The organism is Collinsella tanakaei (assembly GCF_021531055.1).
Taxonomy (GTDB): domain Bacteria; phylum Actinomycetota; class Coriobacteriia; order Coriobacteriales; family Coriobacteriaceae; genus Collinsella; species Collinsella tanakaei_B.
This window is the reverse complement of the sequence record NZ_JADYTL010000001.1, coordinates 115344-172856: the sequence shown is the minus strand read 5'-3', so window position 1 is coordinate 172856 and position 57513 is coordinate 115344. Positions and strand designations below refer to the sequence as shown.

Sequence of the window (57513 nt, the reverse complement as noted above, 5' to 3'; positions counted from 1 at the left end):
GGGAAGCTCATCGATGAAGGTCTTGGCGAACAGGTGCATGAGGAGGTTGACCTCATGCTGGGGGCGGTTCCAGTTCTCGGTGGAAAACGCATACGCGGACAGGACATCGACCCCGAGTCGGACGCAGGCGGTGATGATCTCGCGAAGCGAGACGATACCGGCCTTATGGCCTTCGGTGCGAGCCATGCCGCGCGCGGTCGCCCATCTGCCGTTGCCGTCCATGATGCAGGAGATATGGCGCGGGATACGCGCCATATCGAGCGAGGAAAGGTCGATGTCCGAAGGGGGATCGAGCAGATACTCCGTCAGCTTTGCCTCATCGTACTGCACGATCAGATCTCCATGACCTCGGCCTCTTTGGCCTTCAGCAGCTCGTCGATCTTGGCGACATAGGCGTCGGTGTGCTTTTGCACCTTGGCCTGCTCGCGACGGACGTCGTCCTCGGTCAGGTCCTCGTCGCGATCGAGCTTGTTGTTGGCGTCGCGGCGGATGTTGCGGATGGCGACTTTGGCGTGCTCGGCGAGCTCACGGCACTCCTTGACGAGCTCGCGACGACGCTCCTCGGTCGGTGCGGGGAACGGCAGGCGCACGACCGTGCCGTCGGAGGAGGGCGTGATGCCGAGATCGGAAGCCGAGATCGCCTTGACGATGGCGTTCACGAGCGCCTTGTCCCACGGCTCGACGAGCAGCATGTGCGCCTCAGGCGTCTTGACGGCGGCGACCTGGGTGATCGGGGTGGCGACGCCGTAGTAATCGACGGTGATATCGGACAGGATGTTGGCATTGGCGCGTCCGGTGCGGACCTTACCGAAGTTGTGCTTCAGGTTCTCGATGGTCTTGTCCATTTGCGTGGTGATGTCCGCCATGGTTAATCCTCCTGTACGACGACGGTTCCAACGGGCTCGCCCTTGAGCGCGCGCTTGATATTGCTCTCGCCCTCGATGTTGAGGACGATGATCGGCATATGGTTGTCCTGGCACAGGGCCGCGGCCGTGGTATCCATGACCTGGAGACCACGGACGAGCACCTCATGGTAGGTGATGCGATCGAAGCGGACGGCATCGTCATGGGCGACGGGATCCTTGTCGTAGATGCCGTCGACCTTGGTCGCCTTGAGCAGGCACTCGGCGCCGATCTCGCAGGCGCGAAGCGCGGCGGCGGTGTCGGTCGTGAAATAGGGGTTGCCCGAGCCGGCGGCGAAGATGACGATATCGCCCTTCTCGAGATGGTTGATGGCGCGACGGCGGATATAGGGCTCGCAGACCTCGTTCATCTGGATGGCGCTCATGACGCGGCAGGGAGCGCCCACGCGCTCGAACGCATCCTGAAGGGCGAGCGCGTTCATGACGGTCGCGAGCATACCCATGTAGTCGGCCTGTGCGCGGTCCATGCCCTTGGCGGAACCGGCAAGACCGCGGAAGATATTGCCGCCGCCGACGACGATGCCGATCTCCACACCGTCATCGTGAAGATGCTTGATCTGCGTGGCGAGACGCTCGGTGACATGCGGATCGATACCGTAGCGACCCTCCCCCATCAAAGCCTCACCCGAAAGCTTGAGGAGCGTGCGCTTATAGAGGTACTCAGACAAGATGTCCTCCTTCGTAGGTCGAATTGCACCTATTCTAGCGTACTTGGGCGATCGTTCCGGTCGACCCATAAAAAAGCAGGCTATAGGTGCACCCCATAGCCTGCTCGAAACCCATCGTAGGATTGCTTAGTTGGCGGCCTCGCCGCTCACGAGACGGTCGAACGCGACGACGCGGACGTTGTCGCCGGTCTCCTTGGAGACCTTCTCGGCGTACTGCTTGATCGTGATGCTGGGGTCCTTGATGAACTCCTGCTCGTTCAGGACGAAGCCCTTGAAGAACTTCTCGAGACGGCCGAGGGCCATCTTCTCCTGAATGGCCTCGGGCTTGCCGGACTCGGCAGCCTGAGCCTTGTAGATGGCGACCTCGTGGTCGATGGTCTCGGCGGGCACGTCCTCGCGCACGGCGCTGATCGGAGCCGTGGCGGCAACCTGCATCGCGACGTCGTGAGCGAAGGTCTTGAAGGCATCGCTCGCGGCGGTCTCGGGCTTGTCGAAGGCGAACTCGACGAGCGCGCCGATCTTGCCGCCCATGTGGATGTAGCTGGCGACGGCGCCGGCGGCGGGCTTGCGGATGGCGAAGCGGGTGAGCTTCATGTTCTCGCCGATGACGTGGATCATCTCGGTGAGGGCGTCGCTCACGGTCTCGCCGTCCATATCGGTGGCGAGCAGCGCATCGACGTCGGCGGGCTCGGTCTCGCAGGCGACCTGGGCGATCTTGGCGACGAAGCCGGTGAACTTGGGGTTGGAGCTGACGAAGTCGGTCTCGCAGGCGACCTCGGCGAGCGCGCCGGCGCAACCGTTCTCGGCGATGTAGGCGGCGACGGCACCCTCGTTGGTGGCGCGACCGGCCTTCTTGGCGGCCTTGGCGATACCGTTCTTGCGGAGGACGTCGACGGCGGCGTCCATATCGCCGTCAGCCTCGACGAGGGCCTTCTTGCACTCCATCATCGGGGAGTCGGTCATCTCGCGGAGCTGCTTGACCATAGCGGCGGTGATCTGAGCCATGTTGGTTCCTTTCGAACTTGATGAACGATCGACAGGTACGAAACGATGTTACTCGGCAGCGGCCTCAGTGGCGGGAGCCTCGGCAGGAGCGGCCATCTCGGCCTCGGAGATCTGCTCCTTACCGGTGCCGGCGAGGCAGGCGTCGGCGAACAGCTCGCACATCAGGGAAACGGCGGAGATAGCGTCGTCGTTGCAGGGGATGCCGTAATCGACATCATCCGGATCGGAGTTGGTGTCGATGAGGGCGACCACGGGGATGTGCAGGCGCTTGGCCTCCTTGATGGCGTTCTCCTCGCGCTTGGTGTCGATGACGAACAGCGCCGCGGGCAGCGACTTCATGTCGCGGGCACCACCGAGGTTGGTCTGGAGCTTGGCGAGCTCCTTGCCGAGCACGGCCTGCTCCTTCTTGCCGCGAAGCGCCATGGAGCCGTCGGCCACCATGCCCTCGAGCTCCTCCATGCGGTTCATGCGGGAACGGATGGTGACGAAGTTGGTGAGCATGCCACCGAGCCAGCGCTGGTTGATGAAGGGCATGCCGGCGCGCTCGGCAGCGGCCTTGACGGCCTCCTGAGCCTGCTTCTTGGTGCCGACGAACAGGACCTTGCCGCCGTGGGCGCAGGTGTTCTTGAGGAAGGTGTAGGCGCGGTCGGCCTCGACGATCGTCTGCTTGAGGTCGAGGATGTAGATGCCGTTGCGCTCACCGAAGATGTAGGGGCGCATCTTGGGGTTCCAGCGACGGGTCTGATGACCGAAGTGGCAGCCGGCCTCGAGCAGGGTACGGATGTTGATCTTGGTAGCCATTGATACCTCCTGTGGTTCGCCTCCGCGCCGGCATCCGACCTCGCCGCCCACCCGACCTCAAGCTACCGATGTGTCGGGCACCACGGCCGGCGAGTAGCCGCGCGTGTGTGATGGAATACGTTGCGAGTAATCGCAACCTGAAGCATGATAGCAGGCTTACGCCTCGAATCCAAGCGTAAATGGGGCCATGTGTGCAGCTTGTGGGCTAAGACGCCACTCCCTACACCGCATCGCCGCGCGGATGGGCCTGCTTGACCGCGCCCTTGAGGCGATCGGGGGTCAGATGCGTGTAGATCTGCGTCGTCGAAAGGCTCACGTGGCCGAGCAACTCCTGGACGCTGCGGAGATCGGCTCCCCCTTCCAAAAGATCGGTGGCGAACGTATGACGCAGGGCATGGGGCGTGATGTCGGCGGGCAATCCGGCGGCTCTCGCATGCCGTGAGAATCGATGCCTGAGCGAATCGGCGCTCATGGGAAGTCCTCGCGCGGAGATAAACACCGCCTGCACGGGCTCTGTGGGAATATCCTTACGACATCCGAGCAGCACCGGGCGTGCTTGCTCGATATAGGCGGTGAGCTTCTCACGCGCCCGTCGATAGAGCGGGACGATGCGCTCCTTCGACCCCTTTCCGAAGAGCGTGAGCGTGCTTTCGGCTAGATCGACACGCGAAAGCGTCAGCGAGGCGATCTCCGAGATGCGCGCGCCCGAGGCGTATAGCGTCTCGAGGAAGGCGGCATCACGAAGCCCGTCAGGCGTCTCCCTGTCGGGAGCCGAGAGCAGCGCGTCGATCTGAGCCGGAGTCAGCACATGCGGCAGGGACTTCGGCAGCTTCGGGCTGACCAGCGCAGCCGCCGGATCAGACGACGTGCGGCACTCGAGCACCAGCCATCGATGGAGCGCGCGAATCGACGAGAGGTGCGCCGCGATCGTCTTGGGAGCATAGCGTGCGAGCTTCAGCTCGGCGAGGTAGCGTCGGATATCGCGTGAGGTGAGCGACTGCAGCTCGAAGCCTACACGCTCCATCCACCTGAGATAGGCGTCGAGATGCGACCCGTACGCCCGCACGGTCTCGGGAGACATGCCGTCGATCGTGCGGATGTATCGGAGAAATTCCTCGATCGCGTCGGCGTCGCCCATCGAAGCGTCCATCACGCACCCCTCGGTGCGAACAGGTCGCGCCGGGTGGCGATATACGCGTCGAGATCGTCTATCGCGCGCACGGCATACCGTGCGTAACGGTCGCGCTTGGAACGCTTGACGCCGTCTTCGAGCGCGGGAACCAAGCCGAAGTTCACGTGCATCGGCTGGTAATCCTGCGTAGCGGGATCGGTGGCATACGCGACGAGCGCTCCGAACGCGCCCGTGCGAGGCAACGCGACCGAGGGAGCACCGGTCAGATCCGCATAGGTGTTCAACGCGGCGAGCAACCCGGAAGCGATCGCCTCGGTATACCCTTCCGTACCGGTGATCTGACCGGCAAGCCGAACATGGGTGCCGGGAATGCAGAAGGTGGCATCAAGGACGTGCGGCGAATCGACGAAAGTGTTGCGATGCATGACGCCGTAGCGGAAGAACTCGGCATGCTCGAGACCCGGGATCATGCGGAACACGCGGCGCTGCTCGGAAAACGTGAGATTCGTTTGGAAGCCGACGAGGTTGTAGGCGCTGCGCTCGGCGTTCTCGGCGCGAAGCTGGACGGCGGCCCACGGGCGACGACCGGTACGCGGATCGATCAGACCGACCGGCTTCATCGCACCGAACCGGATGGCGTCGCGGCCCGTGCGGGCGACCTCCTCGGCAGGCTGGCAGGCGGAGAACAGCTCCTTGCGCTCGAAATCCTTGAGCACGACACGCTCCGCCCCGACGAGCGCGTCGATGAAAGCCTCGTATTCGTCTTTGGACAACGGCGCGTTGAGATAGTCGCCGTCGCCGGATTCCCCGTAGCGTGACTGCGTGAACAGCACGTCCATATCGAGCGTCGAGGCATCGACGATCGGGGCCGCCGCGTCGAAAAACGACAGCGAGGACCCACCGGTCCGTTCGAGCAACGCCCCGGCGAGCGAGGCCGCACAAAGCGGACCTGCAGCGATAACCGCATAGCCCTCGGGAAGCTCGCCCACCTCCTGACGGATCACGCGGATCCGCGGATGGTCGTTCATGCGGGCCTCGACGAGACGTGAGAATTCCACACGATCGACGGCCAGCGCGCCGCCAGCGGGAACGGCGGCCTGTTCGGCGCAGGCGAGCAACACCGATCCCATGCGGCGCAGCTCCTCCTTGAGCAGTCCCGCGGCGGAATCGAAGCGGGTCGACTTGAAGGAATTGGAGCAGACGAGCTCCGCCAAGCCCTCGGTATGATGGGCGGGCGACATCGTCTGCGGTCGCATCTCGTACAGCTCGACGTCCACGCCGCGATCGGCGAGCTGGCATGCGCATTCGCAGCCCGCAAGACCGCCTCCTATGATCTTGACCTGCATAGCGTCCATCGATATGTCCAATCTTCCGCTACGGTGCGGAATCCACGATAGTCGAACGTTCGCGCAAAGAGCGCGCAGTCGGCGCATAGCGGCCATCCGGCAGGCGCTCGATACGCTTGCGCATCTCGAGGGCGCTCACCACCGGAAGGCAATCCATCACGCCTACGGAAAGCATGGCGGCAATCTCGTCCATACGCAAGGGGCTCGCAAAAAGCGCGCGCATAATCTCCGCCTCCTGCCCGACGCCCTCGATCGGACCGGACTCCCCGGCGCGACAGTATCTCAGCGTACCGAAAATGCGCGAGACCGCCACCTCGATGGACTCCTCATCGATCAAGCATCCCGCGCCGGAAGCGATGAGGTGGTTGGTGCCACGCGAGAGCGGCGACATAATCGAGCCGGGCACCGCCAGCACCTCACGATCGAGCGCTACCGCCGCCTCGGCCGTCGAGAACGTTCCAGACGGCAGGTCCGCCTCGGTGATGAACAGCACGCGGGACAACGCCGCTATGACGCGATTGCGCTTAGGGAAGGCATACTTGCGGGGACCGGTCCCCCATCGCTCAATCGATACGATCGCGCCGCCGGCATCGATCGTCCGCTCGATAAGCGGCGCGGCGGAACGCGGATACACGATATCGGCTCCCGTGCCGAGCACGATAACGTGCTTGCCGCCCGCACCGAGCGCGGACCATCCCGCGGCTTGATCGCATCCGCGTGCCCCGCCCGAGACGACCGTGATACCGGACTGCGCAAGCGCCGCGGCGATGATCTGGGCGGTGGCGATTCCATACGGAGTCGCCCTCCTCGAACCGATAACGGCCGCGCATGGGGTCCGCAACACATCAAGATCGCCCCTGACATATATCACCGCAGGCGGAGGCTGAAGCTCCTTGATGCAATCGGGGTATCCTCCGTCGCCCAGACCGATCTCGTGGCGAACATCGCGGTCATTCATCGGTCAGCCTCCCCCGGAACATCGATGCCTCGAGCATATGGCGCTCCAAGATACGCTCGCTCTCCTCGATATCGGCAATGGTTCTCGCTATACGGCAGACTCGGACCATGCCGCGAGCGGTCAGCGAGGAGGTGTGGGCAAGCGTGATCAAGATCCTCTCGGATTTCTCGTCGAGCCCATACGAGCCGATGTCCCCGCTGGTGCGCGACGGCGTATCGGTGTCGCGAAGACCGGACCGCGAGCGGCGCCACACTCGATACGCCCTCCCCCGTTCGACGAGCGCGCCCATGGCGGCTGTGTCCAGCCCCTCATCTCCCCTGACGATCAATTCGGGATCCGGCCGCATCACGTCGATGCAGATGTCGATTCGATCCGCAAGCGGACCCGAGAGTTTGGACCGGTACCGCTCGATCGCCGCGGGCGCGCACGTGCAAACGACCTCGCGATCCCCGAGGTAGCCGCACGGGCACGGATTGCTCGCCGCCAGCAATTGGAAGCGTGCGGGAAACAGGTAGGACCCGTCGGCGCGCACGATGCGGACGCGCCCGGATTCCATGGGTTGCCGTAGGGTCTGTAGAACGTGGGCCGAAAACTCGCCAAGCTCGTCAAGGTGAAGCACCCCTCCATGCGCAAGGCTTATCTCGCCCGGCCTGACGGGTCTTCCGCCGCCGATGAGCCCCGCCGACGATATGCTGTGATGCGGGCATCGAAACGGTCGTTCACCGGCGAGCAGACGATCGATCGGCTCCCCGACGACGGAATGGATGCAGAGCGCCTCCTGTTTCACGGTCTCCTCGAGCGGCGGCAAAATGGTCGTCATGCGTTTGGCGAGCATCGTCTTTCCGGCACCGGGCGTCCCGATCATGAGCATGCCGAGATTGCCCGCCGCCGCGATCACCATGCCCCGTTTCGCCATGTCTTGCCCGAGCACATCCGAGAAGTCCAGGGTCGGAATATCCGAATCGATACGTGCGGGATTACCCCTTACGGCGGAGCACGCGTCGCGCACGCCCAGACGCAACATGCCGATATGATCGAACGCGACATGATCCACGCCCTCCATCGGGACATGGTCGCCTGATCGCGAGGTCACGAGGGTCAGATGGTGATCGCGCGCATACAGCTGGAAGGCGACTTCGCCCTTCACATGGTTCACCGTTCCATCGAGGGCGAGCTCGCCGACGAAGAGGCAGTCGTCGATCCCTTCACATGGGATCTGCCCCGACGCGACGAGTATCGCCACCGCGATGGGGACATCGAAGCCCGAACCGGTCTTCCGCATGTCGCCGGGAGCGAGATTGACGGTGATGTGCTTGCGCGGAATATCGTAACCAGCCGACCGCAGCGCGCAGCGGATTCGTCCACGAGCCTCCATGATGCTCGAGTCGACCATGCCGACGAGCGTGATCCCCGGGATTCCGTCGGACATCGATACCTCGACGGTGACCGGGTGGGCCTCGACACCCTTGAGGCATGCGGCGTGGACGGCGAACACGCGCGATGCCTGGCCGCTCATCGGTCGCCATCCCATTCGAAGGCGGCGTACAGATGCTCGATCTCGGCGCGAAACCCGGGCAACAGCGTAACGGCGATCACGTCGAACCGCATGGATCTCACGGGAAAATGCTCGAGTACATAGCAGGCGGCGATACGGGCATAGCGACGGCGCTTCCGCTCATCGACCGCGAGCTCGGGATAGACGGTATCGCCTGACGCCGAAAGCCGTCTGGTCTTGACCTCGACAAGCACCGTCTCGTCGCTGTCGACATCCACGACGACGAGATCAGCCTCCCCTTCCGGGCACCGATAGCCCTGGCACACGAGTGCATAGCCGCGCTGCTGCAAAAACGACCGCGCGATCGCCTCGCCCAAGCGCCCGAGTTCCTGAGGCGTCAGCGTGGAGAGTAGCGAAGGATCCTCCTGGCAGCTCCGTATGAGCCGCTCATCCCGCTCGCGCCCGCAATCGTTCTTGTGGTCCCCCATATGTGCTCCTTTCCGTCGGATGGAAGGAGTATGGGACCGCCAATCGAACACATATCGAAAAGAGGGCGACCGGGGCGAAACCGAATACCTGAGGAACCCGACACCGCCACGACACGCCAGCTCGCAAAACGCTCAGGGGTATCGTCCTTGCACGCTCGAAGGAAACGCGACTAAAACAGGCGAGCGGTCTCCAGGAAATTACCGCAGAAACTCACGCGATGGATCGGGCTCAACCCAAGATCCTTGATCGCCTGGATGTGCTCGGCGGACGCGTATCCTTTGGACTGAGCGAGATGATAGCCGGGATATTCGGTGTCGAGCTCCACCATCATGTCGTCACGCGTGACCTTCGCGACGATGGAGGCGGCGGCGATGCAGGCGATCTGGGCATCGCCGTGCACGACCGAAACCTCGCGCGGATGAGCTCCAAGCGGGTTGCCATCCATCAGGACGCAATCGGGATCGAGCCCGGTGTCCTCGATTGCGCCGGCAACCGCCACACGAAGCGAGCGGGCCATGCCCCAGCTGTCGATATCGGCGGGTGAGACATGGCAAATGCCGATCGCGGTCGCGGTCTCGGCGATGCGCACCGCAAGCGCTTCGCGACGGGCCGGTGTAAGCTGCTTCGAGTCGTTGAGGCCCCAGATTCTCGGCTCAAACGGCAGGCAGGCGGCGCAAACGGTCAGAGGCCCCGCAACCGACCCGCGACCGACCTCGTCGACGCCGATGACGACGCCCTCGCCTCCCAGCGACCGCATGCGATCGTACATGGCGTCGACGCGCTGGCGCTCGGCCGATTCGCGCTCGAGCCGTTTGCGAGCCCTGTCGCACGCCTTTTGGACCTGCACACGTGGGTCGTCCCGATAGCGTTCGATGAGACGTTCGATTTCCTCGAACGAAGCGCTCGCCAGCTCGGCCGCCACATGGGTTGCCGACTGCGAACTCGTCATATTCGCCATGCGATCACCTCAATCCAAAACGAAGGGCCACCCAATCGGGCGGCCCTTCGAAGATACCATGATGTATCGGGTGCCTTAGCGCTTCTCGGGGATGCGGGCGGCCTTGCCGATCTTGTCGCGCAGGTAGTAGAGCTTGGCGCGACGGACACGACCGTGACGGACGACCTCGAGCTTGGCGATCTTGGGGCTGTGCAGCGGGAAGGTACGCTCGACGCCGATGCCGAAGGAAAGCTTGCGGACGGTGAAGGTCTCACGGGAGGAGCCACCGCTCATGCGGATGACGTCGCCCTGGAAGACCTGGATGCGCTCGCGGTCACCCTCCTTGATGCGGTAGTGCACCTTGACGTTGTCGCCGACGCGGACCTGCGGGATGTCCTCGCGCATGTCCTGGCGCTCGATAGCGCGGATGTAATCCATGGTTCGATCCTAACTCTTACCAGAGGTGCCGCGATCTGACGACACATGGGTTGAACAAACGTGATTATTATACGCAAGCGTTTCGGGAACGCAAGCACGAAATCGCACCTACGCTACTTCTTTGCAAGCGCCCCCATATCGGCGATATCGGTGAAGACCGACTCGAAACGGTTGAGCAGCTTGAGGCGGTTCTCACGTACGCCAGGATCATCGTCCATGACCATGACATCGTCGAAGAAGCGGTCGATCGGAGCACGCAGGGAGGCAAGCGCGGAGATCACCGCGGCGAAGTCCTTGGCGGCAAGTGCCGAGGCGGTCTGCTCGCGCGCGGCGTCGGTAGCCTGGAGCAACTCGAGCTCGGCGGTCTCCAAGGAAGATTCGTCGACCTCGCAGCCAAGGGAGCCGTCGGCAAGATGGCTCGCACGCGCGAACGCGGTCGCGAGGTTCTCGAAAGTCTCGGGATCGTTGCCGCGAGCGTCCTGCAGCGCGTGCGCGAGCGCGAAGTAATCGACAGGCGAAGAGACGGAACCGGCGGACACCGCCGCGACCGTATCGGCGGGAATATGCTCGTCACGTGCCATCTGCTCCATGCGTCCCTTGATGAAGCCGCACACGGCGGCGGCAGTGGCGCCAAGGTCGAACTCGATACCCTGTTCGGCGTAGTTTGCGAGCGCGGCATCGACAAGCTCCTCGTAGCCGCACTGTAGACGCTGACGAAGGATGTTCAGGATGCCGATCGCGCTGCGACGCAGGGCGAAGGGATCTTTGGAGCCGGTCGGAGGCTCCCCGATGGCGAACATGCCGGCGACGGTGTCGAGCTTATCGGCAACGGCCACGATGCAACCGGCGATACCCTCGGGCAGCTCATCGCCTGCGAAGCGCGGACGATAGTGGTCGCGGATGGCGTCGGCGACCTCGTCGCTCTCCCCTGCCGCCTTGGCGTAGTACCCGCCCATGACACCCTGCTGGCTCGTGAACTCGACGACCGCTGAGCTCACGAGATCCGCCTTGGCGAGATGCGCGGCGCGCTGAGCGTCGGAAGCGGCATGGGCACCGATATGGGCGGCGTTCGCGATGGCAAGCGCGAGGTCCTCCATGCGCTCGGACTTTTGCAGCACGCTGCCGAGCTTTTCCTGGAAGGCGACGGAGGCGAGACGCGAACGGAACTCCTCGAGCGGGACCTTGAGGTCCTCATCGTAGAAGAACTTGGCGTCGTAGAGACGGGCGCGGACCACGCGCTCGTTGCCGTCGATGATGGTCGCGGCGTTCTCGGGACGGCCGTTGCCGACCACGACGAACTCGCGCGTCAGCTCGCCCTGCGCGTCGTAGATGGGAAAATACCGCTGGTTGGAGAGCATGGACTCGCAGATGATCTCGTGCGGGACATGCAGGAACTCCTCATCGAACACGCCCACGAGAACAGTCGGCCATTCGCAGAGGTTCACGACCTCGTCGAGGACCTTCTTGGGCGTATCCACATGGGCGCCATCGCGCTCGGCCTCGATCTTTGCGATACCGTCGGCGATGACCTGACGACGGCGCTCCTCGGAAAGGACGCCCGCCTGCTCGAGTACCTGCTCGTACACCGCGGGCTCGCTGACGACGTGCTCACCCGGGCCCAAGACGCGGTGCCCGCGCGTGGTGTTACCGGAGACGACATCGGCATAGCTCACGGGGATGACCTCGCTGCCCAGCAGTGCGCAGATCCAACGGATCGGACGCACGAACGTCTCGTGGGTCGACCCCCAGCGCTGGCTGCGATAGTTGGGCCACTCGAGGTTCGCGATCACGTCTTCGAACAGTCGGGACAGAAGCGGCATGGCGGGAGCGGCCGGGATGTCCTTCTCGACGAACACGTACTCACGCCCGTCGGTGTCGACCCGACGGATGAGCTCGGTCGCCGCGATGCCGCATTTGCGCGCAAAGCCCTCGGCGGCTTTGGTGGGATTGCCGTCGGCATCGAAGGCGATCTGCGCGGCGGGGCCGCGCTTGACCTCGTGGACGGCCTCGGTCTCGGTCGCCACGGTCGACAGGGCGGCCAGACGACGCGGCGTGGAGACGACACGGACCTCGCCATGGGCGAGGCCGGCGGCGTCGAGGCCGTCGGAAATCAGCTTGGGCAGCTGCTTGACCGCATTCATGAGCGGGGCGGAGGGCATCTCCTCCACGCCGATCTCGAACAGAACGTCTCGGGTCTCGGCCATCTTAGGCAACCTCCCCTTCCGTTTGCTGGGTCGCCGCGACCTCGGCCATGTAGGCCTCGCAGCAGGCCTTGGCGACGGTGCGGACGCGTAGGATGTAGTTGGCGCGCTCGACGGCGGAAAGGGCTCCGCGGGCGTCGAGGATATTGAACGCGTGGCTGCACTTCATGACGCAGTCATAGGCAGGCAGCGGCAAGTTGGCATCGAGACAGGAATGGCACTCGCGCTCGTAGTCGTCGAACTTGGCGCGCATCATCTCGACGTCGGCGACCTCGAAGTTGTACGCGGAGAATTCGCGCTCGTTCTCGAGGAACACATCGCCGTAGGTCATGGGCGTGCCGTCGGGCAGATAGCTCCACACCAGATCGTAGACGGACGTGACGTTCTGCACGTACATGGCGAGACGCTCGAGGCCGTAGGTGATCTCGACGGGAACGGGATCGACCTCGATACCACCAACCTGCTGGAAATAGGTGAACTGCGTGACCTCCATGCCGTTCAGCCACACCTCCCAGCCAAGGCCCCAGGCGCCGAGCGTCGGACTCTCCCAGTCGTCCTCGACGAAACGCACGTCGTGGTCGGCGGGATCGATACCGATGGCCTTCAGCGAATCGAGGTACAGCTCCTGCGAGTTCGCGGGACTGGGCTTGATGAGCACCTGGAACTGGTAGTAGTGCTGCATGCGGTTGGGGTTCTCGCCGTAACGGCCGTCGGCCGGACGGCGGCAGGGCTGGGCGTAGCACGTGCGCCACGATGCGGGGCCGAGCGAGCGCAGGGTGGTCGCGGTATGGAAGGTACCGGCGCCGACCTCGGAATCGTACGGCTGCATGATAACGCAACCCTGACTTCCCCAATACTGCTGGAGACGCAAGATGATCTCCTGGAAGGTGAGCTGTGAGCTGTCTTTGCCCATGGTATCCCCTCGACTCGAATGTTCAACAGACGTAATGATAGCCCAAGTGGGCGGTATGTCCGGCGAAAGCGTGCGGTTACAGCGTTCCGAAACGATGCAGGGGCCAATAGCGCAGCACAACCACGCCGATGACGTCGTCGACCTCGACCGCACCGAAATACCGGGAGTCGGCGGAATTCTCGCGATTGTCGCCCATCACCCAGATGCACCCCTCAGGAACGGTGTAGGGGTAGCGGATGATGACGCCCGGCGCTTGGCTCGCCAGCGGCTGGCTCTGGCCGATCGCATACGGCTCATCGAGCGCCTGCCCGTCGACCAGCACGCGCCCGCCGACCATCTCGACCGTCTGACCGGCGGTGGCGATGACGCGCTTGACGAGCACGTCGTGGTCGGAGGAGCCGTCGGGGTTGCGGAACACGATGATATCTCCCGCCTGCGGGGACATACCGAGGTTCGTCGTCACCTTCTGCGCGAAGACCTGGTCGCCGATCTCGATGGTATCCTCCATGGAGCCCGTCGGCACGACGTACGGCTCGATGATGAAGGTACGCACGACGAGCATGAGGCCGCACGCGATGGCCACGATCACCAGCCATTCGACGAGGCTGCGGAAAAAGGTATCGGTATGCGGGGTCACCTTGGCTCCTCTACTCGGTCTCACTCGTCTGCCGCCCATGATAACGCTCGATGAGGGTTCGGGCGCGATCGCGCTCCTCGGGCGTGAGGCTGGCCGCATCGATCAGGTCGGGACGCCAACGGCACGTGCGCTCGATCGCGTCGGCGCGACGGTAGGCGTCGACTTTGGCATGATCGCCCGACAACAGGATATCGGGCACCGCCATATCGCGGAAGACCGCGGGCCTCGTGTACTGCGCGTACTCGAGCAGGCCACCGTCATCCTCGGTCGAAAACGACTCGTCGCGATTGGACATCTCGTCACCGAGCGCTCCGGGAAGCAGGCGTATCACGGCGTCCGCGACCACCATGGCGGGCAGCTCGCCGCCGGTCAGCACGTAATCCCCGATCGAGATCCGCTCGTCGGCGAATGCGTACGCGCGCTCGTCCATCCCCTCGTAGCGCCCGCAGACCAGAAGGATGCGCTCATAGGTGGCGAGACGTTCAGCCGTCGCCTGGCAAAAGGGGGAGCCGCACGGCGTGAAGAAGACGACATGGGGCCGCGGGCCCTCGGCGGCGATCGCCTCGATGGCCTCGGCGAGCGGCTCCACCTTCATAAGCATGCCCTGGCCCCCACCGTAAGGCTCGTCGTCGACCGTACGGTGACGGTCATGCGTCCAGTCGCGCAGATCGTGCGCGTGGAATTCGAACAGGCCGGCACGGCGTGCGCGACCCAGGATCGAGGTGGACATCACCGGCTCGAACATCTCGGGAAAAACGGAGACCGCATCGATGATCATCGGACCGCACCTTCCGACGGGGCCCCGTCGATCAGGCCGTCCATGATGCGGACCTCGATGGTGCCGGAATCGGGCAGCGAGCGCACGACATCGGCGATGACGGGGATGAGCACCTCGCCATACGAGGAGCCGGAGACGACCCAGACGTTGTTCGCCGGCGTCTCCATCACCTCCTCGATCGTGCCCAGATCGCCGTAGCGCTCATCGTGGACCCCGCGGCCGATCAAGTCAGCGAACGGAACCTCGAACGCATCGAGGACGACGTCGTCGGCACGCGCCAGCACATGGCAGCCGACGATGGCCTGCGCGTCGTCGATGGAGGCGATGCCGGAAAACGTCGCACGGGACGCGACCTCGTTCACGGACGTCACCGTGCAAAAGCGATCACGCGTAAGCGACGGTGGCGTAAGCGCCACGGTCATGCCGACGCGCAACAGAAAGGGAAGCCCCCGCAGCGGAACCACGGAGACCTCCCCTTTCGAACCATGTGGAGCGCCCACTCGGGCGATGTTCCTGTAGGCTATCGTCAACAGACTATCCTAAAACCTCGACTTCGACCGACGTACCCAACCGCGCGGCAAGAGCACGCGAAAGGGTGCGGATCGCTTTGATGGTGCGACCATGGCGACCGATCACCTTGGCCACGTCATCGTCTGCGACGGAAACCTCGATCGTGGAGGACAGATCGCCGTCGATAACTTCGAGACTGACGGAATCGACGTCGTCGACGATGCTCACGACGAGGTATTCGACGAGATCGGCGATGCGGTCCGAAACCATCTCCTCATCGGAAGCATACTCGGTCACGGCATCGACCTGCTCGTTTTGAACCGCGGACAAGACTACTCCTCGGAACCCTCGGCCTCAGCGGCAGCCTCGGCAGCACGCTTGGCCTCCTCGGCCTCACGGGCGAGCTGCTTCTTGGACTTCTTCTGCTCGGTCGCAGCCTTGGGACCGGCCTCGGCGGCACGGACGAGCGCAGCTACGGAATCGGTGAGCTGGGCGCCCTTGGACTGCCAATCGGCGATCTTCTCGAGGTCGAGGTCGATGACCTTGGGGTTGGTCAGCGGATTGTAGCGGCCGACCTCCTCGATGAAGCGACCGTCGCGAGGCGAACGGGAATCGGCGACGACAACACGGTAGTACGGACGCTTGTGCGAACCGTGACGAGCGAGGCGGATCTTAACTGCCAATGAAAACTCCTCCAACCAAGCAGCATGATGCTGCGACGTTAAAACAAACGGTTTGTAATGATACGCCAACGGCGTGAGCAGGTGAAGCCCGTGAGAGTAACTTCTTCGGAATTGCCGCAGGCACGTTCATATTTTGACCACTTATCGCCTAAATGCAAGCCCTTCACAAAAACGATGAGCGACCAGTACGATGCGGCTCATTCGGTCGGCTTTCCCTGACCGGGAAACTTATCGCGCCGTATGAGGTCCCCCTCGAACCGTGCGGCACGGCCGAATCCGACCGATCCGGAACCGAAACGCTCGCGGACGCGATCCATCGCCACCGAAAGGTTCCTCCGTTCGCTCGCCTGCACACCGCGCTCATCGACCTCGCAGAACAGATCGGTCTGCACGCCACCCGAGATATCGAAATCGCTCATGCCGATGCCGGCGAGCCGAATATGCATACCGGGCGACCAAATGCCTCGCACGAGGTCGATGGCGATCGGGACGAACACGTTCTCGTCGTCGGTCGGATGCGCGAGCTTGCGCTGGATCGTCCTGCCCGAGCCATATGAGAACTTGAGCTTGACGGTGACGGTCCACCCGGCAAGGCCGCGTCTGCGAAGCCGTTGGCCCACCGACTCCCCCAAAAGAGAGAGGGCAGCCTCCACATCCGCACGGTCGGTGAGGTCGCGCGCGAAGGTCCGCTCGTTGCTCACCGACTTGACATCGTCGGCCTCGTCGATCGCGCTCACGCGGCTGACCTCGCGTCCCGCCGCGCGCAAGCGCATCGCCTCGGCATTGGCACCGAAGATGCGGCGCAATACGAGCGGGTCGGCGCTCGCGAGTTCGCCCAAGGTGTGGATACGAGCCTTCACCAGCACCGTTTCGGCGGATTTTCCGATACCGCTCATGGCGCGCACCGGCAACGGCGCGAGAAACGCTCGCTCCGTTCCGGGAACGACGACGGTGAGCCCACGGGGTTTATCGCGTTCGCTGGCGATCTTGGCGATGGTCTTGTTGACACCCAGCCCGATGGAACAGGTGATGCCGAGTTTGCTCACCGCCTCCGAGATGCGCCGGCAGATGACGATGGGATTTTCGGAGGAGAAGCGACCGGGCGTGACATCAAAGAAGGCCTCGTCGATGGAAACGCGGTCCACGAAGGGGGTTTCTCGTTCCAAGATGGCCATGACCTGCGCGCTCATCTCGCGATAGCGGTCGAAGTGGCCGTGCGTCCAAATGGCCTGCGGGCACAGACGCCGCGCCTGGGCGGATGGCATCGCCGAGCGGACACCGAACGTCCTTGCCTCATACGATGCCGTCGAGACGACGCCGCGCTTATCCGGATCGCCGCCCACGATCACCGGCTTGCCGCGCCAAGCGGGATGGTCCAGCTGCTCCACGCTGGCAAAAAACGCATCGAGGTCGAGAAGACCGACCGCAGGACCGTCCCACGAACCGATCAAGGCCTCGGCGAACGCCTGGGCATCGTATGTCGCATCCGTATCCATGGACAAAGTATAACGCGCCGCACCGACCTGGATGGTCGGTGCGGCGCGTCACATGGCGTATTGCGCAGGGAGGCTAGTCGAGCACGACGTCGAGCACCGGAGCGTCGCCCCAGAGCTTTTCCAGGCGGTAGTAGTCGCGCGCCTCGGGCGTGAAAACATGGACGAGCACCGAACCGTAGTCCATGAGGATCCAGGTACCCTCGTCGCGCCCCTCGATCGCCAGCGGATGCTCGTGACAGGCCTTGGCGACCTTCTCCTCGACCTCGTCGATGACGGCATCGGCGAGCCTGCGGTTCGAACCGGTCGCGATCACGAAGTAGTCGCAGACGTCGGAAAGCTCCGTGAGATCGAGGACGACGACATCCTCGGCCTTTTTGTCATATGCCGCCTGTGCTGCCACGCGGGCGACCTCGCGGGCCTCCACGCCCGCGGAAGACACGCTCGCCGCGCTGCGATCGGCATCGCTCTCAAAAGCGGAGGTCTCGTCGTACAGGGTGGAATCGGTCATCGTGTCAGTCATACCGTACCTTTCCGGTGCGCCAAGCTCAGCGCATAGTGATTATAGATATCGATCGCCGTGGGATACAGATAGCGGCCCGTGGAGATCACATAGGAGATGCCCTGCGAGAAGCAGGAGAAGAACAGATGCTCGAGGTCGACCTTCCCGACCAGGGCGCGTAGCTCGTCCGCATAGGCGCCATGGCGCATGGGCTCGATCGCATCGGCGACGAACACGACCATATCGAGATCGGTCATGTCCACGGCGCCCGCCGTATGGCGCGCCACGGCCTGAAAGACACAGGACGGCAGCTCGCCGAACAGCTGCGGGAGCTCGACGGCGGCAACGGGGCCGTGAAGCAGCGCGATGGCATCGGACGGCGAACCGGCGACGGAGACGTTGTACTGCACCGCCCGCGCTAGGAGCTCCTCGTGCGTCAGCACCTTGTCCCAATCGTGGATAAGGCCTGCCGCCTCAGCCAAAAACGGATCGACGCCGTAGGTCGAGGCGAGCTCGGACGCCGTACGGGCGACACCGAGCGAGTGGTTCAGACGATGGCTGTCATCGGCCATGCGGACGTTCAGCATGTCGCGCATGCGCGCGAGGTAGGCGCGTGTATCGGCGATATCGTAGGTATGATCCATGTCCATCCCCTCCTCACCTAATGGACGGTCGCCGCGTCGACGCGCTCGACGACCCGCTTATTATACAGGCCGTTCTTTCGAATGTATCCGATGACGGATTCGGACGTCAGATACCGGACGCTTTTCGCACGGCTCACGCGCTCGCGGATGTTGGTCGAGCTGATCGCGAGGGCGGGGATCTCGATGTAGCGCACATCGAAGGGCACGCCCGATGCGGCGACGCGCTGACGCGCCTGATCGATATCGTAGCCGGGACGCGTCGCGGCGATGAAGGTGGCGAGCTCGGCCATGGCGGCGGCGTCGTGCCAGGTCACCAGATCGAGGATCGCATCGGCTCCGGTGATGAAGAACAGCTTCACGTTGTCCGGATAGTTCCGCCGAAGCGCACGGAGCGTGTCGATCGTATAGGTGATCCCGTCGCGGTCGATCTCGAAGCGGCTGGCATCGAACGCGGGGTTCGCGGCGGTCGCGAGCACGGTCATCGCATAGCGATCCTCGGCGTCGCTCACCTCCTGATCCTGCTTGAACGCGGGCTGACCGGCAGGCATGAACAGCACGAGGTCGAGCTGGAGCGCCTCGCGGGCCTGCTCGGCGGTGACGAGATGCCCGTAGTGTATGGGATCGAAGGTGCCGCCCATGATGCCCAAACGATACTCACGGGAGGGATCAGCCCCGAGTTCGGGCAGGCCGGTGGGATGCGTGTGCATCGTCACGCCTCCTCATCCTCGATGGGCAGGTCCTCTTCGTATCCGTACTCCTCGGCGCCCTCGTAGGCGAAGGAGTATCCGGCGATGCGGACCTCATCGCCCGCCACGCAGCCGGCCTCCTCGAGCGCGGCGTCCACGCCGATCTTGCCGAGCGCGCGTTGGAAGTAGATGACCGCTTCCTCGTTTTCCCAATCGGTCTTCACGCACAGGCGCTCCACGCCTCGCCCGATGACGCGCCAGATGCCGGTGCTCTCGCACACGACCGTGAAGGCGCGGTCGCGTTCACGGCGACGGCGCTCCCACTGCTCGTCGTACAGATCGCTCGGCTCCTGGTCCTCGGCGAGCTCGCGACGAAGCTCGGCGACGCGCTTGCCGCAGGCGAGCATGAGCGTCTGCATGCCGGCACCCGTAAGGGCCGAGACGGCGAAGAACTCATGACCGTCGGCGATCGCGACCTCCTTGAGCGCCGCGACGCGCTCGGTCATACCGCTGACGTCGCACTTGTTGGCGACCACGATCTGCGGGCGGTCGGCGAGCTCGCTCGCGTAGGCTGCGAGCTCCTGGTTGATGATGCGGTAGTCCTCGATGGGGTCGCGCCCCTCGAATCCGCCGGTGATGTCGACGACATGCATGATGAGCGCGGTGCGCTCGATATGGCGGAGGAACTGGTGGCCCAAACCGCGACCGGAGCTCGCACCCTCGATCAGACCGGGAACATCGGCGACCACGTAGGAATAGTCCCCCGCGCGCACCATGCCCAGATTGGGCACGAGTGTGGTGAAGGGGTAATCGGCGATCTTGGGTCTGGCGGCGCTCATGCGCGCGATCAGGGAGGACTTGCCCACACTGGGCATGCCCACGAGCGCGGCATCGGCCATGAGCTTCATCTCAAGCTCGATCCAGTGCTCCTCGGCGGGCTCACCCTTCTCGGCGAACGCCGGAGCGCGACGGGTCGGCGTGACGAAGTGCGTGTTGCCGCGGCCGCCCGTACCGCCGGGGGCGACGATCACGCGCTCTCCGTCATGGGTGAGGTCGGCGATCTCGTAGGCGACCTCTTGCGTGTCGGGATCAAGCTCGCGGACGACGGTCCCCATGGGGACCTTGAGGATCAGATCCTCGCCTGACTTGCCATCGCGACGGGAGCCCTGGCCGTGCGTGCCGCGCTCAGCGCGGAAATGATGCTTGAAGCGGTAGTCGATCAAGGACGAGAGCTGGGAGGACGCCTGGATGACGACGTTGCCGCCGCGCCCGCCGTCTCCCCCGTCGGGGCCTCCTTTGGGCACATAGGCCTCACGCCGAAAGGACATGCAGCCTGCGCCGCCGTCGCCGCCCTTCACGTTGATGCGGCAGATATCGGTGAACTGGGACATCGTACTCCTCGAGATGGTCCGAGAACGGTTCGGGGTTCATTGTAGACGGTTTGCCGATGGCAAAAAAGAGACCCTTGGAGCAGCTCCAAGGGTCTCGATGATGCTTGGAATGAAGAGCGTCGACTAGGCCTCGACGGCAGGGCGCACGTTCACGCGATGCTTGATGCCGCGGGTGTACTCGACGGTGCCGTCGACGAGCGCGAACAGGGTGTCATCCTTGCCACGGCCGACGTTGGCGCCGGGGTGGATGTGGGTGCCGCGCTGACGGACGAGGATGGTGCCGCACTTCACGGTCTGGCCGGCGAAGCGCTTGCAGCCGAGACGCTGACCGCGCGAGTCGCGGCCGTTACGGGAGGAGCCGAGACCTTTTTTGTGTGCCATGGTGTTTCCTTCTTTCTACAGTTCTCGGTGCGGGTTACTCAGCCGCGGGAGCCTCGGCCTCGGCCGTGCTCTTCTTGGCACGGGACGTAGCCTGGACCTTCGTGATCTTCAGACGGGTCAGCTGCTGGCGGTGGCCCTGGAGACGACGATAGCGCTTACGCTTGTGGAACTTGAAGACGAGCTGCTTCTTGCCCTTGAACTGCTCGACGATCTCAGCAGTGACCTTAGCCTTCGCAAGCTTGGCAGGATCGGTGATGATCTTCTTGCCGTCGTTCAGGAAGATGACGGGAAGCTCGACCTTGTCGCCGACCTCGCCCTCGATCTTCTCGACGTTCAGAACATCATCGGTGGCGACCTTATACTGCTTGCCGCCGGTTGTAACGATTGCGTACATTGTTTTGCCCTTCATGCATCAGTTAGTGCAACAGCCGAATACTCTATCAGGTGGTTTTGCGTGCGTCAACAGAGCAAACCTGCATTTGCCCTGCTAATTCACAAGGACGGCACAGACGAGACGGAAATGGGAGCAGATGGTGTCTCGCCAGCGCGCAAAGGACTCAAGAGGGATCCGTCAGCATCCTCCACGTACTGGGCAGTCCGGCATACAGCATAGCGCTTTATGCTCGAAAGGTCCTGGATTCCCGTCGAAACGATAGGACCTTCACGAACCTCATCGCACCCGAGCGCGCCGGCGAGGACGCGATCGAAGGCGACGACGAAGATCTCGGGCCGAAGCGATCCGTCGTTTCCGATCCTCGTATCGAGGTCGAGCACGATGCGCCCGGCCGTGCATTCGACGATGGATACCTCGACGAGCGTGGCCGAAAGGTCGAGTACCTTCGACTTCTTACCGCGCAGGTACGGGATGCTCCCCATGGCGACGACGCGGTCGAGCGCATCCGCGACGACCGTATCCTCACAGGTGAGGCCATCGCGCATCGTCATGACGACGCGATAGACCGCCCGTGTGATGGCGGCGGTCAGCGCAGGGGTGCGCATGTCCACGTAGCACACGTTCGTCGGAGCGAGATCGCACGGCGCGGCGGCCTTGAGTCGCGCCAAGGCCTCCGCGGGCGGCACATAGGAGGTCAGAACGAGATCGAACAGCTCCTCGTCGGACGACGTGCCCACGGGAAGCGCGGAGGTGAAGGCGACGCGCATATGAGGCGAGAAGCCCTGCGTGACCGCGAAGGGCAGCTGCGCGCGACGCACGATGCGCTCGATGGTGTGCAGCACCTCGAGATGGCCGAGGTATGCCAGCCTCCCCTGCTTGACATAGGCGCACCTCAGCTTATAGAGGCCGCCGGCCTGGGTATCGCTCACGACCGATCACCTACCAAAACGTTATCGACGCCGAGCGTCGGGCAGATCCCGCACCCGGTGCAGGACGTCCGCGTGCAGTCGGGCGTGGTTTGGGCGTTCAGGGCACGGCGGTACTCGCGCTCGAAAAAGCCGCGGCTCGCGCCGGTGCTGACGTGCTCCCACGGCAAGCGGGCGTCGACGGCATACGGGGCATGCGCGACGGCGCGCAGGTCCATCGACGCCTCCTCGGCCGCCTGCTCCCAGCGCTCGAGCGAGAACTGCTCGGTCCAGGCATCGAAGCGCGCACCGCGCCTCCAAGCGCCCTCCACGATGGCGGCGACATCGCGACCGCCGCGGGAGAGCACGGCCTCGATCAAGGAGGTGTCGGCGTCATGATAGTGGACGCGGACCGCGCGGTTGCGCACGCTGTGGATCAACAGCTGCTGGCGCCGCTTGACCTCGGCATCGTCGAGCTGGGCGCACCACTGGAACGGCGTGGATGCCTTGGGGATGAACACCGAGCAGGAGACGGAGACCGAAACCCCGCCGCGCTGCGCCGGCGGGACCACCTCGCGCGCGATCTCGTAGGTACGGTCGGCAAGCTGCGCGATGGCGACGATGTCGTCATCGGTCTCTCCGGGAAGCCCCATCATGAAGTACAGCTTGACGCGACGCCATCCGGCCTCGAAGCCGGCACGGGTGGCACGCTCCAAGTCCTCCTCCGTCACGTTCTTGTTGATCACATCGCGCAAACGCTGGCTGCCTGCCTCCGGCGCGAAGGTGAGACCACCCTTCTTCTCCCCCGCCACGCTGGCGGCCATGTCGACCCCGAACGAATCGAGTCGCTGGGAGGGGATCGACACGCGCGTACCGGTATCGGCAAGTCGGGTGTTGAGACGGTTGAGCATCTCGCGACAGCAGGAATGATCGGTGGTGGAAAGCGAGGTCAGCGAGACCTCGTCGTAGCCGGTCTTCTCCAGGCCGCGGACGACGGCGGACACGATCTGGTCGGGCGTGCGCTCGCGGACCGGGCGGTAGGTCATGCCGGCCTGACAGAAGCGGCAGCCGCGTGCGCAGCCGCGTAGCACCTCGATCGAGAGGCGATCATGGACGAGCTGAGCGAAGGGGACGACCGACTGGGGAACCGGGTCGGTCGCGGCGAAATCGGCGACGACGCGCTTATAGATGGTCGCAGGCACATCCTCGCCGTCGGCGGGAACGGCATAGCCGTGCTCGGTACAGGGCCCCTCGTAGCTCTCGGTATACAGGCTCGGAACATAGGTGCCGGGAATCCGCGCGAGCTCACGCAGGATCTCCGCGCGCGTGGCACCCCCATCGCGAAGGCGCTCGTGGGCGCGGCAGACCTCGACGATATGCTCCTCGCCCTCGCCGATGAGGAACGCGTCGATGAAGGGCGCGAGGGGCTCGGGATTGTAGACGGAAGGACCGCCCGCGATGATGAGCGGGTCGCCGTCGTCGCGGTCGCGCGAATGCAGCGGGATGCCAGCCAGATCGAGGGTTTCGAGCACGTTCGTGGCAGCCATCTCGTGCGGGATATGGATGCCGACCACATCGAACGAGGCGACAGGGGCGGCGCCCTCCAAGGAGAGCAGCGGGACGCCGGCTTCACGCATGAGGTCGGCCATATCGACCCAGGGGACGTAGCCGCGCTCGCAGGAGATGCCCTCCTGCGCGTTCAAGGTCGCGTAGAGGATGGCGATGCCCTGGTTGGGCAGGCCCACCTCGTAGACATCGGGATAGATCAGACAAGCCCGATAGGCGGCCTCCGGCGAGCTCAGCGTGCCCCACTCATGATCGATATAGCGGCTCGGCTTCTCGACCCGGGGCAGCAGCGGCTCGAGGTCGCCGAAACGGTTCTCGTAAGGTACGCGCACGATCACACCGCCTGCACGTCATCGACGACGATATCGGCGCGGCCCATGAAGCCGCTGGCGACGCGGCGGCACCGGTCGGCGACGGAGAGCACCATGTCATTCGCACGCGAGTAATCGATGTCGCGTTCATAGGCGAACATGAGGGCGCGTCCCATGCCGAACGTGCCGCCCGCGGCGACGAGCGCTTTGACGGCGAATCCAAGGCGGGGCGCAGCCTGGGTGGCGGCACGCGCCGCGGCACGCAAGGCAAGACCTCCAGCGAGAACCGCCGCGATCTCGTACCCGCGCTCCATACGGAGGGGCTTGCCGAACACCGCGGCAAGATCGAGCAACATGCCGATCTGCGCGAGCGCCATGACGGGATAGTCAGCACCCGGAATGAACACGAGCGCACCGGTGGCCATGTTCGCCATCGCGCACGAGGTGATGATGCGATTGGCCGCGGCGATGCGCATGAACGGGAAATTCGAGGCGAACGCCGTCTGCTTCTCGGTGCGTTCGAGGATCCAGCGTGCAAGGGTCTCGAGCAGGTAGGTCTTATCCGTGGACGAGATAAGGCCCAGCATGGGTGTGTCCTTCGTGATGAACGGAGCCTCCACGCTCGACTCGCACAGCACGACCGTCGGCGTGCCCGTCACGATGATGCGCTGGACGGCTTCCTGCAACTGCTCGGAGCCGCACGTGACAACGATGGCAACATCCGTATCGGACTTGACCTCGACATCGTCGGAGAGGCGTGCGACCCGCACGAGCGCGGACGTCGTCTGTGGAACGAAGCCCTCCTTCACACAGTCGACGAGCGCTGGCGTGGCGGTCGCGTCGACGAACACGGCGACGCGGACCGGTTCGTCGGCGTCACGCAGCGTCGAGACGCCCATCTTGAGCGCATCGGCGATGCGCTGGTACGGAATATGCATGGAAACCTCCTTGAAGCTAAATCTATGCGGCCTTGTTCCTCAGACGCCAGATCGACTGGACGATGCCGACGTTCGCCATCTGCATGAGCATGGAACTCGATCCGAAGCTGATGAACGGCAGCGGAATGCCGGTGATGGGCATGAGGCCGATGCACATGCCGACGTTCTCGAGGAGCTGGAACATCCAAATACCGACGATGCCGACGGCGACGAGTTTGAGGTAGAGCGAAGAGGCGCGAAACGCGATGCGAATCGTCGAGAAGATGAGCAACGCGAACAGGGAAAGCAGGATCAGCGCCCCGATGAAGCCGAACTCCTCGCACAGCAACGCGAAGACGAAGTCGGTGTGCGCCTCGGGCAAAAACCCCTCGCCCGCTTGCGATGCCGCTCCGATCCCCTTGCCGAAGAATCCGCCCGAACCCACGGCGATCAACGATTGCATGAGGTTGTAGCCCGATCCGGTCGTATCAGCCGTCGGATCGATGAACACGAGCAGGCGATTGATCTGATACTGGCGGAGCAATACGTCCTGGCCGAGCAGACTGTCGACGACGGAGTCCGCCGCGAGCAGCACGGCGACCATGCCGATGATGATGGCGATGGTGGAGAGCACCCATTCCTTCTTGGGTCCGCTCATCATGATGATGACCGCACCGGAAAAGAAGACGACAAGACCGCTGCCGAGATCATCGGCCAAGATGATCGCGCCGAATGGGATCGCGAGCATGCCGCAGAGCTTCACGTAGTCGCGCACCGAATCGATCTTGCCGTTGTACTGGGCTCCATACGCCGCGATCACGAAGACGGTGATGATCTTCGCCAGCTCGACAGGCTGAAAGGTCAGGTTGATGAAGGGAAAGCGGATCCATCCGGTCATGCCCATAGCGTTGTAGGACAAACCGGGGATATACGGCGAGAAGATCACGAGGACGTCGAGTACGAGCAGCGGCGTCGTGATGTTGGCGAGACCGCGGAAGTCCTGCCTCCAGCAAACGACACCGAGCACGGCACCAAGGCCTATGCCGAGCAGATGGCGGGGAAACGACGCCTCGGGCATGGTGAGCGACGCAGACCAGATCACGATCGCGCCGTAGATGATCAGCAGCACGACGGCGATCAGCACCGGCACGTTGATGAAGCGCTTGATGGGACCGCGCTGCGCGGAAGCCTGACGGTTGACGCGTTTAAGCACGTCCGCGGATGCAGCAGCATCTGTCTGTGTCATGACAATCCTCCTAACGTGCGCCGTCGCTGGCGGAGATCGTTGCGGTATCCGGCTCGTCGTAGATGGCGCCGAGCACGGTGCGCACCGCGTACATCGCCGACGTGGATCCGAATCCGCCTTCTTCGACGACCGACGCGATAACGTACTTGGGATCGTCGGCGGGAGCATACGCGACGAACCAGGAGTAATCGTCCTGACCGTTCTTCTCGCCGGTGCCGGTCTTTCCCGCAACGCTGACCGACAGATTGGTGAAGTGCGAGGCCTGCGACTCGGACTCGTCGTAGATGACGCCGATCAGACCGTTGCGCACCAAGTCGAGGTCGGATTCCTGGCGATACGAGGCGTTCAGGCGCTCTTTGGGCTCATAGGTCACCGCATCGCGGCTGCCGTCCCTGCTGATGGCGGAATGGAAGATATGCGGAACCGGCTCGGCTCCCCCATTGGCGATACCCGCATAGACGCACGCCATCTGAAGCGGCGTCACGAGGATGTCACCCTGCCCGATGACGATGTTGCACATATCGCCGGGGTTCCATGTGCGATCGCCTTCGTCCCAACTCGAAAAGTACTCGTTTTTCCATTTCGCATCCGGCACGCGACCCGAGCTTTCACCCGGAAGGTCGACGCCGGTGGCATCACCGAGCCCCCAACGGCGAAAGACCTCCTGAAGACCTTCGGGATTATCTTCGTCATAGTAGAAGCCCTTGCCGATCTCGTAGAAAACCGGGTCGCACGACATCGTGATCGCCGACTGGAGCGTCATGGGTCCATGGCCGGAATGATCCCAGCAGTAACGGCCGTTCGACTCACCCATACCGGTCCACCAGCCGGTGCAGACCGTGGATTCATTCTCGGTGTAGATGCCGTATTCGAGCGCGGCGAGCGCCGAAAGGGGCTTGATGGTCGAAGCCGACATGTACTCGCCCGCGATCGCGCGGTTGATCATGGGATAGCCGCTGTCCTCGCTGTTGAGCATCGACCAGTCGTCATTGGAAACGCCGCCGATGAAAACCGACGGATCGAACTCGGGTGCGCTGGCCATGCCGAGGATATCGCCGTTCGTGCAGTCTATGCAGACACACGCGCCGCATTTGGCGTTTGGATAGCCGAACTGGTGGGCCGTGCTGATTGCGAGGTCGAGACCGTCCTCGCACGCCTGCTGGATCTTGATGTCGAGCGTCAGCTTGATATCGCTTCCGGGCTCAGGGGGGATGGCAGCGGTGGCATCGGTGACGTTGCCGGACGCATCGACCTGCACCGTCTGCTCACCGCGGATACCCTGCAGCAGGCTCTCGTAGGCGATCTCGACGCCGGCCTGACCGACGATGTCGCCCGACTCGTAGACGATGGATCCAGGTGAATCCTCGCCGAGCTCCTGCGATTCTTGTTGGGCGGAAAGTTGCTCCTGCGTGATGGTACCGGTGTAGCCGAGGACATGCGCAGCAAGCTCCCCGTGGGGATAGACGCGCTCGGTACGCTCAACGACCTGCACGCCGTCGAAGTCGACGGGATGCTCTTGGATATAGGCGACCGTGGAACGGCGCACATCGGACGCGACGGTGTGCAGGCTCTGGGCACCCTGGTTGTAATCTTGAATATTGCGACGGACGGCGATGTACGGCATGCCGAGCACGTTCGCAAGATGACGCACCACGATCTCGCTATCCGCAAGGTCGCGGTAGGCTGCAACGGTCAGGCTCGCGCGATTGGTGACGAGCGGCTCGCCGTTGCGATCGAGGATCCGGCCGCGGGGCGCGGGGGTCGTGACGGTGCGCGTCTGGTTTTGCTGAGCAAGCTCCTCGTAATAATCGGAGGAGACCATCTGCATGCTCCAAAGACGCACGCCGATAGCGGCGAAGATCGCGCCGGCAGCAGCCGTGAGCATGGTGAAACGACCTCTGAAGGTCACACCGGGGGTGTTACCCTCCCCTTCCGTCGCTTTAGGCTGGGTTCCATGCTGGGTGTCGAAGGTGAACCGACCGCCATGGGACCGAAGCACGATCAGCGAAGCGATGATCACGACGAAGAGGACGACACCGGCGATGACGACAACGAGTCGAGCGTCCACGGGTATCCCTCCTATCGGTTGAGCTTGTATCGGGATCCGCGGGGACGGGACGAGAACGTGCGCTGCGGCCCCTGGCCGGATAGCACGAGCAGGAACAACGCGGCAAGCAAGATATCGAGAACCGTCGATGAGATGCCGTGTCCGAACAACGCCCACAACAGGTCGCCTTGGACGCCCATAAGGAACAGGCAGAGCCCGTAGGCGAGGTTCACGAGCAGGATCACGATGCCGGCCAGACGCAACGACTCAGGGGTCAGCCCGCCCATCACGCCGCGCGATGCGGTCGCAAGGCCGAATCCGGCGACGGTCATGATCAGCGCCATGAGCCCGATGGGACCCGAAGACGTGAGATCGAAGAACAAACCGCAGCAAAATCCGATGTAGACGGCACTTGAGACGTCGCTGGTAAGCGCCAAGGCGCAGCACAGGGCCAACATGAAGTTGAGCGTCCCGCCCATAACCGACAACTGAGGAGCGAGCCCGACCTGCAGCAGGGCGGCGACGACCGAGAGCACGATAATCGAACGCATGGGACGGCCCGTTTCACGAAGTTGCATGCGGACCTCCTATTCCTCATCCGTGCTGTCGTCGACATCAGACGTATCATCTGAGGTATCATCCCCGGAATCCGTTGCGTCCGCATCGTCAACGGACGTATCCGCGGAAACATCATCCGAGTCGTTGGCGGCGGCCACATCGTCATCGGAGGCCCGCTGCTCGTCGGTCAGGGACGTGATGACGAGCACCTCCTCGTTATTCTCTGTCGATGCCTGCATGCGAACGACGATCGTATAGTAGATATCGTTGTCGCTTCGATCGACCGACGAGACGGTGCCGATCGGCAGACCTTTGGGAAAGACGCCGCCGATGCCCGACGTGATGACGATATCTCCGGTTTTGACGTCGTCATCGACGGAAACGTACTCGAGTCGAAGCGTTCCGTCGGGCTGCCCCCGAAGCATGCCCTGAGCACGCGAGCGCTGCGACATGGCGGAGACGCCGGAGGATTCGTCGGTGATGAGCAGGACGGTCGAGGTGTTGAGCGAGGTCTCGGTGATCTGGCCGATCACGCCGTACGCGTTGCAGACGGGCATGCCGATGGCCATGCCGTTGGCCGATCCCTTATCGATGGTAACGGTCTGGGACCAAGCGTCGCTCGAGCCACCGATGATGCGGGCGGCGGTCGACTGCAGGTTATAGGTGGACTGCAGCCCGACGAGCTCCTGCAGGCGCTCGGCGGTCTCCTGCGCCTCGGAGAGCTCGGCGACCTTGGCGGTCAGCTCATCGTTTTGCGCCTTGAGCTCGGAAAGCGTCTCCTGCGATGCGGTGAGGTTCGAGAACACGTTGCCGAGCGCGTTGAACGGCGTGGCGGCAAGCGAGCCGGCGAAGCGTACCGGACTGGTGATGGTCGTGACGGCGGAGCGCACGGCATGGATGGGCCCGTACTCCCCTTCGCGAATGTAGAACGTCAGGACGACGATGGAGAGAACGCATAAAACAATCAACGGGCGCATCCCCGTTGATTGCCGTTTCGTATTCAGATGTGAAGACGGGTATCTCCTCTGATTGCGTGGCACGCGATTGAACCTCCAGCTACGCGTTGCTCTGGACGAACCCGCCGTCGAACGCGTTGGCCTCGAGCACGCGAGCGCAACCGTTGACCACGTTGTCGAGGGCGGTCGGGCTCACGTTGACGGCGACGCCGGTTTCATCACGAAGACGAACGTCGAGGCCGCGCAGCAGAGCGCCTCCGCCCGTCAGCAGGATTCCGTAATACATAAGGTCGGATGCAAGATCGGGCGGCGTGGCGTCGAGCGCCTCCTTGACCGCCTTGGTCATCTCGTCGAGCGGTTTGTTGAGGGCGCGGCGGATCTCCTCACTCTCGATACGGACCGTCTTGGGGAGACCGGAGATGACGTCGCGTCCGTTGACCTCGACGTCGAGCTCGTCTTTCAGCGGTACGGCGGAACCGACCTTGATCTTGATATCCTCGGCGGTGCGCTCACCGATCGCGAGGTTGTACGCGTCGCGAACATGCGACAGGATCGCCTGATCGAATTCGTCACCTGCAACGCGGATGGATTGCGAGACGACGATGCCGCCCATGGCGATAACCGCGACCTCGGTGGTACCACCGCCGATGTCCACGACCATGGAGCCGGTCGGCTCCTCTACAGGAAGGTCGGCACCGATGGCAGCGGCCATGGGCTCCTCGATCAGATACGCCTGGCGCGCGCCGGCGGAAATAGTCGCCTCGAAGACGGCACGCTTCTCGACGCTCGTGACACCGGAGGGAACGCATACCACGACACGGGGACGCGGGGTCCACGGATAGCGCTTGTCGCTCGCCTTGTCGATGAAGTAACGCAGCATGGCCTCGGTGACGTCGAAATCGGCGATGACGCCGTCCTTCAGGGGGCGGACCGCGACGATGTTGCCGGGCGTACGGCCGAGCATGCGCTTGGCGTCGATACCGACGGCCAAGATGCGCTCGTCGTTCTTATCGATCGCGACGACGGAAGGCTCGCGGATGACGATGCCCTTGCCGCGAACGGACACGAGCGTGTTGGCGGTACCGAGGTCGATCGCCAGATCGCCTCCATACTGACCGAAGAACATATCCATCAAAGAAAACAAAACCGCTCCAAAGGGCTGTAAAGAACGTTCATAGAACCATTAGGTATGCAGTGTAGTGCAGACGCGACGCGCAGAGCATGCGAGGTCGCGTCTGCAAAGAATCAACTTACGCGGCGGAACCCGGATCGACCGTCGTGTCCGTGGCGACATCGGCGGTGTCGATGTCGGAGGAGCCGGACTCGTCGACATCGCCGAAGTACGGCTCGAAGGACTCGATCGCCCAGCCGATATGGTTATCGCTGCGCACGAAATGCACCTCGTAGGTGAGCGTGCCGCCGGGAGCCAGAGAGACCGTGACGGTCGCATCGCTCTCGGTCATGCCGGCATCGAGGCCGGAGACCTCGGCCGTCGCGTCACCGATGCCCTCAATGGTGCTGACGATGCGGTTCTTGTTGTCCTCAGACAGGCGCGGCGACAGGTACTGGTCGGTATCGCCGCCTTCGGCCACGGCGGTGAGCAGGCCGGACACGGCATCCTGCTGGGAGGGGAACCCGAATCCGCGCGTGTACAGGAAACCGAGGGCACCGCCGGCGATGAGCAGCAGCAACACGATCACGATGAAGACCTTGAGGCCGGTGTGGCGATGCTTGCGACGCACCTTGGCACGGCGCTTGTCCTCCTGGATCATCTCGGACTCCGTCATGGTGAAGAAGCCGGTGTCGGAGGGATCGGGCATGAAGTTACCGGTGGCGCCCATGGGATCCAGGGGATCCGCGGCCGTCACGGGAACGGACCCCGTGGCGTTGACGATCTGACGCTGCGCGACCGCCGCCTCGCGGGCCGCGGCGAAGGCCTCGGACTGCTCGGCGGTAAGCTGATAGATGCCGTCGGAGGTGGCGCGATTGAAGGAATCGACCGCGTCGGCGCTGCGACCGGCGGCCTGGTAGGCGCAGCCGAGGTTGGCCTCGATGGCGCGCGGATCGTCGTGGGCGCCGACGTAGTCGAGCGCGGTGAGATAGGATTCAACCGCGTCGGCGGGACGACCGAGCTTGACGAAGCAATCGCCGAGACTCGCCAGCGCCGATGCGGGCGCGGGGTTGGTGCCGTCGATCGCGGCGGAACGGAAGGCGACGCCGGCCTCGGCGACGTTGCCGAGCTTCATCTGCGCGTTCGCAAGGCCGATGAACGCCTTGTACGGAGTGGCGTAGCTGGCATCCTTCGTCGCGGCGGTAAAGGAGTCGACGGCGGCGTGAAGATCGCCCGACGCGGCGTAGGCCTTACCCTGGTTGGTGAGCAGCGCTCCGGACTTTCCGTAGGAGGTATCCTCCAGGGCATCGGCGTACGCCTGAGCGGCGTCGGAGAACAGGCCGAGCTTCATGAGGGAATTGCCCCTCAGGTGGTCGGCCTCTCCGGCGAGCTCGCCGGGATCCTTGGCCGCCAGGAACATCTGCGCGGCGGCGGAATAGTCACCGGCGCGGTAGGCGCTGCGGGCGCGATCGAAATACTGTGCGTTCACGGTTGCTCCTTCTAGACGATCTCGATATGGATGATTTCATCGCCCGCCCGGAGCTGGGAGATGACGTCGAGGCCCTCGAGCGTCTGGCCGAACACCGTGTAGCCGGAATCCAACCCATGCTGGGGACCGAGGCAGAAATAGAACTGGGAGCCTGCGGAGTCGGGGTCCATGGAACGGGCCATGGCCAGCGCGCCGTCGTCGTGGCTGTTGTTGGGATTGGTGGCGAACTCGCCCTTGATGCAGTACCCGGGACCGCCGGTGCCGGGCCTACCGTCGGGGCCCGCCACGCCGCGCGCCACGTCCTCGCCGGTCATATCGCGCGTATTGGGGTCGCCTCCCTGGATGACGAATCCGGGCACATAGCGATGGAACTTCAAACCATCGTAGAACCCGTGGATGGCGAGCTCGCAGAAGTTCGCGACATGGATGGGCGCTCCCGCGGCGTCGAGCTTGACGCGGATCGTCCCCTTCGACGTCTCGATCGTGGCGACTTCCGTACCCGTCGGGACATATGAAGGCGTGTAGAGTTGCTTACCGAACATCGGATCCCCTTTACACAGAAAACAGCTATCTTGGGTATTCTACCAAGAACGGCGGGGGTTCACACGTTCGGCATACCAGCGCGCCCGACAAGCGGCCGCCAGGGCCGATGGGTCAGTTGGGGACGTGTTCCATCCAACCCGTTTTCGTCAGCCATCGACGATGCACGGGGAGCGACATGGAGCGTTACTTCTCCTGAGGCTCCCATTCGCCCAGATGGGCGTCGAACTGGTCCAGATCGCTCGAGCCCGCCTCGCGCATGGGCTGCAGGATATCGTCCTCGGCGGCAAGCGTCGACTCCCCTTCCGGAATCGCGAGCGAAACGTCCCACGACGCGCAGATCTGGTCGACGCGCCCGTACATCCAGGTCGCGAGCTGGATCATGTGGTCGATGTCCTCGGCATACACCGTGTCGGCGGGCGCCTCGATCCCCTCGAGCTCGTCGATCGTCTCCTGGATCGCGTCGCGAAGCTCGTAGGCGGTACGCGAGTTCGCCTCACGCGAGGCCAGGTCGGGGTCGAGGTAATACGAATTGAACGAATCGATGACCTCGCCGATGCCCTCCTGGGAATCGTACTCGAGCAACTTGTCGTATGCGTCAGAAAGCACCGCGAAGACCTCGTCGTCGTTGAGCTCGGTATCCTCTTTAGGCTCGGGCTCGACCGCATCGGAACCCTGCGGAACGACGGGTTCAACCGTTTGCTGATTCTGGGGGTCCTCGGCCACCTGCCGTGAGGGGAACGCCTCCTGCGCGGCGTTCTTGAACGATTCATAGAAACCGGGCATGACACCGAGCGGATCGAGGGCGACGAACGCGGCGCCGCCGCCGATCAGCGCGATGGCGACGAGGGCGATGATGAGCCCACGATAGGAACGGCGATGCGGATGATAGGGGTCCTCGACGGGCATAACGGGCTTCACGGTACCGGCGGCGCGGTCGAGGTCGCCGCGGTCCAGTACGTTGGTCGAGGAAGGGTCGACGGAATCATCGAGCTCACGGGCGGCCGAGATCGGCTCGACCGCAGGCGTCTCGGTCTGGATCATATGCTTGGTCAGACGGGGAAACGACGCCGTCTTGCCGGCGGCGAGATCGGAGGATGAGGATTCGACCGACAGGATGCCGGGGGCGGGACGACCGCATTTGGGACAGGTCCTATCATGCGTGGAGAGACGGGCGCCGCACCCCTCGCAGAAGACGAACTCCGAACTCGAGGAACTGCCGACGTACCCATGGCAGTGCGGACAGAAGGTCTCGTTGTCGTCGATGGTCTTCAAGCAATGCGGACAGATCACGGCGCTCCCCATTTCGTACATGCGGAATCGAACGGTTCTTCGGAGAGATTCCCCGAAGCAAGAATACCACCTTGCCGCTCCCTACGGGCGGCACGGCGGTATAGCATCACGCATCGTGGGAGGAACGCTTCTTAGACGACCCCATGCTCATCTTGATGCCGTGGGAGGATTTGACGATGCGGCGACGGCGCTGGCGCTTGAGGGCATCGCTCTCCCCCGTCACCGCGCGCTGGGCCGAGGTGCGCGCCCGACGCAAGTCGGCACTCTCCTTCCTGCGCGCGAGTGTGGACGAGATGAGGCGACGCGCCGAGGATCCCGTGGAGGTCACCTTACCACCCCCGCGACCAAGCGACATCCTGACGCCGCGACCGAACCCCGTCGCCGAATGCGTCTGCCGCGATGCGACCGAGTCGACCGCGCGAGCCATCGCGAAGAACAACGCGCAACCGATGACGGCGACGATGAGGGTCGCCACGATGATGCTCGGCGACAGGGCGGCGATGGAGAACAGGTCGGGAAACGCGATGACGCCGAGGCACAGACCGGCCACGACGACGATGAACAGCGCCAGGCGAAGACGCGTGAACGGCCAGGAGATCCGCCAGATGAGGCAGCACCCGATCGACGCGGTGGTGATCAGGCACATGGTGGACAGGGCGAGCTCGCCAAGACCGATGGAGGAAGCGGCGAACATGCACAGCGCGCACGCGACGATGACCGCGATCGACGCGGGGCAGGCGCGCCGCAGCACGTTGGTGAGAAAGCGCCCCTGCACACGCGAGCGATTGGGCTCGAGCGCCAGCACGAAACTCGGGAACCCGATGCAGAAGAAGTTGATGAGCGTCATCGTGATCGGCTGGAAGGGATAGGGCGGGCATAGGATGCAGATCGCGGCCAGCCCCATGGAAAAAAGCGTCTTGGTGAGGAACAGGGCCGCAGAGCGTTGCAGGTTGTTGATGGAGCGGCGCCCCTCGGCGACGACGGCGGGCATGGAGGCGAAGTCGTTGTCGACGAGCACGATCTCGGCGACGTTGCGCGCGGCGTCCGAGCCGGCGGCCATCGCGATGGAGCAGTCGGCCTCCTTCAGGGCGAGCACGTCGTTCACGCCGTCGCCGGTCATGGCGGCGGTGTGGCCATGGGCCTTGAGCGCGACGACCAGGTCGCGCTTCTGCTGCGGCGTGACACGGCCGAACACCTGGTACCTCTCGACGGCGGCATCGATCTTCGCCGGCGTGTCGAGCTTCGTCGCGTCGATGTAACGGTCGGCATCGGGAATCCCCACCACCGAAGCGATGGAGGAGACCGTGCGCGGATCGTCACCCGAGATGACCTTGAGGGTCACACCCTGCTGGCAGAAAAACCTGATGGTATCCTCCGCCGAGGAGCGGATCTCGTCGCGGATCCCCACAAGGCCGATCGGCACGGCGCGCCCGACCATATCGCCCTCGGCGGTGAAGCCGTCGACGCGCGCGACGACGAGCACGCGGCAGGTAGCGGCGAGGTCCTCGACCGCGGTGCGAACCGACTCGAACGCAGCCTCGTCCAGGCAGAACTGGGCCGCACCCATGATGTAGGAACCTTCGGAAAACGAGGCACCGCTCCATTTCTTGGTCGACGAGAACGGCACGACCGTAAGCGCCTCGGGATGGGTGAGGCCGCGCGCGGCATAGTAATCGAGCACGGCGCGACATGTCTCGTTGGCGTCGGCCGAGGTGGCGAACGCGATACCGGAAAGAGCGCGATGGAGCTCGGAGTCCACATCGGCGGTGGGCACCGCGGACCCGCTCCCCTCCAAATCGTAGACGCCCTCGACCTCCATGCGGCCCGAGGTGATGGTACCGGTCTTATCGAGGCACAGCACGTCCACGCGAGCCAGGGTCTCGATGCAGTAGAGCTGCTGGGCGAGCACGCGACGGCGCGCGAGGCGCGCGGTGGCGATGGCGAGCACCGAGGAGGTGAGCAGGACGAGGCCCTGCGGGATCATCCCCAGCAGGGCGCCGACCGTCGACAGGATCGCGCGGGAGACGTCGCCCCATGCCGCGGAACCGGACACGAGCCACGAGAAGACACCTGCCGCCGAATCGGGGGAATGGTTCGCCCATGCCACGTAGGAGCCGTGCACGCTCGCGATGAACAACGCGATGCCGAGCGGCACCATGATGATGCTGGCGAAGCGCACGATCGCGTTGAGCGCGTTCATGATCTCGGAGTTGACTTTTTTGACGTACTTCGCCTCGTTGTTGATCCTCGACACGTAGTTGTCGGCGCCGACATGGCGAACCTTCGCGTAGATGACGCCCGAATCGACGAAGCTGCCGCTCATGATCCCGGAGCCGATGACCTTGCGGATCAGATCGCTCTCACCGGTGAGCAGGCTCTCGTTGACCTGCGCCTCGCCCGACACCACGACGGCGTCGGCTGGGATCTGGTCGCCGCGACCCAGCCGCACGACATCGTCGATCACGATCTGCTCCAGATCGACATGGGTCTCGACGCCCTCGCGGATGACCGTGGCCTGTTTGGTGGTGAGCAGCGTCAGCCGATCGACCAGGCGCTTGGAGCGCCACGCCTGGACGATGCCGATGCCGGTGTTCAAAACGACGATCAGCAGGAAGGTGAGGTTCTTGAACGAGCCGGTGACGATGACCAGCACCGCGAGCACGACGTTGATGAGATTGAACAGGGTGCATACGTTCTCGAGGACGAGTTCGCGCACGGACTTGGTCTTGAGCTCGACGTTGACGTTGACCTTGCCCTCATCGATACGGGCCTGCACCTCTTCGAGCGAAAGGCCGCGCAGGACATCGCGATCGCCCACCGAAACGTCGTCTTCCGTCATATCGGATCGCACCTGGGATTGCGACATCGTACCTCCCGAGCCGGATGGCCATTCGACCGGTAAGAAAAAAGCCGCTCAGGGCGACTTTCAAACAGCGGATGATGGTGCCCCATGTCGGATTCGAACCAACGGCCTTCTGCTCCGGAGGCAGACGCTCTAATCCCCTGAGCTAATGGGGCACAACGATAGCCATTATAGCGATGTGCCCGTTCACATGCCACCGCGCACAGAAAATATACGTGCGCACGGGGACGCGGGGCAGCCACGACACTCCACTCTATTAAAGTTCATCGCATGCGTGCCCGAAGCAGCCCGATTGGTATACACTGCTCCATTACACAACCCGCCAGACGACCGCCGCAGAGCCGGTGAAGGAGGCCGCATGATCGCCATTTTGCGCAACAGCGCACCCGACGAAGCCGTAGACCAGCTTGTCAGCTGGATCCAAAGCAAGGGCCTGCAGACGGACGTCTCGCGCGGCGAGAACAAGATCGTCATCGGCTTGGTGGGCGATACGACCAAGATCGATCCGTTCCTGCTCGAATCGATGGACATCGTCGAGCGCGTGCAGCGCGTCTCCGAGCCGTTCAAGAAGGCGAATCGCAAGTTCCATCCCGCCGACACCGTCGTCGACTGCGGTCACGGCGTGAAGCTCGGCGGGGGGCATTTCCAGGTCATCGCCGGCCCCTGTTCCGTCGAGGGAGAGAACCTCCTCGCGATCGCGCGTCGCGTGCATGCCGCCGGTGCGACCATGCTGCGCGGCGGGGCCTTCAAGCCCCGCACCTCCCCCTATGCCTATCAGGGTATGGGCAGCGAGGGGCTCGACCTCCTCATCGAGGCCTCCCGTGAGCTGGACATGCCGATCGTGACCGAGATCATGGACCCGCGCGATGTAGCCCTGTTTGTGGACAAGGGCATCGACGTCATGCAGATCGGCGCCCGCAACGCGCAGAACTTCCCCCTGCTCAAGGAAGTCGGCAAAACACAGGTCCCCGTGCTGCTCAAGCGCGGCATGTCCGGAACGATCGATGAGCTGCTGATGGCCGCCGAGTACATCATGAGCGAGGGCAACCCGAACGTGATTCTCTGCGAGCGCGGCATCCGCACGTTCGAGACGCGCACGCGCAACACCTTCGACCTCAACGCGGTGCCGGTCCTGCACTACCTCTCCCACCTGCCCGTGGTCGCCGACCCGAGCCACGCGACCGGATATACGCGCTACGTCGAGCCCATGGCGCTCGCCGCCTGCGCCGCGGGGGCGGACGGTCTCGAGATCGAGGTCCACGATATGCCGGCGCGCGCATGGTCGGACGGTGCGCAGGCGCTCACCCCCGATCAGTTCGACCATCTCATGGACCGCATCCGTGCGATTCGGGCCGTCATCGCCCAGGACGGTGGACGCTCATGAGCAACGATGCGACCGGCATGCGCGTCGGCATCTTGGGGCTCGGCCTGATCGGCGGCAGCTTCGCGCGCGCCTATCGCGCGACAGGCGCCGATGTCGTCGCCTACGATCCCGACCAAGACACCATGGGAGCCGCACGGATCGAGACGATCAGCGGCGAACTCGACGATACGACGATTCCGACCTGCGACCTGATCGTCCTCGCCGCGTATCCCAATGCGTGCACCGACTGGCTGCACGCCCATGCGGAAACGCTCGGTGAGGCATCGGATGTGACCGCAGGGACCGGTCCGGTCGTAATCGATACGGCGGGTGTCAAGGCGGCGGTCTGCCGTGATGCGTTCCCATTGGCCGCCCAACACGGATTCGCCTTCGTCGGTGCCCACCCCATGGCGGGTACCGAGCATTCCGGATTCGCTTACGCGCGCGCCAACCTGTTCCGCGGCGCTCCGATGGTGCTCACGCCGCCGCCTGTCGACGACATGACGCGTCTGTCGCTGCTCGATCGCACCCATATGCTGCTCGCTCCCGTCGGATTCGGGCGCTTCAGCGTCACCACACCCGACGTGCACGACTCCGTGATCGCCTACACCAGCCAGCTCGCGCACGTGGTGTCCAACGCGTACGTGAAGAGCCCGACCGCACAGATGCACCACGGCTTCTCCGCGGGAAGCTATCGCGACCTGACGCGCGTGGCGCATCTGAACCCCTCCATGTGGGCTGAGCTCATGTGCGACGACGCGGATCATCTCGGACAGGAGATAACCTGGCTGATCGAGGCACTCTCGGCATATCGCGATGCCCTCGAGCAGCGCGACCAAGACCGTCTGCGCATGCTGCTGGCCGAAGGAGACCGCATCAAACGTGCACTCGACGACGAAGGACGCGAATAACCATGGCTGAGTCCAAGATCTACTACACGCTCGACGTCGACACCGGTCGACCCTACCAGGTCCATATCGGCACGTTCCTGTTGGAAGCGGCCGGCGCCATCGCCCGCGAGGTCTGCGGCGGTGCACGGGCGGTCGTCGTGACCGACTCGAATGTCGGCCCGCTCTATGCGCAGCCGGTGCTCAAGAGCCTGCAGGACGCCGGCTATGCCGCATCGCAGTACACCTTCGAAGCCGGCGAGGCGAGTAAACGCGCCGATACGCTGATCGATATCCTCGAATTCATGTCCGCACATGAACTGACGCGCAGCGATATCGTCGTCGCACTCGGCGGCGGTGTGGTCGGGGACGTCGCGGGGTTCGCCGCCGCTACGTATATGCGCGGGTGCCGGTTCATCCAGATGCCCACGAGCCTGCTGGCGATGGTCGACTCCTCCGTGGGAGGAAAGACCGCCATCGATCTTGCAGCGGGCAAGAACCTCGCCGGCGCCTTCTGGCAACCGAGCGTCGTGATCGCCGACGTGGGATGCTTGGCCACCCTATCGTCCGAGCAGTTCGCCGACGGGTGCGGCGAGGTCGTCAAGCACGCCGCGATCGCCGATGCGGACCTGTTCGCCGAGCTCGAGCGCACCCCGCTCACCCTCGAGCTCCTCATGCGCGACCTGCCGCGCGTCGCGTACCTCGTCGCACGGAACATCGATATCAAACGCGCCGTCGTGGTTGCCGACGAGCGCGAGACCGGAACCCGGAAGCTGCTCAACTTCGGACACAGCATCGGTCATGCCATCGAATCGTGCGCCGCGTACAGCCTCGGCCACGGCACCTGCGTCGCCCTCGGTATGGGAGCGATCTGCCGCGCCGCCGCACACCGCGGTATCTGCGACGCGGATGTGCCGGAGCGCATCGTGGCGCTCTGCCGCGCCCACGGCCTGCAGGGATCGAACACCTTCCCCGTCGACGAGCTCTACGCCGCCGCGCTGCACGACAAGAAGCGCGCCGGCGACGAGATCGACGTCGTCTTGCCGCATCGCATCGGAGCGTGTTCCATCGAGCGGATCCCGCTCGCGGAGTTCCGCTCGCTGATCGAGGAAGGCCTTTCGGAAAGCGAAGGTGATGCGCAATGCTAGCCACCATCGAGCCGCGCCGGCTCTCCGGAACGGTGCCGGCGATCGCATCCAAGTCCGTCGCCCACCGCATGATCATAGCCGCCGCGCTTTCGAGCTCAACCACGCACGTGATCTGCAACACCACGTGCGAGGACATCGATGCCACCGTCCGCTGCCTTGCCGCGCTCGGCGCCCGCATCGAAAAGACCGATGACGGCTTCGAGGTGCATCCGATCGCCAAGAGCATCGAGCTCGGCATCCTCAAGGCATTCCAGGGCGCCACCCTCGATTGCGGGGAATCCGGCAGCACGCTCAGGTTCATGCTGCCGGTCGCGTGCGCGCTCGGCGCCGATGCGACCTTTATCGGATCCGAGCGACTCGGGCAGCGTCCCCTCTCACCGCTTGATGACGAGCTGGTGGCGGCGGGATGCGGGATCGAACGCGAAGACGGTTTCCCGTTGCGGACGTCCGGTCGCATCCGTCCCGGCCGATTCACACTTCCCGGCACGGTCAGCTCCCAATACATCACCGGCCTGCTGCTCGCCGCCCCGCTGTTGCCGGGGGCGTGTGAGATCGAGGTCGTGGGCCGTATAGAGAGCCGTCCCTACATCAACATCACGCTGCAGGTCCTCAAGCAGTTCGGCATCGAGGTCCGCGTCGACCGCGGCGTCGCCGCGAACGGGATCGACGAGGTCACGCGCTTTTGCACCAAGGACCGCTCCTACCGCTCTCCCGGCGAGGTTCGCGTTGAGGGAGACTGGTCGAACGCGGCGTTTTGGCTGTGCGCTGGCGCGCTCGGCACGGACCCGATCGAGGTCGCGGGCGTCTCGCTCACCTCGGCGCAGGGCGACCGCAACGTGCTCGCCGCGCTGTCGCGTTTCGGCGCGAGGACGCGGCGTTCGGCCGATTCCGCCATCGTCCAGCCCGACCAGCTCCATGCCTTCTCGATGAGTGCGCAGGATATCCCCGATCTCGTGCCCGTGATCGCCGCCGTCGCCTCCTGCTGTGAGGGTACGACCGTCATCCGCGATTGCGCACGTCTGCGCATCAAGGAGTCCGATCGCCTCGCCACGACCGCCTCGGAGCTGAACGCGCTCGGCGCGCAGGTGGACATCGACCGCGACAGCCTCGTCATCCATGGCGTCGGGCGCCTGCGCGGCGGCGTCGTCGACGCGCACAACGACCATCGTATCGCCATGATGGCGGCGATCGCCGCGATCCGTTGCGAGGGCACCGTCACGATCCGCGGCGCGCAGGCCGTCCAGAAGTCCTATCCGCAATTCTTCGACCACTACCGCCTCCTCGGCGGTCAAGTCGAACTCACGGAAGCGTAAACGAAGGGGTCCCATGGCTTCGGTATACGGAACATCCATCACGCTCTCCATCTTCGGGCAGTCGCACTCCCCCGCCATCGGGTTCTCACTCGACGGCGTTCCCGCCGGCATCGCGATCGACACCGAGCAGGTCCAGCAACTGCTCGACCGTCGGGCGCCCGGCAGGAGCCGCACCGCCACGGCACGCCGCGAGACCGACACCGTCGAGTTCATCGCAGGCTTGACGGACGGGCACACCAACGGCGCACCGATCGCCGGCATCATCCGCAACGGCGACACGCGCTCGCGCGACTATGACGAACTCCGTCGCATCCCGCGGCCAGGACACGCCGACTACCCCGCCTACGTCAAATATCGCGGCTACCACGATGTCGCGGGCGGCGGACACTTCTCCGGACGGCTGACCGCTCCGCTGTGCGCGGCGGGCGCCATCGCCTGTCAAGCGCTCGAATCGCGTGGCATCCGCATCGTCGCGCACATCTCCTCCCTCGGCACCGAGCCGATCCTGGACATGCCGCTCGACCCGCTGCACCTCAATCCCTCCCAGGCCACCCTGATCCGGGCGAACGCCCTTCCCTGCGTGAGCACGGCGGCGGCGAGCGCGATGCACGACGCGATCCTTGGAGCGAAAGCCGAGCAGGACAGCATCGGCGGCGTCATCGAGTGCGCGGCATACGGTATGCCGGCGGGCATCGGCGACCCCATGTTCGACGGCATCGAGAACCGCATCGCGCAGATCGCCTTCGGCATCCCGGCGGTCAAGGGGGTCGAGTTCGGTGCGGGCTTCCAGGCGGCGCGGATGCTCGGCAGCCAGAACAACGATCCGTATCGGGTAAGCGACGGCGAGGTTGCCGTCCAGTCCAATAACGCCGGCGGCATCCTGGGCGGCATCACCACCGCGGCGCCGATCATCTGGCGCATGGCCGTGAAGCCGACCCCGTCCATCGCGCGAACGCAGGCGAGCATCGATCTCGAGCACATGAGCGATGCCGACCTGTCGATACATGGCCGGCACGATCCCTGCATCGTGCCGCGCGCCGTGCCGGTCGCCGAAGCGGCATGCGCCCTCGCCCTCATGGACGCCCTGCTTACCGATGAGGGGGCAGCAGCCTTCACCGGCATCACGACCGCCAACGATCAGAAGGATTGACCCATGGACCTCTCGGACATCCGATCCCGCATCGACGCGATCGACGACGCACTGCTCGATCTCTACGTCGAGCGCATGGAACTCGCCGCGAGCGTCGCGGCGTCGAAACGCGAGACGGGCAAAGCCGTCTTCGACCCTGCACGCGAACGCGAGAAACTTCTGGATATCGCCCACGCGACGCCCGAGCGCTACCGTGACGGGGCGCTGAGCCTGTTCTCGCTTCTCATGAGCATGAACAAGGCCGAACAGCTCAAGATCATCCATGGCGATACCCCGAGCGCTCCCTCCAAGGTCTTGGACGCATCGCGGGTGGAGACCGCGTTTCCCGATATGGCATCCGTCGCCTGCCAGGGCGTCGAAGGCGCGTATAGCCAGCTTGCCGCATGCCGGCTGTTCCGCATCCCGCAGATCACGTACTGCGAATCGTTCGAGGACGTCTTCCGCGCCGTCACGGACGGCAGGTGCACCTACGGCGTGGTCCCCATCGAGAACTCCACCGCCGGTTCGGTCAATGCCGTCTACGACCTGCTCGCACGGTACTCCTGTTCGATCGTGCGGTCGCTGCGCCTGAAGATCGACCACCAGCTCGTGGCTAAGCGCGGCACAAAACTCGACGAGGTCAAGGAGGTGTACTCCCACGAGCAGGCGGTCGCCCAGTGCTCGCGTTTCCTCGAGGGTCTCGACGCCCACGTGAACGTCTTCGAGAACACGGCGATGGCAGCGGCGTTCGTGGCGGCCTCCGACCGCGACGATGTCGCGGCGCTTGCCTCCAAGGCCTGCGCATCCCTCTACGACCTTGACATCCTCGCCCATGACGTACAGGATTCCGACAACAACTACACCCGCTTCGTCGTCGTGTCCGCACATCCCGAGATCTATCCCGGCGCCACCCGCACCTCGCTTGTGGTGCGCCTGTCCCATGAACCGGGCTCGCTGTACCGCGTGCTCGAACGCTTCTATGCGCTCGATATCAACCTCGTTAAACTCGAGAGCCGTCCGATCGTCGGGCACGACTTCGAGTTCATGTTCTACTTCGATGTCGAATGCCCGGTCGAAAGCGACCGCCTACCGGCCCTTCTCGACGCGCTGGACGACGTGTGCGAGCACGTCGACTATCTCGGATCCTACACGGAGGTACTCTGATGGGAAATGTGACGCGCCCCTATGGCGTCCTCGGTCGCACGCTCGGCCATAGCTACACGCCGGTCATCTACCGCGAACTCGCGGGTATCGACTATGTGCGCTTCGAGCGCGAACCCGAGCAGGTCGAGGCATTTTTGCATGGTGACGAATGGGAAGGTGTCAACGTCACCATCCCGTACAAGAAGACGGTCGTCCCCTATCTCGACGAGTTGTCGGACGTCGCTCGCCGCATGGGCAACGTGAACACGATCACGAGGCTCGCCGACGGTCGCCTTCGCGGCGACAACACCGATTATTTCGGCTTCAAGTTCCTGGTCGAGTCGACCGGCGTCGATCTTGAGGGCGCATGCGTGCTCGTGCTCGGCGGCGACGGCGGTGCCGGGACGACCGCGCTGCGCGTCCTGACCGATATGGGCGCGAGCCCGGTCTCGGTCAACCGTACCGGGGCAGTCACCTATGGGGATCTTGACCGGTATGCCCATGCCGACATGATCGTCAACTGCACGCCGGTGGGCATGTATCCCTCCTGTCCGGAGTCGCCCTGCACCCTCGAGGGCTTCGATCGCCTGAAAGCCGTCGTCGATATCGTCTACAACCCGGCGCGCACCGGCCTCATGATGGAGGCCGAGCGCCTGGGGATTCCCGCCGTCGGCGGCCTGCTCATGCTCGTCGCCCAAGCCGCCCAGGCGACCGAGCGCTACACCGGCGCGACCGTTGATGCCGCACGTATCCACGAAGTCTGCGATACGCTTTCGGCGACCGAGCAGAACATCGTGCTCATCGGTATGCCCGGGTCCGGCAAGACGCGCGTAGGTCAGCAGCTCGCCGGTATGCTCGACCGGGAGCACATCGATATCGACCACGAACTCGAGCGCCGTCTGGGACGCACCTGTGCGGAATACATCGAGTCCGAAGGGGAGCGAGCGTTCCGTGAGCAGGAGACCGCCTGCACGAACGACATCGCGCAGCGCTCGCGCCTCGTCATCTCATGCGGCGGCGGCGTGGTGACGCGTGAGGAGAACTATCCCCTGCTCCATCAGAACAGCCGGATCGTCATGCTCAACAGACCGCTCGACCAACTCTCGAAAAAAGGCCGCCCCATCACCGCCCGAGACGGTATCGAGCACCTTGCCGAGCAGCGCATGGGTCTGTATCGCTCCTGGGCCGACACGATCGTCGACTCGCGTGAAAGCGCGCAGGCCACGGCACGCGTCATCTTCGAGGGCCTGCCACCCATGATCGACGAATAAGCGCACCTCGATCCCAGGCACGAAGGAGCTTCCATGGACATTCTCGTCATCAACGGCCCCAACCTCAATATGCTCGGCATTCGCGAGCCGGACATCTACGGACGCGAAACCTATGAGGATCTCGTCGCGTTGTGCGAGCGGACCGGCGCCGAGCTGGGATGCGGGCGCATCGAGGTATACCAATCGAATCATGAGGGAGATCTGATCGACAAGATCCAGGAGGCGTATGGCACCTTCGATGGCATCGTGATCAACCCGGCAGCCTATACGCACACGAGCGTGGGCATCCTCGATGCCCTGAAGGCGGTCGCGCTTCCCACCGTCGAGATCCACATCTCGGCCGTGGACCGACGTGAGGCCTTCCGGCAGATCTCCTATGTGCGCGACGCATGCATCGCCACCGTCACGGGCGAAGGGCTCGACGGCTATGCGCACGCCATGCGCATCCTCGTCGAGCATATCGACGGCAAAGACGCCTGATCAGCCGACCGACGCGCTCACATCCAAATGACCGGCCTCGCGAAGCATCTGCCGTGCATGCGCGAGAGACGCCTGGCTGGCATCGCCGGACAGCATGCGCGCGACCTCCCGCACGCGGCCCTCACCGCCGACGCGTGAAAGCGTGGTCTTGGGCATGTCGCCGTCCGATTTCCGTACGACATAGTGGATATCGCCCATGACAGCGACCTGCGCGAGGTGCGTGACGACGATCACCTGATGCGTGCGCGACAGGTCTGCGAGAACCGCCGCCAGGCTGCGGGCGACCGAGCCGCCCACGCCGGCGTCGACCTCGTCGAACACGAGCGTATCGACGCCGTCAGCCTCGCCGAGCACCACCTTGCAGGCGAGCATCACGCGGGAAAGCTCGCCGCCCGAGGCGATGCGGCGCAACGGACGCGGCGTCATGCCAGAACCGCTGCGATACAGAAGCTCATAGCTTGCCGGCCCGATCTCGCTCCACTGCTCGCGCGGAAGCTCGCGCGCATCCCAGACGACCTCGGATGCACCCATCTCGAGACGGGCCATCTGCTTGCCGACCTCGCGGCAAAAGCGGGGCGCGACGGCGTTACGGGCGCGTTGCAGGTCGCGTGCCGCCCGTGCGAGTGCCGTCTCGGCCGCGTCGCGAACCTCGCGGGCCTTGGCCACATGACGATCGGCATCGTCGACGAGCGAGAGCAGCTCCTCGGCCTCCTGCCGACGCGAAAACACATCCTCCATATGCGGACCGAACTGGCGCATGAGCCCCTTGAGCGCGGAATAGCGCTCCTGCAGCTGAGCCAAGGACGCCGGGTCGAAATCGATGTCATCCCGATATCGACGCAGGTCCGATGCGGCATCCTCGATGAGGATGGCCGCCTCGGCGAGCGCGTCGGCAAACCGCGAGAGCGCGTGATCGACCGTACCCATACGCGATAGCTCCGCGATCGCCGCGTTGAGCGCGTCCAGGGCGCCCCCCTCACCGGAAAGCGACTCGTCGGCATCGAGCGCGCACGAGACGAGCGATTCGGCGTGCTGGGCTCGCGGAAGCGTCTCCTCGAGCTCCTCGAGCTCACCGGGCTGAGGATCGACATCGCAGATGCGATCGTAGGCGAAACGCGCCTCCTCAAGCCGTGCGCCCTGTGTACGCGACGCCCGCTCGACCCGATCGACCTCACGCTGCGCCTCACGCGCTTCGCGAAGGGCGCGACGATAGGCATCGAGCGGCCGGGAGACCGCGGTTCCAGCCCACAGATCGACCATCTCGACATGGGTCGCGGAATCGAGCAGACGCTGATGCTCGTGCTGCCCGCACAGGTCGATATGCGATCCGATGCGCGCGGACAGCTCCTTCACGCTTGCCAGCGTACCGTCGATGCGCACGCGGCTCCTGCCGTCGGCGGCGACCCGCCTCACGACGACGGTGCCCTCGGTATCGTGCGGACCGTCGAACAGACGGCCCTCGACCACCGCGGCATCCGTGCCCTCGCGGACCATCGCGGAATCCGCACGATCGCCCATGAGCAATTTGCAGGCGGACAACAGCGCGGTCTTACCCGCCCCCGTCTCGCCGGTGAGCACGGTCAGACCGGGCGCCGGTTCGAGCACGGCGTCCTCGATCAGCGCGAGGTTCTCGACATGCAGCTCATCGATCATGGCGCCTGACTCCGTAGAACACGCGGGACACCGAGTTGTAGAAGCTCTCCGGACCGTAATCGAGCAGCAGGATATCGGCATCGCCACGACGCGAGACCACACGGTCGACCACGCCCTCGGAAAGGATGTACTGACCGTCGACGGCGATCGCGGGCTGCGAGGGACGGTCGCGCGACATCGTGACCTCGATCACGTCGGAAGGCGACGTCAGGAAGGCACGGGCCTGGATGGTGTGCGGGGCGATCGGCACGCACACCATACCGTCGAAATCGGGGCTGACGATCGGGCCGCCGGCGGACAGCGCGTATCCCGTCGAGCCGGTGGCCGTCGAGACCACGACGCCGTCGCCGCGCAGGCGGTCGATGTGGTGACCGGAGACCGAGATATCGAATTCGACCATGTCGGAAAGAGGACCGCGTGCGAGCGCCATATCGTTCAAGCCGGTGGCGGAGATGACCTCCTCGCCCCCATCGGGCGTCACGACATGCACGTCGCACGCGATCGTCGCGCGTCGGCTGACGTGCATCTCACCGGCAAGCGCATCGGACACGACACCCAGGATGTCACGATCCTGGGGACTCGCCGCCGTCAGGAATCCGAGGTGCCCGTAGGACAGGCCCAAAATGGGAATCTCGCGCGCACCGACCAGATGCGCCGCGCGAAGCAGGGTGCCGTCTCCCCCGAGCGAGATGACGAGCTCCGAGCCGTCGATATCGGGAGTATGGTCGACGGCGATCTTCGAGTTCTTATCGGCGGCCCACACGACCTCGTACCCCTGACGGGTGAGCCACAGCTCGAGCGTCAGCCCGCTTTGGACGGCCTCATCCTTGGAGTAATTCGCGACGAGGAAGATCTTCATAGGTTCTCGGCCTTTCGTTTGAGGTCATCGACGCGCGCAGCCGGAACCTCACCGACGGCACGCGTTCCCAAAAGGAAGAACTCGCGGTTACCCTTCGCGCCGGTGATGGGCGACGCGCAGATGTCATGGGGGTCGAGCCCATGGGCGGACACGTAGTCGAGACACTCGTGCAGCACGCGTACATGGACAGCGGGGTCTCGCACGATACCGCCTTCACCGACATCGTCGGGCGCGGCCTCGAACTGCGGCTTGACCAGCGTCACGAAGGTCGCACCCGGATGCAGCACATCGATGACGGCGGCGAGGATGGTCCGGATGCTCGTAAACGAGACGTCGCATACGGCAAGATCGAACGAGGAGGTGTAGCCGAGGCTCGGAAGGTCGACGACGTTCGTCCGCTCGAGCAAGGTGACACGCGAGTCGTTGCGAAGCGACCAATCGAACTGGGCGCGTCCGACGTCGACGGACACGACATGGGCGGCACCGCGCTGCAGCAGACAGTCCGTGAACCCACCGGTTGAGCAGCCGATATCGAGACAGGAGCAGCCGGTAGGGTCCACACCGAAGGCGTCGAGCGCACCGGCGAGCTTGAACCCTCCACGGCCGACGTAGGGAATCCGCCCCTTGACGTGCAGCGAGACGCCCGGCTCGACCTTCGTCGCCGGCGAGGAGTAACGCACGCAGGGACCGGACACGAGCCCCGCCATACAAAAACGCAGGGCCTCATCCCGATCGGCACAAAGACCCTGCGCAATCAATTCATCGTCGAGGCGGACACGCTTCATATCCGACGCTACTCCCCCACCTCGTCGGAAGTCGTTTCGGCATCGCCGGTGTCGGCGGATGCATCGTCGTCCATCTGCTGGGCGAGTTCGTCAGCCTCACGCGGGGACAGCTCGAATGTGTCGACCATATCGACGGCGCGCGAACCGAGCTTGATGGCCTCGTCGAACAGATCGAGGCTGCGCTCGAGCGACGTCTCCTTGGATCGCACGGTCGCGATGATCTCATCGAGCCGCTCGGTGATGTCGTCGAAGGTGTTGATCGTCGATTCAGCCATCGATGGCATCCCCATCGGTATCCTCGGATGCATCCTCGACGGCGGTCTCGGGCGCACCGGGAAGCTCCTCGGCACGGGCGATACGTCCGAGCACGCCGTTGATGAAGCGCGCGGACTGATCGGTGCCGTAGGCCTTGGCGATCTCGACGGCCTCGTTGATCACGATCGAATCGTCGATCCGATCGTCGCCGTCGAGCAGGCGCATCTCATAGGTTGCGATACGAAGGATATTGCGATCGGCGGCGGGCATGCGGTAGAGGCTCCAGTTATCGGAGATGGCATGCAGGGCGTCGTCGATGCGATCGAGGTGCTCGTAGCACCCGCGGACGAGCTGCTCGGCGTAGGGCTGCAGCGGACCTTTGGAGAGCAGGAAGTCGCCCGTAAGGACATCATCCACGGACTCATCGAGTGCCTCGGCCTGGAACAGGATCTGCAAGGCCTGACTGCGGGCGAGGGTGCGCCCGCGCTCAACTTTCAAACTCACGCATTACTCCTTGGGAAACACAAGGCTGTCGATGCAGACATCGACGCTGGAGACCGGAACCCCGACCTGACCGTCGATTGCCTTGGCGACAACGGTACGAACCTGCTCGGCGAGCTTCTTGAACGGATAGCCGAAAAAGACGGTCAGGCGCACCGTGATATGGAGGGCGCCATCCACGACCTCGGCCTCGACGGGAGGAAGCGCGGGCTGGGTGGTGCGAGCCGTGAACATCGAGACGAGATTGGCGGTGAAGTCGCTGGTGCCGACCGAAGCGACGCCCTCGACCCCCTCGACCGCATGGGACACGATGATCGAAAGCACCTCAGGCGCGATGGCGATACCGTCGATAGTGATCTCAGCAGACATGTTCTCACCCATTCCAGCGATTGGTCGACGTCCGAAGGACATATATGGAACCAGTGTACACGATACCCCGTATCATGGCCGCAAGAAGCCCGATAAGCGACCTCGATGAAAAAAGGGCGGGACCGGATGTGCGGCCCCGCCCGAGGTCATCAGACGATATGCGAGCCTAGACGCGGGACACGAACTTGCCGTCGCGCGTATCGACCTTGATGGTCTCGCCGACGTTCAGGTACATGGGGACCTGGATGGTGGCACCGGTCTCGATGACGGCGGGCTTGCTGCCGCCTTGGACGGTGTCGCCCTTGAAGCCGGGGTCGGTCTCGGTGATCTCGACCTCGATGAACATCGGCGGGTTCACGCCCATGAGCTCGTCATCCGCGTAGAGCAGCTGGCAGATGTCGTTCTCCTTGAGCCACTTCTCGTTGTCGCCGATGAAGTCGGCCGGAACAGGCACCTGATCGTAGGTCTCCATGTTCATGAAGTAGTAGTTGTCGCCGTCGTTGTAGAGATACTGCATCTCGGTCGTGGTGAGGGTGACGCTCTCGAACTTGGAGCCGGCGTTGCAGGTCTGCTCGACGACGCGACCGGTCTTGAGGTCCTTGGTCTTATAGCGCACGAACGCGCCGCCCTTGCCGGGCTTGACATGCTGGAACTCGACGATGGTGCAGACCTTGTCCTTGATGCGCAGACCGAGGCCGTTCTTGAAATCGGCGGTGGTGATGGAAGCCATGGGTTATCCTTCCCTACTCAATACACATAACGGCGAAAGTATACTCTAACGGCATCGCGCACACGGCGAGGCGGGCGCGATTCCACGGGTCGCGCGCAACACGGCGCGCACTCCCCTTAGCAGTCGATGACCTGCAGCTCATGGGGGCTTTCGGTGAACGGCTCGTAACCGTCCTCGGTCACCAGACCGAAGTCCTCGAGGCGCACGCCGCCGACGCCGGGCAGGTACACGCCGGGCTCGACGGTGATGACCGAACCCGCCTCGACGATGTTGCTCGCCCGACCGAAGTTGGGAAGCTCGTGGATGTCGATGCCCACCCCGTGACCGAGACCGTGACCGTAGTAGTCGCCGTAGCCGGCGTCCGTGATGATCTTCACGGACAGCATGTGGATATCGTGGCCGTCGACGCCCGCATGGATGGCGCGGACGCACTCCTCATGGGTGCGCTGCACCAGGTCGTAAAGGGCGCGCTGCTCATCGGTCGGCTCGCCGAGCACGACGGTACGGGTCATGTCGCTGCGGTAATCGCGGTAGCCCGCACCGTAATCCATGAGCACGAAGTCGCCCTTCTGGACGACGCGGTCGCTCGGTACGGCGTGGGGGTTGGCGGTGTTCGGGCCGCTCGCGACGATCGAGTCGAACGCGAGCGAATCGGCGCCGTTCATGAACATGAAGGTCTCGAGCTCGGTGCGAATCTGCTTCTCGGTCAGGCCAGGCTTGATGAACTCGAGCATATGCGCGAAGGCCGCGTCGGTGATCGACTGGGCATGCTTCATGAGCGCGATCTCCTCGGCGTCCTTCACGGCGCGCATACGGCGGATATCGCCGTGCATGCAGGGCAGCTGAGCCGCGATCGAACGGTCCTCGAGCCCGCGAAGGATACCGCGGTAGAACGACAGCTGCATGTCGTCCTCGATCGCGATGGTGCGCGAACGGGTCTCGAGCGCGCGCTGCGCGACCCAACCGGGGATATCGTGCCCATCCATGTCGACCTGCCAACCGCCATCGGCCGGAAGGTTCTCCATGAAGCTGTTGTAATAGCGCGAGTCGGTATGCAGATAGCAGGCATCGCGGGTGATGAACGCCGCATGGGGGAACTCGTAGGTGTAGTCGAACACGCCCATCGCACCGGTCAACCAACGCAGGTTGGCCTCGTCGCGCACCACGACCGCGTCGTAGCCGCGATCGTCCATCATCGAACGGACGCGCGCCACGCGCGCGGAAGGACCGGTCGTGCAATCACTCATGATCAAACACCTTTCTCATCGAATTAGGAGGACAGACGTCTGCGAGACGGACACAACGTAGGCAGACGGCACGATGACCTATCGGTCGGCGTCCGCATCGGGACGGCGCGAGGCCAAAAACGCCTCGGCATGGCGATGCAGCACGTCATCGTCGACGTTAGCGAGCCTGATGGAGCCCGGGAACCGCGGCAAGGCCAGCATGAATCGGTTGGAACGCGAGAAGCGCTCACGGCGAAGCGCTTCGATGAAGCGATCGGCATCGAGTTCGAAGGCGAGCTCCTCGATACCCAGATCCTCGAGGAGGTCATCTTGGTCGAACAGGGTATCGGCCTCGAAGCCGCAGACGTCATGGGCGAGTCGGGCCTCGAAGCGCATGCCCTCGGCAAGCAAGCGATATGCAGGGACATCCCCACCAAGGCAGGCGCCCAGCGCACGAGCGGTCACGGTGCCGTACAGCACGGCATTGCGTGACGAGGGGTTCGCGGAGCGGATGGCCGATCCGCGCGCGGTCTGAGCGCGGCAGAGCGCATCGGCGAACGACTTCTCGCGCCCGGCGAGCATGCCGTCGACCAGATCGGGGAACTGCTCCCATGCGCGCTTGCTCTCGGCAAGGGCGCAGGATACGAGCTGGACGTATCCCATACCGACCTCGTCGACGGGCCTCGCGGTGACGAGATCGATGTCGCAGACGATCATGTCCCAATGCGGCAGGATGCCGACCATCTCGGCGGCATCTCCGACGTCGAGCTGACGCATCGAGGTGGCGACCGAGCACATGGCATCGAGCGTCAGGGGGATGGCGACGCTCGAGGTGCCCTGGCACCAGACGGTCGAGCAATAGGAGACGAGTGAGCACAGCTCGAACCCTCCGACCGCGACGATCAGGTCGTCGGCGGTGATCGCGGCGTCCGCGATGCGGGCGAGCAGGGCATCGGCATCCGCAAGACGCGTCAGGGACGCATCCGCCCCGAAACGCACCTCCTCGATGGAAAATCCGATATCGATGAGCGCGCGCCGGGCGAGCTCGTGCACCTCGTCGGATACAAGCGCATCGCAGATGAGCATCGCGCGCTTGGGCGAACCGACGACATGGGAGACCAGCGAGTCAAGCTCACCCAAGGCGCCGCATCCTACGCGGTAGTCGGTCGTCGTGCGACCGAAGTTGACAAGCTGACGGCGAATCGTCATAGCAAACCACGCTCCAAAAGAATACCGGCACAATCATACGAGACCTCGATGAACGACCTGCCCCGTATATCGATCGTCATATCGGCCGCCCGCTCATAGAGCGGTCGACGGTGTTCGAGCAGTCGCCGCGCATGCGCCTCGGACCTGAAGTCGGGACGCGTATCGCGCCTTCTGATCTGGCGAAGGGAATCATCGATATCCCCCTCGAGGTACACGCAATACCCCATCGAGCGCATCAGCTCGATGTTGCGCGGGGTCTCGATGATACCGCCCCCGCAGGAGACGAGCAGGCTGCGCTCGTGCGCGAGCGACTCGAGGATCTGCGTCTCGAGCTCACGGAACCGCGCTTCCCCATCGGTGTTGAAGATCTCGGTGACCGAGCGCCCTTGCGTCCGCTCCACGAGACGGTCGGTATCGACGTAGCGCCGATTGAACATGCGCCCGAGATTGCGGGCGAGCGTCGATTTACCGGCGCCCAGAAACCCGATGAAGAAGACGTGATCGCATCCGCGCTTGACGATCGCCTGCATGCGTCAGCGCTCCTCACAGGGCACGTCGCGCAGAGCGCGACGCTCGAAGATGCGGAAGATCTTGGTGTACCACAGGTCGACGGTCGTCTGTGGCTTGACGAGGATCGAATCGACGCCGGCCAACGTACCCGCCCACACATCGGTGTAGAGCTGGTCCCCGATGATCACGGCGGCATCATGCGAGACGCCGAGGCGCCGCAAGGCGGCGTTGATGGCGAACGGCGCCGGCTTCATCGCAAAGCAGATGGCATCGAGACCGAGTTCGGAGGCGGAGCGCTCGACTTGGTCCTTATGCCAGTTATTGGAAACCATATAGAGCGAGAACCCGAGCTCCCGAGCGCGATCGAGCCATGCTGCGACCTCGGGCGGGGCGCTGGTGCGGTCGCGTGGCACGAGCGTATTGTCACGATCGAGCAGCAGCGCGCGTTTACCCTGCGCGTACAGCTGCTCGAGGTCGATCACATCGACCGACGCCACATAGCGTGTAGGGGAAAAGATACTCATGACAGCGACGCCTCGTACTCCTGGCGGAACGTCTCGAACTCGTCGTAATCCGCGGTGAAGCGATGGGTCCCATCGCCGTCGGGCGAAGCGACATAGTACAGGTAATCCGTGTCGGCCGGAGCGAGTGCCGCCTCGATCGACGAGATGCTCGGACTGCAGATGGGCCCGGGCGTCAAGCCGTAGTTCTTGTAGACGTTGTACGGCGAGTCGATCTCGAGATCGTCATAGGTGACCAGATCGCTGCCCCCACCGCGTGCATAGACGATCGCCGCATCGATCTGCAGCGGCATGTCGATGGACAGGCGATTGTAGATCACGCTCGCCACGGTCGGACGCTCGTCGATAACGGCGGTCTCACGCTCGATCAGCGAGGCGACGGTGATGACCTGCTGAGCGTCGATGCCCTCGGGACCGGCCGACAGGTCGAGCGAGGACGTCTCGGCGACGAACTGGTCGAGCATGGCGCGGATGATCGTGTCGGGCGTGCGATCGGAGATCGAATAGGTCTTCGGATACAGGTAGCCCTCGAGCGAATCGTTGTAGGCGCCCTCGAGAAACGGATAGTCATCGACGTAGTTGGACGCCTTCGCCTGGGCGAGGAACTCATCGGCGGATATACCGTAGGTCTCCTCGACGCGAGCGGCGGTCTGCTCGACGGTCAGGCCCTCCTGGATGACGAGGACGGCACCCTCCACGTTGGGTCCGTCGACGAGCTGTTGGACGACCTCCTTGGGGTCCTGCTCGGTATAGAGCAGGTACTCACCCGGCCTGATGGACGTCTCGGCCCCGAGCTCGGTGACGGCGGCATAGTAGTCCTTGGGATTGTCGATGACATGGTTTTCGGCCATGAGCTGCGCGATCGTATCGCCGGACGCGCCTTCGGGAATGGTCAGTCGAACCTCCTGGCCAGCCTCGACGGCCTCATCGGAACCCGAGAAGGCGCCCATGACGGCGGGAACGGCGAACCAGGCGATGACGCCGATGACGACGATCGCGACGATTGCCGCGATCACCGCCGGCAGCGACGAGGACGAGGAGCGAACGTTCCTGCGACGTGGGGACTGATAGCCGCGCGAAGCACGTGCGCCGGTATAGGGACGGACTCCGGATGTGGAGGTGCGCGAGGGGGCGCGACGATCGGTGGCAAAGCGCGTGCCAGCCGGACGCGAACCGTTCACGGAGGTGTTTCGCGGCGCGAGATGTCGCCCGCGATTCGTCTGGTTATCCACGTTCTTCCTTTCCATTCCTAGCATCGAGCCACGCTTGCAGGAACAGGGATGCGGCGATCATATCGACTTTACCGCGCATCTGGCGCTCCGAGAGCCCCTGCTCGCGCAGGATGCGCTTCGCCTCGCGCGAGGAGAGTCGCTCATCGGCGAACTCGAGCGGCAACCCGAGACGGGCGGCGAGCTCACGGGCGACCTGCTCGACGCGACGGGCCTGCGGCCCATCCTCCCCCGCCATCGTCTGCGGCCTGCCGCAGACGAGCACGTCGGGTTCATGGTCCTCGACGAGTTGGCGGAAGGGACGCGACAGGTTGACGACCTCGGCGGTCGGCATCACCTTGATCGGCATCGCGACCGAACCGGTGCGGTCCGAGACGGCGATGCCGATACGGGTCTGGCCGATATCGAGGGCGAGCGCGATCACGCTACAGTCCCAGCTCTCCGCGAGCAGCCGCAAGCGCGGCGTCGATCCCGTCGGCGTTCTTGCCGCCCGCCTGCGCCATGGTGGGACGACCGCCGCCGCGGCCGTCGACCGCCGGCGCGATCGCCTTGATGATGGACCCGGCGTTGAAGCCCGCCTTCGCGGCGTCGTCGGTGGCGGCGGCGAGAAGGGCAGGCGTACCCTTCTCGGTCACCGTGGCGAGCACGCAGGCGACCGGCGTGTGGATCTTCGAACGGACGGTGTCCCACACGTTGCGGAGCTCGGCGGCCTCGAGACCGGAGAGCTTGGCGATGACGAGTTTGTAGCCGGACACCTCGACGGCTTGGTCGATCGCGGTGGCGATGGCATCGGAGGATCCACCGGTGAGCGCTGCCTTGAGCTTCTGGTTGGCGTCGCGCAGGTTGCGCTGGAGCGCCTCGATTCGCGTGACGACCTCGTCGGGACGGCACTTGAGCGCCTCGGCGGCAGCGGCGAGCATGCGCTCGCGCTCCTCGAGGTAGGCCATGGCGCCGAGGCTCGTCACGGCCTCGATGCGACGGACGTTGGAGCCCGTGGACGACTCGGAGACGATGCGGAACAGGCCGATCTCGGCGGTGTTGCGGGCATGGGTGCCGCCGCACAGCTCACGGGAGAACGGATGCTCCTCCTCGCCCACGGAGACGACGCGCACCACGTCACCGTACTTCTCGCCGAACAGGGCGACGGCACCGGAAGCACGGGCCTCGTCGATGCCCATCACACGGGTCACGACCGGCTTGGCGGCGAAGATCTCGCGGTTCACGATCTCCTCGATGCGAGCGAGTTCCTCGGCGGACAGGGCCTCGAAGTGGGTGAAGTCGAAGCGCAGGCGATGGTCGTCGAGCTGCGAGCCCGCCTGGTTCACGTGATCGCCCAGCACCTCCTTGAGCGCGGCGTCGAGCAGGTGCGTCGCGGTATGGTTGCGGCGGATGAGCTCACGGCGCGTGCCGTCGACGACGGCACGCACGACATCGCCCACCTTGAGCTCACCGGCGCTCGTGACCTGTGCACGATGCGCATACAGACCGTTATGGGAGACGGTGTCGGCCACCGTCACGTACACGTCACCGCACATGAGCGTGCCGGCATCGCCGACCTGACCGCCCATCTCGGCGTAGAACGGGGTGCGGTCGAGCACCACGTCGACGGTCTCGCTCGTCGCGGCGGCATCGACCGAGGCGCCGTCACGCACGATGGCGAGCACGCGGGCGCCGTCGATGTCGTCGGCGTCGTATCCGCAGAACTCGGTCGAAGCGAGCGTATCG

General features: G+C 64.2%; 60 protein-coding genes and 1 tRNA gene (2 of these 61 running past the window's edge). 8 read left to right on the top strand and 53 right to left on the bottom strand.

The genetic code is table 11. The features are described 5' to 3' along the window. From I6E04_RS00765 to I6E04_RS00575, 39 genes are all read right to left on the bottom strand, one after another. On the bottom strand, window positions 1-330 hold the beginning of the coding sequence (locus I6E04_RS00765) for an isoprenyl transferase (RefSeq protein WP_235421199.1). It extends 459 nt beyond the left edge of the window; 330 of the gene's 789 nt are visible here — the first part of the coding sequence; it begins with the start codon at window positions 328-330; its stop codon lies beyond the left edge, outside the window. Window positions 331-332: 2 nt separating this feature from the next. Further along, on the bottom strand, window positions 333-866 hold the full coding sequence (gene frr / locus I6E04_RS00760; protein WP_235421197.1) for a ribosome recycling factor: 534 nt from the start codon (window positions 864-866) through the stop codon (window positions 333-335). A 2-nt stretch (window positions 867-868) separates the two neighbouring features. Continuing rightward, window positions 869-1591 (bottom strand): UMP kinase, encoded by a 723-nt coding sequence (pyrH, locus tag I6E04_RS00755; protein ID WP_235421196.1) that lies wholly within the window; start codon window positions 1589-1591, stop codon window positions 869-871. 126 nt (window positions 1592-1717) lie between these two features. Further along, entirely contained in the window at window positions 1718-2596 is an 879-nt protein-coding gene (gene tsf, locus I6E04_RS00750; protein ID WP_235421194.1) for a translation elongation factor Ts, read from the bottom strand. A 48-nt stretch (window positions 2597-2644) separates the two neighbouring features. Continuing rightward, window positions 2645-3397 carry a 30S ribosomal protein S2 gene (rpsB, locus tag I6E04_RS00745; RefSeq protein ID WP_235421190.1) on the bottom strand — a complete coding sequence of 251 codons (753 nt, stop codon included), beginning with the start codon at window positions 3395-3397 and terminating at the stop codon, window positions 2645-2647. Window positions 3398-3617: 220 nt separating this feature from the next. Beyond that, entirely contained in the window at window positions 3618-4547 is a 930-nt protein-coding gene (locus tag I6E04_RS00740; protein WP_235421189.1) for a tyrosine recombinase, read from the bottom strand. Continuing rightward, on the bottom strand, window positions 4547-5884 hold the full coding sequence (gene trmFO, locus I6E04_RS00735) for a methylenetetrahydrofolate--tRNA-(uracil(54)-C(5))-methyltransferase (FADH(2)-oxidizing) TrmFO (RefSeq protein WP_235421187.1): 1338 nt from the start codon (window positions 5882-5884) through the stop codon (window positions 4547-4549). The genes I6E04_RS00740 and trmFO overlap by 1 nt, the downstream gene beginning before the upstream one ends. A gap of 19 nt (window positions 5885-5903) precedes the next feature. Continuing rightward, window positions 5904-6833: a DNA-processing protein DprA gene (locus I6E04_RS00730; protein ID WP_235421186.1), complete on the bottom strand. Its 930-nt coding sequence runs from the start codon at window positions 6831-6833 to the stop codon at window positions 5904-5906. Beyond that, window positions 6826-8349, bottom strand: a complete 1524-nt coding sequence (locus tag I6E04_RS00725) for a YifB family Mg chelatase-like AAA ATPase (RefSeq protein WP_235421184.1) — start codon at window positions 8347-8349, stop codon at window positions 6826-6828. Before I6E04_RS00725 ends, I6E04_RS00730 begins: the two co-directional genes overlap by 8 nt. Further along, complete coding sequence (locus tag I6E04_RS00720) at window positions 8346-8816, bottom strand: YraN family protein (protein WP_235421182.1); 471 nt, start codon at window positions 8814-8816, stop codon at window positions 8346-8348. The genes I6E04_RS00725 and I6E04_RS00720 overlap by 4 nt, the downstream gene beginning before the upstream one ends. A gap of 170 nt (window positions 8817-8986) precedes the next feature. Beyond that, entirely contained in the window at window positions 8987-9775 is a 789-nt protein-coding gene (locus I6E04_RS00715; protein WP_235421180.1) for a ribonuclease HII, read from the bottom strand. A gap of 75 nt (window positions 9776-9850) precedes the next feature. Continuing rightward, window positions 9851-10192 (bottom strand): 50S ribosomal protein L19, encoded by a 342-nt coding sequence (rplS, locus tag I6E04_RS00710; RefSeq protein WP_235421179.1) that lies wholly within the window; start codon window positions 10190-10192, stop codon window positions 9851-9853. Between the two features lie 113 nt (window positions 10193-10305). Then, window positions 10306-12396 (bottom strand): glycine--tRNA ligase subunit beta, encoded by a 2091-nt coding sequence (gene glyS / locus I6E04_RS00705; RefSeq protein ID WP_235421177.1) that lies wholly within the window; start codon window positions 12394-12396, stop codon window positions 10306-10308. A 1-nt stretch (window position 12397) separates the two neighbouring features. Continuing rightward, complete coding sequence (locus I6E04_RS00700) at window positions 12398-13306, bottom strand: glycine--tRNA ligase subunit alpha (RefSeq protein ID WP_235421175.1); 909 nt, start codon at window positions 13304-13306, stop codon at window positions 12398-12400. A 76-nt stretch (window positions 13307-13382) separates the two neighbouring features. Further along, window positions 13383-13943: a signal peptidase I gene (gene lepB, locus I6E04_RS00695; protein WP_235421174.1), complete on the bottom strand. Its 561-nt coding sequence runs from the start codon at window positions 13941-13943 to the stop codon at window positions 13383-13385. 10 nt (window positions 13944-13953) lie between these two features. After that, entirely contained in the window at window positions 13954-14721 is a 768-nt protein-coding gene (gene trmD, locus I6E04_RS00690; protein ID WP_235421172.1) for a tRNA (guanosine(37)-N1)-methyltransferase TrmD, read from the bottom strand. Then, window positions 14718-15221 (bottom strand): ribosome maturation factor RimM, encoded by a 504-nt coding sequence (locus I6E04_RS00685; protein ID WP_289614482.1) that lies wholly within the window; start codon window positions 15219-15221, stop codon window positions 14718-14720. The genes trmD and I6E04_RS00685 overlap by 4 nt, the downstream gene beginning before the upstream one ends. 34 nt (window positions 15222-15255) lie before the next feature. Next, entirely contained in the window at window positions 15256-15501 is a 246-nt protein-coding gene (locus I6E04_RS00680; RefSeq protein ID WP_235421506.1) for a KH domain-containing protein, read from the bottom strand. Window positions 15502-15563: 62 nt separating this feature from the next. Next, entirely contained in the window at window positions 15564-15914 is a 351-nt protein-coding gene (gene rpsP, locus I6E04_RS00675) for a 30S ribosomal protein S16 (RefSeq protein WP_235421170.1), read from the bottom strand. Window positions 15915-16111: 197 nt separating this feature from the next. After that, entirely contained in the window at window positions 16112-17410 is a 1299-nt protein-coding gene (gene dinB, locus I6E04_RS00670; RefSeq protein WP_235421505.1) for a DNA polymerase IV, read from the bottom strand. A gap of 73 nt (window positions 17411-17483) precedes the next feature. After that, window positions 17484-17930: a ribosome silencing factor gene (rsfS, locus tag I6E04_RS00665; RefSeq protein WP_419179979.1), complete on the bottom strand. Its 447-nt coding sequence runs from the start codon at window positions 17928-17930 to the stop codon at window positions 17484-17486. Beyond that, complete coding sequence (gene yqeK, locus I6E04_RS00660) at window positions 17927-18553, bottom strand: bis(5'-nucleosyl)-tetraphosphatase (symmetrical) YqeK (RefSeq protein ID WP_235421168.1); 627 nt, start codon at window positions 18551-18553, stop codon at window positions 17927-17929. Before yqeK ends, rsfS begins: the two co-directional genes overlap by 4 nt. 17 nt (window positions 18554-18570) lie before the next feature. Next, window positions 18571-19260 carry a nicotinate-nucleotide adenylyltransferase gene (gene nadD / locus I6E04_RS00655; RefSeq protein WP_235421503.1) on the bottom strand — a complete coding sequence of 230 codons (690 nt, stop codon included), beginning with the start codon at window positions 19258-19260 and terminating at the stop codon, window positions 18571-18573. Window positions 19261-19262: 2 nt separating this feature from the next. Continuing rightward, a complete protein-coding gene (gene obgE, locus I6E04_RS00650; RefSeq protein WP_235421166.1) occupies window positions 19263-20630 on the bottom strand; it encodes a GTPase ObgE in 1368 nt (455 codons plus the stop codon). 123 nt (window positions 20631-20753) lie between these two features. Further along, the gene (gene rpmA / locus I6E04_RS00645; protein ID WP_235421164.1) at window positions 20754-21011 is read right to left on the bottom strand and encodes a 50S ribosomal protein L27; all 258 of its coding nucleotides are present in this window, start codon (window positions 21009-21011) and stop codon (window positions 20754-20756) included. 34 nt (window positions 21012-21045) lie between these two features. Further along, a complete protein-coding gene (gene rplU / locus I6E04_RS00640; RefSeq protein ID WP_235421163.1) occupies window positions 21046-21405 on the bottom strand; it encodes a 50S ribosomal protein L21 in 360 nt (119 codons plus the stop codon). A gap of 98 nt (window positions 21406-21503) precedes the next feature. After that, window positions 21504-22334: a TIGR03936 family radical SAM-associated protein gene (locus tag I6E04_RS00635; RefSeq protein ID WP_235421161.1), complete on the bottom strand. Its 831-nt coding sequence runs from the start codon at window positions 22332-22334 to the stop codon at window positions 21504-21506. Then, window positions 22331-24208 (bottom strand): TIGR03960 family B12-binding radical SAM protein, encoded by a 1878-nt coding sequence (locus I6E04_RS00630; protein WP_235421160.1) that lies wholly within the window; start codon window positions 24206-24208, stop codon window positions 22331-22333. The genes I6E04_RS00635 and I6E04_RS00630 overlap by 4 nt, the downstream gene beginning before the upstream one ends. A gap of 2 nt (window positions 24209-24210) precedes the next feature. Beyond that, a complete protein-coding gene (locus I6E04_RS00625) occupies window positions 24211-25125 on the bottom strand; it encodes a hypothetical protein (protein WP_235421157.1) in 915 nt (304 codons plus the stop codon). A 22-nt stretch (window positions 25126-25147) separates the two neighbouring features. After that, on the bottom strand, window positions 25148-26350 hold the full coding sequence (locus tag I6E04_RS00620; protein WP_235421156.1) for an FtsW/RodA/SpoVE family cell cycle protein: 1203 nt from the start codon (window positions 26348-26350) through the stop codon (window positions 25148-25150). Between the two features lie 10 nt (window positions 26351-26360). Further along, window positions 26361-28418 (bottom strand): penicillin-binding protein 2, encoded by a 2058-nt coding sequence (gene mrdA / locus I6E04_RS00615; RefSeq protein ID WP_235421154.1) that lies wholly within the window; start codon window positions 28416-28418, stop codon window positions 26361-26363. Window positions 28419-28429: 11 nt separating this feature from the next. Next, window positions 28430-28975 carry a rod shape-determining protein MreD gene (gene mreD, locus I6E04_RS00610; RefSeq protein ID WP_235421153.1) on the bottom strand — a complete coding sequence of 182 codons (546 nt, stop codon included), beginning with the start codon at window positions 28973-28975 and terminating at the stop codon, window positions 28430-28432. A 9-nt stretch (window positions 28976-28984) separates the two neighbouring features. Beyond that, window positions 28985-29932, bottom strand: a complete 948-nt coding sequence (gene mreC / locus I6E04_RS00605) for a rod shape-determining protein MreC (protein WP_235421151.1) — start codon at window positions 29930-29932, stop codon at window positions 28985-28987. A gap of 79 nt (window positions 29933-30011) precedes the next feature. Continuing rightward, window positions 30012-31043 carry a rod shape-determining protein gene (locus tag I6E04_RS00600; RefSeq protein ID WP_235421502.1) on the bottom strand — a complete coding sequence of 344 codons (1032 nt, stop codon included), beginning with the start codon at window positions 31041-31043 and terminating at the stop codon, window positions 30012-30014. A gap of 118 nt (window positions 31044-31161) precedes the next feature. Next, window positions 31162-32511 carry a tetratricopeptide repeat protein gene (locus I6E04_RS00595; RefSeq protein ID WP_235421150.1) on the bottom strand — a complete coding sequence of 450 codons (1350 nt, stop codon included), beginning with the start codon at window positions 32509-32511 and terminating at the stop codon, window positions 31162-31164. 11 nt (window positions 32512-32522) lie between these two features. Then, entirely contained in the window at window positions 32523-33053 is a 531-nt protein-coding gene (locus I6E04_RS00590; protein ID WP_235421149.1) for a peptidylprolyl isomerase, read from the bottom strand. 184 nt (window positions 33054-33237) lie between these two features. Beyond that, window positions 33238-34344 (bottom strand): double zinc ribbon domain-containing protein, encoded by a 1107-nt coding sequence (locus I6E04_RS00585; RefSeq protein ID WP_235421148.1) that lies wholly within the window; start codon window positions 34342-34344, stop codon window positions 33238-33240. 106 nt (window positions 34345-34450) lie between these two features. After that, window positions 34451-37183, bottom strand: a complete 2733-nt coding sequence (locus I6E04_RS00580; RefSeq protein WP_235421146.1) for an HAD-IC family P-type ATPase — start codon at window positions 37181-37183, stop codon at window positions 34451-34453. Window positions 37184-37285: 102 nt separating this feature from the next. Next, window positions 37286-37362, bottom strand: a tRNA-Arg gene (locus I6E04_RS00575). Window positions 37363-37565: 203 nt separating this feature from the next. Between I6E04_RS00575 and aroF the strand changes: the two genes are divergently transcribed. From aroF to aroQ, 8 genes are read left to right on the top strand one after another with little or no spacing between them, the layout of a single operon-like run. Then, window positions 37566-38591 carry a 3-deoxy-7-phosphoheptulonate synthase gene (aroF, locus tag I6E04_RS00570; protein ID WP_235421145.1) on the top strand — a complete coding sequence of 342 codons (1026 nt, stop codon included), beginning with the start codon at window positions 37566-37568 and terminating at the stop codon, window positions 38589-38591. Continuing rightward, on the top strand, window positions 38588-39481 hold the full coding sequence (locus I6E04_RS00565) for a prephenate dehydrogenase (protein WP_235421144.1): 894 nt from the start codon (window positions 38588-38590) through the stop codon (window positions 39479-39481). The genes aroF and I6E04_RS00565 overlap by 4 nt, the downstream gene beginning before the upstream one ends. Before the next feature lie 2 nt (window positions 39482-39483). Next, complete coding sequence (gene aroB / locus I6E04_RS00560; protein WP_235421143.1) at window positions 39484-40605, top strand: 3-dehydroquinate synthase; 1122 nt, start codon at window positions 39484-39486, stop codon at window positions 40603-40605. After that, window positions 40599-41918, top strand: a complete 1320-nt coding sequence (gene aroA, locus I6E04_RS00555) for a 3-phosphoshikimate 1-carboxyvinyltransferase (protein ID WP_235421142.1) — start codon at window positions 40599-40601, stop codon at window positions 41916-41918. The genes aroB and aroA overlap by 7 nt, the downstream gene beginning before the upstream one ends. 13 nt (window positions 41919-41931) lie before the next feature. Next, the gene (aroC, locus tag I6E04_RS00550; protein WP_235421140.1) at window positions 41932-43068 is read left to right on the top strand and encodes a chorismate synthase; all 1137 of its coding nucleotides are present in this window, start codon (window positions 41932-41934) and stop codon (window positions 43066-43068) included. Window positions 43069-43071: 3 nt separating this feature from the next. Then, window positions 43072-44211, top strand: coding sequence for a prephenate dehydratase (gene pheA / locus I6E04_RS00545; protein WP_235421139.1), 1140 nt, complete (start codon window positions 43072-43074; stop codon window positions 44209-44211). Then, a complete protein-coding gene (locus I6E04_RS00540) occupies window positions 44211-45461 on the top strand; it encodes a shikimate kinase (RefSeq protein WP_235421138.1) in 1251 nt (416 codons plus the stop codon). The genes pheA and I6E04_RS00540 overlap by 1 nt, the downstream gene beginning before the upstream one ends. Window positions 45462-45494: 33 nt before the next feature. Continuing rightward, window positions 45495-45941, top strand: coding sequence for a type II 3-dehydroquinate dehydratase (gene aroQ, locus I6E04_RS00535; protein WP_235421137.1), 447 nt, complete (start codon window positions 45495-45497; stop codon window positions 45939-45941). Here aroQ and I6E04_RS00530 read toward each other — a convergent pair whose 3' ends face one another. The 14 genes from I6E04_RS00530 to alaS form a co-directional block, all read right to left on the bottom strand. Beyond that, complete coding sequence (locus tag I6E04_RS00530; protein ID WP_235421136.1) at window positions 45942-47594, bottom strand: DNA repair protein RecN; 1653 nt, start codon at window positions 47592-47594, stop codon at window positions 45942-45944. Next, window positions 47584-48453 (bottom strand): NAD(+)/NADH kinase, encoded by an 870-nt coding sequence (locus tag I6E04_RS00525; protein ID WP_235421135.1) that lies wholly within the window; start codon window positions 48451-48453, stop codon window positions 47584-47586. The genes I6E04_RS00530 and I6E04_RS00525 overlap by 11 nt, the downstream gene beginning before the upstream one ends. Then, window positions 48450-49238 carry a TlyA family RNA methyltransferase gene (locus I6E04_RS00520; protein ID WP_235421134.1) on the bottom strand — a complete coding sequence of 263 codons (789 nt, stop codon included), beginning with the start codon at window positions 49236-49238 and terminating at the stop codon, window positions 48450-48452. Before I6E04_RS00520 ends, I6E04_RS00525 begins: the two co-directional genes overlap by 4 nt. Window positions 49239-49246: 8 nt before the next feature. Then, on the bottom strand, window positions 49247-49513 hold the full coding sequence (locus I6E04_RS00515; protein WP_235421133.1) for an exodeoxyribonuclease VII small subunit: 267 nt from the start codon (window positions 49511-49513) through the stop codon (window positions 49247-49249). Further along, on the bottom strand, window positions 49506-49997 hold the full coding sequence (gene nusB, locus I6E04_RS00510) for a transcription antitermination factor NusB (RefSeq protein WP_235421132.1): 492 nt from the start codon (window positions 49995-49997) through the stop codon (window positions 49506-49508). The genes I6E04_RS00515 and nusB overlap by 8 nt, the downstream gene beginning before the upstream one ends. A 3-nt stretch (window positions 49998-50000) precedes the next feature. After that, complete coding sequence (locus tag I6E04_RS00505) at window positions 50001-50363, bottom strand: Asp23/Gls24 family envelope stress response protein (protein WP_235421131.1); 363 nt, start codon at window positions 50361-50363, stop codon at window positions 50001-50003. 166 nt (window positions 50364-50529) lie between these two features. Continuing rightward, window positions 50530-51093, bottom strand: a complete 564-nt coding sequence (gene efp, locus I6E04_RS00500; protein WP_235421130.1) for an elongation factor P — start codon at window positions 51091-51093, stop codon at window positions 50530-50532. 116 nt (window positions 51094-51209) lie between these two features. Beyond that, window positions 51210-52340 (bottom strand): M24 family metallopeptidase, encoded by a 1131-nt coding sequence (locus I6E04_RS00495; RefSeq protein WP_235421128.1) that lies wholly within the window; start codon window positions 52338-52340, stop codon window positions 51210-51212. A gap of 78 nt (window positions 52341-52418) precedes the next feature. Next, on the bottom strand, window positions 52419-53528 hold the full coding sequence (locus I6E04_RS00490; protein WP_235421124.1) for a hypothetical protein: 1110 nt from the start codon (window positions 53526-53528) through the stop codon (window positions 52419-52421). Then, entirely contained in the window at window positions 53525-54058 is a 534-nt protein-coding gene (locus I6E04_RS00485; RefSeq protein ID WP_235421122.1) for a shikimate kinase, read from the bottom strand. Before I6E04_RS00485 ends, I6E04_RS00490 begins: the two co-directional genes overlap by 4 nt. A gap of 3 nt (window positions 54059-54061) precedes the next feature. Then, window positions 54062-54562 (bottom strand): YqeG family HAD IIIA-type phosphatase, encoded by a 501-nt coding sequence (locus I6E04_RS00480; protein WP_235421120.1) that lies wholly within the window; start codon window positions 54560-54562, stop codon window positions 54062-54064. Then, on the bottom strand, window positions 54559-55791 hold the full coding sequence (mltG, locus tag I6E04_RS00475; protein ID WP_235421119.1) for an endolytic transglycosylase MltG: 1233 nt from the start codon (window positions 55789-55791) through the stop codon (window positions 54559-54561). The genes I6E04_RS00480 and mltG overlap by 4 nt, the downstream gene beginning before the upstream one ends. Then, window positions 55784-56212, bottom strand: a complete 429-nt coding sequence (ruvX, locus tag I6E04_RS00470; RefSeq protein WP_235421118.1) for a Holliday junction resolvase RuvX — start codon at window positions 56210-56212, stop codon at window positions 55784-55786. The genes mltG and ruvX overlap by 8 nt, the downstream gene beginning before the upstream one ends. A 1-nt stretch (window position 56213) precedes the next feature. Next, on the bottom strand, window positions 56214-57513 hold the end of the coding sequence (gene alaS / locus I6E04_RS00465; protein ID WP_235421116.1) for an alanine--tRNA ligase. Its footprint extends 1361 nt past the window's final position; 1300 of the gene's 2661 nt are visible here — the last part of the coding sequence; the start codon falls outside the window, past its right edge; it ends in the stop codon at window positions 56214-56216.

Coding starts and splice junctions, on each gene's coding strand:
- frr (WP_235421197.1), bottom strand. CDS start 866: ATGGCGGACATCACCACGCAAATGGACAAGACCATCGAGAACCTGAAG.
- aroB (WP_235421143.1), top strand. CDS start 39,484: ATGGCTGAGTCCAAGATCTACTACACGCTCGACGTCGACACCGGTCGA.
- aroQ (WP_235421137.1), top strand. CDS start 45,495: ATGGACATTCTCGTCATCAACGGCCCCAACCTCAATATGCTCGGCATT.
- I6E04_RS00740 (WP_235421189.1), bottom strand. CDS start 4,547: ATGGACGCTTCGATGGGCGACGCCGACGCGATCGAGGAATTTCTCCGA.
- I6E04_RS00520 (WP_235421134.1), bottom strand. CDS start 49,238: ATGAAGCGTGTCCGCCTCGACGATGAATTGATTGCGCAGGGTCTTTGT.
- I6E04_RS00700 (WP_235421175.1), bottom strand. CDS start 13,306: ATGGGCAAAGACAGCTCACAGCTCACCTTCCAGGAGATCATCTTGCGT.
- I6E04_RS00720 (WP_235421182.1), bottom strand. CDS start 8,816: ATGGGGGACCACAAGAACGATTGCGGGCGCGAGCGGGATGAGCGGCTC.
- rplS (WP_235421179.1), bottom strand. CDS start 10,192: ATGGATTACATCCGCGCTATCGAGCGCCAGGACATGCGCGAGGACATC.
- I6E04_RS00490 (WP_235421124.1), bottom strand. CDS start 53,528: ATGACGATTCGCCGTCAGCTTGTCAACTTCGGTCGCACGACGACCGAC.
- mreC (WP_235421151.1), bottom strand. CDS start 29,932: ATGCGCCCGTTGATTGTTTTATGCGTTCTCTCCATCGTCGTCCTGACG.
- rplU (WP_235421163.1), bottom strand. CDS start 21,405: ATGTACGCAATCGTTACAACCGGCGGCAAGCAGTATAAGGTCGCCACC.
- I6E04_RS00625 (WP_235421157.1), bottom strand. CDS start 25,125: ATGCATATTCCGTACCAGCGCATCGCCGATGCGCTCAAGATGGGCGTC.
- aroA (WP_235421142.1), top strand. CDS start 40,599: ATGCTAGCCACCATCGAGCCGCGCCGGCTCTCCGGAACGGTGCCGGCG.
- tsf (WP_235421194.1), bottom strand. CDS start 2,596: ATGGCTCAGATCACCGCCGCTATGGTCAAGCAGCTCCGCGAGATGACC.
- I6E04_RS00715 (WP_235421180.1), bottom strand. CDS start 9,775: ATGGCGAATATGACGAGTTCGCAGTCGGCAACCCATGTGGCGGCCGAG.
- I6E04_RS00580 (WP_235421146.1), bottom strand. CDS start 37,183: ATGACGGAAGACGACGTTTCGGTGGGCGATCGCGATGTCCTGCGCGGC.
- I6E04_RS00530 (WP_235421136.1), bottom strand. CDS start 47,594: ATGATCGATGAGCTGCATGTCGAGAACCTCGCGCTGATCGAGGACGCC.
- rpsB (WP_235421190.1), bottom strand. CDS start 3,397: ATGGCTACCAAGATCAACATCCGTACCCTGCTCGAGGCCGGCTGCCAC.
- I6E04_RS00590 (WP_235421149.1), bottom strand. CDS start 33,053: ATGTTCGGTAAGCAACTCTACACGCCTTCATATGTCCCGACGGGTACG.
- glyS (WP_235421177.1), bottom strand. CDS start 12,396: ATGGCCGAGACCCGAGACGTTCTGTTCGAGATCGGCGTGGAGGAGATG.
- I6E04_RS00495 (WP_235421128.1), bottom strand. CDS start 52,340: ATGAGTGATTGCACGACCGGTCCTTCCGCGCGCGTGGCGCGCGTCCGT.
- rsfS (WP_419179979.1), bottom strand. CDS start 17,930: ATGACTGACACGATGACCGATTCCACCCTGTACGACGAGACCTCCGCT.
- rpmA (WP_235421164.1), bottom strand. CDS start 21,011: ATGGCACACAAAAAAGGTCTCGGCTCCTCCCGTAACGGCCGCGACTCG.
- I6E04_RS00600 (WP_235421502.1), bottom strand. CDS start 31,043: ATGGATATGTTCTTCGGTCAGTATGGAGGCGATCTGGCGATCGACCTC.
- I6E04_RS00730 (WP_235421186.1), bottom strand. CDS start 6,833: ATGAATGACCGCGATGTTCGCCACGAGATCGGTCTGGGCGACGGAGGA.
- aroF (WP_235421145.1), top strand. CDS start 37,566: ATGATCGCCATTTTGCGCAACAGCGCACCCGACGAAGCCGTAGACCAG.
- mreD (WP_235421153.1), bottom strand. CDS start 28,975: ATGCAACTTCGTGAAACGGGCCGTCCCATGCGTTCGATTATCGTGCTC.
- I6E04_RS00620 (WP_235421156.1), bottom strand. CDS start 26,350: ATGACACAGACAGATGCTGCTGCATCCGCGGACGTGCTTAAACGCGTC.
- pheA (WP_235421139.1), top strand. CDS start 43,072: ATGGACCTCTCGGACATCCGATCCCGCATCGACGCGATCGACGACGCA.
- trmD (WP_235421172.1), bottom strand. CDS start 14,721: ATGATCATCGATGCGGTCTCCGTTTTTCCCGAGATGTTCGAGCCGGTG.
- I6E04_RS00525 (WP_235421135.1), bottom strand. CDS start 48,453: ATGAAGATCTTCCTCGTCGCGAATTACTCCAAGGATGAGGCCGTCCAA.
- trmFO (WP_235421187.1), bottom strand. CDS start 5,884: ATGGACGCTATGCAGGTCAAGATCATAGGAGGCGGTCTTGCGGGCTGC.
- I6E04_RS00515 (WP_235421133.1), bottom strand. CDS start 49,513: ATGGCTGAATCGACGATCAACACCTTCGACGACATCACCGAGCGGCTC.
- I6E04_RS00505 (WP_235421131.1), bottom strand. CDS start 50,363: ATGTCTGCTGAGATCACTATCGACGGTATCGCCATCGCGCCTGAGGTG.
- I6E04_RS00485 (WP_235421122.1), bottom strand. CDS start 54,058: ATGCAGGCGATCGTCAAGCGCGGATGCGATCACGTCTTCTTCATCGGG.
- obgE (WP_235421166.1), bottom strand. CDS start 20,630: ATGTCCCAGTTCACCGATATCTGCCGCATCAACGTGAAGGGCGGCGAC.
- I6E04_RS00725 (WP_235421184.1), bottom strand. CDS start 8,349: ATGAGCGGCCAGGCATCGCGCGTGTTCGCCGTCCACGCCGCATGCCTC.
- I6E04_RS00565 (WP_235421144.1), top strand. CDS start 38,588: ATGAGCAACGATGCGACCGGCATGCGCGTCGGCATCTTGGGGCTCGGC.
- dinB (WP_235421505.1), bottom strand. CDS start 17,410: ATGGATACGGATGCGACATACGATGCCCAGGCGTTCGCCGAGGCCTTG.
- I6E04_RS00540 (WP_235421138.1), top strand. CDS start 44,211: ATGGGAAATGTGACGCGCCCCTATGGCGTCCTCGGTCGCACGCTCGGC.
- I6E04_RS00480 (WP_235421120.1), bottom strand. CDS start 54,562: ATGAGTATCTTTTCCCCTACACGCTATGTGGCGTCGGTCGATGTGATC.
- aroC (WP_235421140.1), top strand. CDS start 41,932: ATGGCTTCGGTATACGGAACATCCATCACGCTCTCCATCTTCGGGCAG.
- I6E04_RS00680 (WP_235421506.1), bottom strand. CDS start 15,501: ATGGTTTCGGACCGCATCGCCGATCTCGTCGAATACCTCGTCGTGAGC.
- nadD (WP_235421503.1), bottom strand. CDS start 19,260: ATGCACACGCATCCCACCGGCCTGCCCGAACTCGGGGCTGATCCCTCC.
- efp (WP_235421130.1), bottom strand. CDS start 51,093: ATGGCTTCCATCACCACCGCCGATTTCAAGAACGGCCTCGGTCTGCGC.
- yqeK (WP_235421168.1), bottom strand. CDS start 18,553: ATGGATCATACCTACGATATCGCCGATACACGCGCCTACCTCGCGCGC.